At 61.4% G+C, this 57,406-nt stretch carries 52 protein-coding genes; 31 read left to right on the top strand and 21 right to left on the bottom strand.

Translation table 11 applies throughout. The features are described 5' to 3' along the window. Positions 1–172 precede the first annotated feature (172 nt). Positions 173–1,312 carry an HD domain-containing phosphohydrolase gene (locus JQ592_RS36665; RefSeq protein ID WP_211407574.1) on the bottom strand — a complete coding sequence of 380 codons (1,140 nt, stop codon included), beginning with the start codon at positions 1,310–1,312 and terminating at the stop codon, positions 173–175. A 287-nt stretch (positions 1,313–1,599) separates the two neighbouring features. On the opposite strand from JQ592_RS36665, the gene JQ592_RS36660 reads away from it, so the two are divergent. From JQ592_RS36660 to JQ592_RS36605, 12 genes are all read left to right on the top strand, one after another. Next, positions 1,600–1,923 (top strand): STAS domain-containing protein, encoded by a 324-nt coding sequence (locus JQ592_RS36660; RefSeq protein ID WP_211407573.1) that lies wholly within the window; start codon positions 1,600–1,602, stop codon positions 1,921–1,923. Further along, positions 1,923–2,288 (top strand): response regulator, encoded by a 366-nt coding sequence (locus JQ592_RS36655; RefSeq protein WP_027562191.1) that lies wholly within the window; start codon positions 1,923–1,925, stop codon positions 2,286–2,288. The genes JQ592_RS36660 and JQ592_RS36655 overlap by 1 nt, the downstream gene beginning before the upstream one ends. Further along, positions 2,285–4,351, top strand: a complete 2,067-nt coding sequence (locus JQ592_RS36650; RefSeq protein WP_211407572.1) for a chemotaxis protein CheA — start codon at positions 2,285–2,287, stop codon at positions 4,349–4,351. Before JQ592_RS36655 ends, JQ592_RS36650 begins: the two co-directional genes overlap by 4 nt. Next, positions 4,351–4,812 (top strand): chemotaxis protein CheW, encoded by a 462-nt coding sequence (locus JQ592_RS36645; protein WP_211407571.1) that lies wholly within the window; start codon positions 4,351–4,353, stop codon positions 4,810–4,812. Before JQ592_RS36650 ends, JQ592_RS36645 begins: the two co-directional genes overlap by 1 nt. Positions 4,813–4,849: 37 nt before the next feature. Further along, positions 4,850–6,547 (top strand): methyl-accepting chemotaxis protein, encoded by a 1,698-nt coding sequence (locus tag JQ592_RS36640; protein WP_211407570.1) that lies wholly within the window; start codon positions 4,850–4,852, stop codon positions 6,545–6,547. A 65-nt stretch (positions 6,548–6,612) separates the two neighbouring features. Beyond that, complete coding sequence (locus JQ592_RS36635) at positions 6,613–7,101, top strand: chemotaxis protein CheW (RefSeq protein ID WP_211407569.1); 489 nt, start codon at positions 6,613–6,615, stop codon at positions 7,099–7,101. A gap of 60 nt (positions 7,102–7,161) precedes the next feature. Beyond that, entirely contained in the window at positions 7,162–8,964 is a 1,803-nt protein-coding gene (locus tag JQ592_RS36630; RefSeq protein WP_211407568.1) for a methyl-accepting chemotaxis protein, read from the top strand. A gap of 132 nt (positions 8,965–9,096) precedes the next feature. Further along, positions 9,097–9,951 carry a CheR family methyltransferase gene (locus JQ592_RS36625; RefSeq protein WP_211407567.1) on the top strand — a complete coding sequence of 285 codons (855 nt, stop codon included), beginning with the start codon at positions 9,097–9,099 and terminating at the stop codon, positions 9,949–9,951. Positions 9,952–9,967: 16 nt separating this feature from the next. After that, the gene (locus JQ592_RS36620) at positions 9,968–11,059 is read left to right on the top strand and encodes a protein-glutamate methylesterase/protein-glutamine glutaminase (protein ID WP_211407566.1); all 1,092 of its coding nucleotides are present in this window, start codon (positions 9,968–9,970) and stop codon (positions 11,057–11,059) included. A gap of 5 nt (positions 11,060–11,064) precedes the next feature. Continuing rightward, positions 11,065–12,792 carry a chemotaxis protein gene (locus tag JQ592_RS36615; protein WP_211407565.1) on the top strand — a complete coding sequence of 576 codons (1,728 nt, stop codon included), beginning with the start codon at positions 11,065–11,067 and terminating at the stop codon, positions 12,790–12,792. Between the two features lie 150 nt (positions 12,793–12,942). Then, complete coding sequence (locus tag JQ592_RS36610) at positions 12,943–13,389, top strand: hypothetical protein (protein WP_211407564.1); 447 nt, start codon at positions 12,943–12,945, stop codon at positions 13,387–13,389. 123 nt (positions 13,390–13,512) lie between these two features. Then, positions 13,513–13,797 (top strand): hypothetical protein, encoded by a 285-nt coding sequence (locus tag JQ592_RS36605; protein ID WP_211407563.1) that lies wholly within the window; start codon positions 13,513–13,515, stop codon positions 13,795–13,797. 16 nt (positions 13,798–13,813) lie between these two features. Here JQ592_RS36605 and JQ592_RS36600 read toward each other — a convergent pair whose 3' ends face one another. Further along, positions 13,814–14,179: a VanZ family protein gene (locus JQ592_RS36600; protein WP_211407579.1), complete on the bottom strand. Its 366-nt coding sequence runs from the start codon at positions 14,177–14,179 to the stop codon at positions 13,814–13,816. A 200-nt stretch (positions 14,180–14,379) separates the two neighbouring features. Then, positions 14,380–14,544: a hypothetical protein gene (locus JQ592_RS36595; RefSeq protein WP_211407562.1), complete on the bottom strand. Its 165-nt coding sequence runs from the start codon at positions 14,542–14,544 to the stop codon at positions 14,380–14,382. A gap of 351 nt (positions 14,545–14,895) precedes the next feature. Here JQ592_RS36595 and JQ592_RS36590 point away from each other — a divergent pair, with 351 nt between their 5' ends. After that, entirely contained in the window at positions 14,896–15,978 is a 1,083-nt protein-coding gene (locus tag JQ592_RS36590; RefSeq protein ID WP_283816234.1) for an acyltransferase family protein, read from the top strand. Between the two features lie 12 nt (positions 15,979–15,990). Here JQ592_RS36590 and JQ592_RS36585 read toward each other — a convergent pair whose 3' ends face one another. Beyond that, a complete protein-coding gene (locus JQ592_RS36585) occupies positions 15,991–16,356 on the bottom strand; it encodes a VanZ family protein (protein ID WP_211407560.1) in 366 nt (121 codons plus the stop codon). Positions 16,357–17,490: 1,134 nt separating this feature from the next. Here JQ592_RS36585 and JQ592_RS36580 point away from each other — a divergent pair. Together JQ592_RS36580 and JQ592_RS36575 are read left to right on the top strand one after the other, a co-directional pair. Then, entirely contained in the window at positions 17,491–17,646 is a 156-nt protein-coding gene (locus tag JQ592_RS36580) for a hypothetical protein (protein ID WP_211407559.1), read from the top strand. 441 nt (positions 17,647–18,087) lie between these two features. Continuing rightward, positions 18,088–18,354 carry a hypothetical protein gene (locus JQ592_RS36575; RefSeq protein WP_211407558.1) on the top strand — a complete coding sequence of 89 codons (267 nt, stop codon included), beginning with the start codon at positions 18,088–18,090 and terminating at the stop codon, positions 18,352–18,354. 487 nt (positions 18,355–18,841) lie between these two features. Here JQ592_RS36575 and rfbB read toward each other — a convergent pair whose 3' ends face one another. Together rfbB and rfbA are read right to left on the bottom strand one after the other, a co-directional pair. Next, complete coding sequence (gene rfbB / locus JQ592_RS36570; RefSeq protein WP_211407557.1) at positions 18,842–19,906, bottom strand: dTDP-glucose 4,6-dehydratase; 1,065 nt, start codon at positions 19,904–19,906, stop codon at positions 18,842–18,844. Positions 19,907–19,919: 13 nt separating this feature from the next. Beyond that, positions 19,920–20,807, bottom strand: a complete 888-nt coding sequence (rfbA, locus tag JQ592_RS36565; RefSeq protein WP_211407578.1) for a glucose-1-phosphate thymidylyltransferase RfbA — start codon at positions 20,805–20,807, stop codon at positions 19,920–19,922. Between the two features lie 87 nt (positions 20,808–20,894). Here rfbA and rfbC point away from each other — a divergent pair, with 87 nt between their 5' ends. From rfbC to JQ592_RS36550, 3 genes are all read left to right on the top strand, one after another. Further along, entirely contained in the window at positions 20,895–21,449 is a 555-nt protein-coding gene (gene rfbC, locus JQ592_RS36560) for a dTDP-4-dehydrorhamnose 3,5-epimerase (RefSeq protein ID WP_211407556.1), read from the top strand. Between the two features lies 1 nt (position 21,450). Further along, a complete protein-coding gene (gene rfbD / locus JQ592_RS36555) occupies positions 21,451–22,347 on the top strand; it encodes a dTDP-4-dehydrorhamnose reductase (protein WP_211407555.1) in 897 nt (298 codons plus the stop codon). 113 nt (positions 22,348–22,460) lie between these two features. Next, a complete protein-coding gene (locus JQ592_RS36550) occupies positions 22,461–22,883 on the top strand; it encodes a hypothetical protein (RefSeq protein WP_211407554.1) in 423 nt (140 codons plus the stop codon). A gap of 18 nt (positions 22,884–22,901) precedes the next feature. Here the strand turns inward: JQ592_RS36550 and JQ592_RS36545 are convergent, their stop codons facing one another. After that, complete coding sequence (locus tag JQ592_RS36545) at positions 22,902–23,636, bottom strand: metallophosphoesterase family protein (RefSeq protein WP_211407553.1); 735 nt, start codon at positions 23,634–23,636, stop codon at positions 22,902–22,904. Positions 23,637–23,803: 167 nt separating this feature from the next. Beyond that, complete coding sequence (locus JQ592_RS36540) at positions 23,804–24,082, bottom strand: hypothetical protein (RefSeq protein ID WP_211407552.1); 279 nt, start codon at positions 24,080–24,082, stop codon at positions 23,804–23,806. Between the two features lie 342 nt (positions 24,083–24,424). Here JQ592_RS36540 and JQ592_RS36535 point away from each other — a divergent pair, with 342 nt between their 5' ends. Further along, positions 24,425–25,849, top strand: coding sequence for an undecaprenyl-phosphate glucose phosphotransferase (locus JQ592_RS36535; protein ID WP_246820996.1), 1,425 nt, complete (start codon positions 24,425–24,427; stop codon positions 25,847–25,849). A gap of 236 nt (positions 25,850–26,085) precedes the next feature. Here JQ592_RS36535 and JQ592_RS36530 read toward each other — a convergent pair whose 3' ends face one another. After that, entirely contained in the window at positions 26,086–27,456 is a 1,371-nt protein-coding gene (locus JQ592_RS36530; RefSeq protein WP_211407551.1) for a cellulase family glycosylhydrolase, read from the bottom strand. 33 nt (positions 27,457–27,489) lie between these two features. Between JQ592_RS36530 and JQ592_RS36525 the strand changes: the two genes are divergently transcribed. The 3 genes from JQ592_RS36525 (at position 27,490) to JQ592_RS36515 (ending at position 30,529) form a co-directional block, all read left to right on the top strand. After that, complete coding sequence (locus tag JQ592_RS36525; protein ID WP_211407550.1) at positions 27,490–28,701, top strand: glycosyltransferase family 4 protein; 1,212 nt, start codon at positions 27,490–27,492, stop codon at positions 28,699–28,701. Further along, positions 28,698–29,435: a class I SAM-dependent methyltransferase gene (locus tag JQ592_RS36520; RefSeq protein WP_211407549.1), complete on the top strand. Its 738-nt coding sequence runs from the start codon at positions 28,698–28,700 to the stop codon at positions 29,433–29,435. The genes JQ592_RS36525 and JQ592_RS36520 overlap by 4 nt, the downstream gene beginning before the upstream one ends. A 269-nt stretch (positions 29,436–29,704) precedes the next feature. Further along, positions 29,705–30,529: a glycosyltransferase family 4 protein gene (locus JQ592_RS36515; protein ID WP_246820994.1), complete on the top strand. Its 825-nt coding sequence runs from the start codon at positions 29,705–29,707 to the stop codon at positions 30,527–30,529. An 84-nt stretch (positions 30,530–30,613) separates the two neighbouring features. Here JQ592_RS36515 and JQ592_RS36510 read toward each other — a convergent pair whose 3' ends face one another. The 8 genes from JQ592_RS36510 to JQ592_RS36475 all read right to left on the bottom strand — a co-directional run bounded on the left by JQ592_RS36510 (position 30,614) and on the right by JQ592_RS36475 (position 43,188). Further along, positions 30,614–31,732, bottom strand: a complete 1,119-nt coding sequence (locus JQ592_RS36510) for an acyltransferase family protein (protein WP_211407547.1) — start codon at positions 31,730–31,732, stop codon at positions 30,614–30,616. 53 nt (positions 31,733–31,785) lie between these two features. Beyond that, complete coding sequence (locus tag JQ592_RS36505) at positions 31,786–32,616, bottom strand: glycosyltransferase family 2 protein (RefSeq protein WP_211407546.1); 831 nt, start codon at positions 32,614–32,616, stop codon at positions 31,786–31,788. Positions 32,617–32,877: 261 nt separating this feature from the next. Further along, a complete protein-coding gene (locus JQ592_RS36500; RefSeq protein WP_211407545.1) occupies positions 32,878–33,993 on the bottom strand; it encodes a glycosyltransferase family 4 protein in 1,116 nt (371 codons plus the stop codon). A gap of 69 nt (positions 33,994–34,062) precedes the next feature. Further along, complete coding sequence (locus tag JQ592_RS36495) at positions 34,063–35,490, bottom strand: hypothetical protein (RefSeq protein ID WP_211407544.1); 1,428 nt, start codon at positions 35,488–35,490, stop codon at positions 34,063–34,065. Between the two features lie 14 nt (positions 35,491–35,504). Then, positions 35,505–36,812 carry a glycosyltransferase gene (locus tag JQ592_RS36490; RefSeq protein ID WP_211407543.1) on the bottom strand — a complete coding sequence of 436 codons (1,308 nt, stop codon included), beginning with the start codon at positions 36,810–36,812 and terminating at the stop codon, positions 35,505–35,507. Between the two features lie 147 nt (positions 36,813–36,959). After that, positions 36,960–38,153: a polysaccharide biosynthesis/export family protein gene (locus JQ592_RS36485; RefSeq protein ID WP_211407542.1), complete on the bottom strand. Its 1,194-nt coding sequence runs from the start codon at positions 38,151–38,153 to the stop codon at positions 36,960–36,962. Positions 38,154–38,280: 127 nt separating this feature from the next. After that, positions 38,281–39,423, bottom strand: coding sequence for a glycosyltransferase (locus JQ592_RS36480; protein ID WP_211407541.1), 1,143 nt, complete (start codon positions 39,421–39,423; stop codon positions 38,281–38,283). Positions 39,424–39,822: 399 nt separating this feature from the next. After that, on the bottom strand, positions 39,823–43,188 hold the full coding sequence (locus tag JQ592_RS36475) for an RHS repeat protein (protein WP_211407540.1): 3,366 nt from the start codon (positions 43,186–43,188) through the stop codon (positions 39,823–39,825). 399 nt (positions 43,189–43,587) lie between these two features. On the opposite strand from JQ592_RS36475, the gene JQ592_RS36470 reads away from it, so the two are divergent. Continuing rightward, a complete protein-coding gene (locus tag JQ592_RS36470) occupies positions 43,588–44,154 on the top strand; it encodes a serine O-acetyltransferase (RefSeq protein ID WP_211407539.1) in 567 nt (188 codons plus the stop codon). Between the two features lie 97 nt (positions 44,155–44,251). Here the strand turns inward: JQ592_RS36470 and epsC are convergent, their stop codons facing one another. The 4 genes from epsC to JQ592_RS36450 all read right to left on the bottom strand — a co-directional run bounded on the left by epsC (position 44,252) and on the right by JQ592_RS36450 (position 49,350). Beyond that, complete coding sequence (gene epsC / locus JQ592_RS36465) at positions 44,252–44,848, bottom strand: serine O-acetyltransferase EpsC (RefSeq protein ID WP_211407538.1); 597 nt, start codon at positions 44,846–44,848, stop codon at positions 44,252–44,254. Positions 44,849–44,929: 81 nt separating this feature from the next. Then, positions 44,930–46,225 (bottom strand): lipopolysaccharide biosynthesis protein, encoded by a 1,296-nt coding sequence (locus tag JQ592_RS36460; protein WP_211407537.1) that lies wholly within the window; start codon positions 46,223–46,225, stop codon positions 44,930–44,932. A gap of 594 nt (positions 46,226–46,819) precedes the next feature. Continuing rightward, positions 46,820–48,028: an acyltransferase family protein gene (locus tag JQ592_RS36455; RefSeq protein WP_211407536.1), complete on the bottom strand. Its 1,209-nt coding sequence runs from the start codon at positions 48,026–48,028 to the stop codon at positions 46,820–46,822. Next, complete coding sequence (locus JQ592_RS36450; protein WP_211407535.1) at positions 48,028–49,350, bottom strand: hypothetical protein; 1,323 nt, start codon at positions 49,348–49,350, stop codon at positions 48,028–48,030. Before JQ592_RS36450 ends, JQ592_RS36455 begins: the two co-directional genes overlap by 1 nt. A gap of 129 nt (positions 49,351–49,479) precedes the next feature. On the opposite strand from JQ592_RS36450, the gene JQ592_RS36445 reads away from it, so the two are divergent. The 8 genes from JQ592_RS36445 to JQ592_RS36410 all read left to right on the top strand — a co-directional run. Beyond that, positions 49,480–50,847: an O-antigen ligase family protein gene (locus JQ592_RS36445; protein WP_211407534.1), complete on the top strand. Its 1,368-nt coding sequence runs from the start codon at positions 49,480–49,482 to the stop codon at positions 50,845–50,847. 94 nt (positions 50,848–50,941) lie between these two features. Continuing rightward, positions 50,942–51,571, top strand: a complete 630-nt coding sequence (locus tag JQ592_RS36440) for a hypothetical protein (RefSeq protein ID WP_211407533.1) — start codon at positions 50,942–50,944, stop codon at positions 51,569–51,571. A 102-nt stretch (positions 51,572–51,673) separates the two neighbouring features. After that, positions 51,674–52,273 (top strand): transglutaminase-like cysteine peptidase, encoded by a 600-nt coding sequence (locus tag JQ592_RS36435; protein WP_211407532.1) that lies wholly within the window; start codon positions 51,674–51,676, stop codon positions 52,271–52,273. A 103-nt stretch (positions 52,274–52,376) separates the two neighbouring features. Further along, entirely contained in the window at positions 52,377–52,961 is a 585-nt protein-coding gene (locus JQ592_RS36430) for a hypothetical protein (protein WP_211407531.1), read from the top strand. A gap of 6 nt (positions 52,962–52,967) precedes the next feature. Beyond that, positions 52,968–55,181: a polysaccharide biosynthesis tyrosine autokinase gene (locus JQ592_RS36425; protein ID WP_211407530.1), complete on the top strand. Its 2,214-nt coding sequence runs from the start codon at positions 52,968–52,970 to the stop codon at positions 55,179–55,181. Positions 55,182–55,248: 67 nt separating this feature from the next. Next, positions 55,249–55,947, top strand: a complete 699-nt coding sequence (locus JQ592_RS36420; protein ID WP_211407529.1) for a hypothetical protein — start codon at positions 55,249–55,251, stop codon at positions 55,945–55,947. Between the two features lie 150 nt (positions 55,948–56,097). Next, entirely contained in the window at positions 56,098–57,108 is a 1,011-nt protein-coding gene (locus JQ592_RS36415; RefSeq protein ID WP_211407528.1) for an NAD-dependent epimerase, read from the top strand. Between the two features lie 151 nt (positions 57,109–57,259). Further along, positions 57,260–57,406: GDP-mannose 4,6-dehydratase (locus JQ592_RS36410; RefSeq protein WP_211402556.1), on the top strand; the 147-nt coding region annotated here is incomplete at its 3' end.

Here is a 57,406-nt window from a genome sequence, read left to right as displayed (position 1 = left end):
TTCGACCGATGTGTGACCGGTCCCTGTCCTGGTTCGATGCTTAGCAGCGGCGCGCCCAGGCAAGTGTGACCAGAATCACTCTTTATTCTTGGTGCCACCTTAGCAGGAACAGGTTCAACCCGGCGACCGGAGAAAACAGAGCCGCGGCAAGCGGTTGCCGGCATGGATAATGTCAGCCGGCCGGGACGGCCGCGGCCGGACGGTTTTCAGTGGGACGGCTCTCCGCGGCGCTCTCTATTATGGGCACGAGCGCGGCCTCGGTCTTCTGAAATGGCGTCGCGTGCTGGCCAGCGGCGATCTTCACGACCTCGTCCCAGCGCGACAGAAAGGCCTCGACGCAGGTGGGATCGAACTGACGTCCAGCGTTCTCGATCAGGTAGTTGCGCGCCACGTCGAGCGGCATCGGCTCCTTATACGGCCGCCGCGTCGTCAGCGCGTCGAACACGTCGGCGACCGCGACCACGCGCGCGGCAACCGGGATCTCGTCCGTCTTGAGGCCGTTCGGATAGCCCGTGCCGTCCCAGCGCTCGTGATGACCTGCTGCAATTTGTGCGCCGAGCTGGATCAGCTCGCAGCTGGAGTCCGCCAGGATCCGTTCGCCGATCCTGGCGTGGGTGCGGATCACCGCCAGCTCGTCGTCGGTCAGTTTGCCGGGCTTGAGCAGAATGTTATCGGGAATGGCGACCTTGCCGACGTCGTGCAGGGGCGCGGCGAGATAGATATCGCGGCAGAGCCGGGCCGGCAGGCCCAGCTGCTCGGCGATGATGCGGCTGTAGCGGGCGACCCGCAGCGTGTGCTCGCCGGTGTCATTGTCGCGGTACTCGACCGCGAGCGCGAGCCGCAGGATGATCTCCTCCTCGCGCTCGCCGAGCTTTCGTGTTGCGGCTGCGACTTCGCTGGCCAGATGCGCGGCGCGGTCATTGAGCTTGCGCACGGCTGCACCAAGCTGAATCAAATTCCGCAGGCGCACGGTCATCTCGACGCTGTGCGGCGCCTTGGGCAGGAAATCGGTTGCACCAGCCTGCAGCGCTTCCATCTTCACGTCGTCGGTCTGCCGGGACGTGATCATCGCGATCGGGATGTCGGCGCAGCCGGGGAGGGTGCGGAGCGTGCGGATGAAGCTGATGCCGTCCATATGCGGCATCTCGTAGTCGACCAGCACGAGGTCGAAGACGCGTTCGCGTGCGCAGACCAGCGCGTCCACGGGATCGAGGAAGGTGGTGGCCTCGACCAGACCTTCGGCCTCGATGTGCCGTTTCAGGAAGTTGAGGACGGAGCGGCTGTCGTCAACCAGAAGCGCTTGGGTCAGCATCGGCGGCCGGGCTTGTTCGGAAGGCGAGGCATGAGCTCAACAACTAGCCTTTGCGATTTAACGCGAAGCAAACGATTCACCGGCGGCAAGCTGCCTCATGACTGCGCGCGGCGCATGAGATTTGATCGGGCCATGCACGTCTGCATGCGTACGCGAAGTTTTTCGAATTGTGACCCGTAGTTGTACGGAGGTATCCATTAGGGGTTTGCACACTCTCCATACCGAATAGTCGTCGCGCGGGATTCGCGCCATGCGTGCAGTGAGTCCCCGGAAATTTTGGGGGACGAATGTCGTCTGATGTCACTGAGCCGAAGTGGTCCCTACGGCTGCCTGCAGACTGCAGCATCGCTGCGATCCGCAGTGTCTATGACCTGATCCGCGAGGTTTTTGGCCGGCAGGACCGGCTCGAGATCGATTGCTCCAGCGTCGACAAGGCCGACGTGACCTCGATCCAGCTTCTGCTGTCGACCGCCAAGACGGGCGAGGCCCAGGGCCGCCCGGTGGTGCTCACCTCATTCTCCCAGTCTCTGCGCAACACCCTTCGCCGCGCCGGCTTCGCCAGCGATGCGATGATCGATCAGCATTTCCCGCAAAAGAAAGATGGCACCTAATGGCCACGATTCTCACGGTCGACGATTCCCCCAGCATTCGGCAGATGATCAAGGTCGTGCTCGAGCCGGCCGGTCACAACGTGATCGAGGCCGGTGACGGCGCGCAAGGGCTCGCCAAGGCCCAGGCCGGCAAGCTCGACCTGGTCATCACCGACCTCAACATGCCCGTCATGAACGGGCTCGAGCTGATCCGGGCGCTGCGCAAGCTGCCGAGCGCGGTCGGCATGCCCATCGTGTTCCTGACCACCGAATCCAACGATGCGGTGAAGCAGGAAGCCAAGAGCGCCGGCGCCACCGGCTGGATCACGAAGCCGTTCAAGCCGGAGCAATTGCTCGCCGTCGTCGGCAAGCTGGTGCGCGCATGAGCGCGATGGACCCGACCGAGGTCTTCCGCCAGGAAGCCAGCGAGCTGTTCGAGGTCCTGGAAGGGGCTCTGCTCGATCTCGGCCAGCGTCCCGACGACCGCGAACTGGTCGATTCCGCCTTCCGCGCCCTGCATACGATCAAGGGTTCGGGCGCGATGTTCGGCTTCGACAAGGTCGCCTCCTTCACCCACGAATTCGAGACCGCGTTCGATCGCGTCCGCAAGGGCGAGATCAAGCCGACGCAGGAGCTGATCTCGGTCGCGCTCGCCGCCAAGGATTACATCCGCGCGCTGATCGAGGATCCCCAGTCGACCGACGATATCATCGGCGAAGCCATCCTCGACGACCTCCGGCGCTTCGTGTCGGCGGATCAGCCCGCAGCTCCGGCCGCGGCGATCGCGGAAGCGCCGCCAGCTGAGAGCAAGCAGGCCGGCTGGCATCTTTATCTCGAATTCGAATCCCACATCCTGCGCAACGGCTCCAACCCGCTCGACCTGCTGGAGGATCTCTGCAAGCTCGGCCCCTGCTTCGTCGTGCCGGTCACCGACGGCATCCCGTTTCTCGACGAGATGGAGCCAGAAGACTGCTATCTGAAGTGGGACGTCAAGCTGCACGCGGCCTGCGACAAGGACGCGATCGACGACGTCTTCATGTTCGTCCAGGACGAGATGAAGCTGACGCTGTTGCCGCTCGCGCAGGTCGAAGCGCCTGCCCCGGCGCCGCTGTTCCAGCTCCTCGACGAGGAGCCGGCGCCCATGGCCGAGATGGTTGCGCCGGTGGTCGAGGTTGCTGCCGCGCCGGTCGCCGAGCAGCCTGTCGCGAAGGCGGAGCCGAAATCCGAAGCCAGGCCGGAGCCGAAGGCCGAGGCCAAGCGCGAAGAGCGCGGCATCGCCACCGTCCGCGTCCAGGCCGAGCGCCTCGACGAGCTGATGGACCGGGTCGGCGAGCTCGTCATTGCCCAGGCGCGGCTGAGCCAGCTCGCCGCCTCCGGCTCCGATCTCTCGATCAAGATGATCGCCGAGGAGATCGAGCGCCTCGCTTCGTCCTTGCGCGACACCACGATGGGCGCCCGCATGGTGCCGATCGGCTCGCTGTTCGGCCGCTTCCGCCGCCTGGTGCACGATCTCTCGCGGGATCTGTCGAAGCCGGTCGAATTCGTCACCTCGGGCGAGGATACCGAACTCGACAAGACCATGATCGAGTGCCTGGCCGATCCGCTGGTCCACCTGATCCGCAACGCCATCGACCACGGCATCGAGGACACCGCGACGCGCGCTGCCAACGGCAAGACCGAGCAGGGCCGGATCGAGCTCGCCGCCGTTCATTCCGGCGCGCAGGTGCTCGTCACGGTGAAGGACAATGGCGGCGGCCTCAACACCGCGCGCATCCGTGCCAAGGCGGAAGAACAGGGCCTGATCGCGGCCGGCGCCGTGCTGAGCGACCACGAAATTCACCAGTTCCTGTTCCACCCGGGGTTCTCGACCGCGCAGACCATCTCGGCGCTGTCGGGCCGCGGCGTCGGCATGGACGTGGTCAAGCGCACCATCGAGAACATGCGGGGCTCGATCGACCTGTCGACCAGGCCGGGCCAGGGCACGACCGTGACATTGCGCCTGCCGCTGACGCTGGCGATCATCGAAGGGCTCCTGATCCGCGTCGGCGAAGGCCGCTACATCATTCCGCTGTCGGCGGTGGAGGAATGCGTCGAGCTGACTGCCGAGGACGAGCGCTCGCGCGGCCGCAACTTCCTCAACGTGCGCGGCAACCTGGTCCCGTTCCTGCGCCTGCGCGAGCTTCTGACGGCCTCCGGTGCGCCCGACAAGCACCAGAAGACGATCATCATCTCGACCGGAGAGACCCGCGTCGGCCTCGTCGCCGACCAGATCATCGGCAACCACCAGACCGTGATCAAGTCGCTCTCCAAGCTGCATTCCGACGTCACGATCTTCTCGGGTGCGACGATTCTCGGTGACGGCACGGCGGCGCTGATCCTCGATGTCGCCCAGCTCGTCACGCTGGCTCAGTCGAAGGTCGAGAAGCAGCACATCAGCGAGGCGGCGTGATGAACGAAGGTTTGGCCGGAGAGCATCAGACGGGCGCGATGCAGGTCGTGATGATCGGGCTCGGCGAGGAGAAGTTCGCGCTCGACGCCGGCCTCGTGCGCGAGATCATCGATCCCGTCCCGGTGACCAAGGTCGCCGGCGCGCGGGCCTTCGTTCCCAGCGTGATCAACGTGCGCGGCAACGTCATCCCGCTCGCGGATTTGCGCATTCGCTTCGGCATGCCGCAGCTCGACAATTCGGCCGACACGCGCATCGTCGTCATCGAGCTCGATCTCGACGGCGAACCGGTGCTGGTCGGGGTCACCGCGGACAAGGTCTACGAGGTCACGGAGATATCGCAGACCGACGTGCAGCAGACGCCGCGCGTCGGCATGCACTGGAAGCCGGAGTTCATTCGCTTCATCGCCAAATGGCGTGAAGAGTTCGTCATCGTTCCCAACATGGAACGCATCCTGAATTGAAATGAGGTCTCGGGCGAGACTGGGGTAGGGGCTGGAAATGAGATTTACGGTCAAGGCAAAACTTGCCAGCGCGTTCGGCGTCGTCCTGCTGCTTTCGATGGCGGCGGGCGGCCTCGCTTATGTGAAGCTGAGCGAGATGATCGACACGGCGGACAGCCTGGTGTCGCGCGCGGGCCGCATGGACCGTGCGGCGGAAATCGAGAAGGGAATCCTGCTCCAGGTCCGTGCCGAGAAGAACCTCCTGCTCGCGCCCGATAGCGAGGCCGATCGCTTCACCGCCGAGATCGCCAAGCAGCGCGAGACGCTGCTGAAGTTGAAAGAGGAGATCCATGCCGCGGCCTCCGCCGAGGGCAGGAAGCTGATTGAGAATTTCGGCGCCGCCTACGTCCGGATGAATGCTGTTCAGGACGACGCCCTCAAGACGGCCCGGACCGACAAGGCGAAGGCCGCCGAGCGCTCGATGACCGAAGTCCGCAAGGCCGTCGGCGAAGCCATGGAAGCCGCTAACGCCTATGTCAGCAACGTCAAGAAGAACATGGCCGATCAGGCTGCCCGGGCTCATGAGGACGGCAACCGGGCCCACATGATGCTGATCTCGGCCGTGCTGGCCTCGCTTGCGATCGGTCTGATTGCCGCGATCTGGATTTCGATGAGTATTGCCCGTGGCCTCGGCCGTGCGGTCGGCCTTGCCGGCGCGGTGGCGAGCGGCGATCTCAGCCAGACCATCAACGTCTCCAGCAATGACGAGATCGGTGACCTCGTCAAATCGCTGAACCTGATGGTCGAGAAGCTTCGGCAGGTCGTCGAGGAAGCACTCACCGCGGCCAGCAACGTCTCCGCCGGCAGCCAGGAATTGTCCGCCAGCGCCGAGCAGCTCTCGCAGGGGGCGACCGAGCAGGCCTCATCCGCGGAAGAGGCCTCGTCCTCGATGGAGGAGATGGCCTCGAACGTGAAGCAGAACGCCGACAACGCCAACCAGACCGAGAAGATCGCGGCGCAGTCGGCCAAGGATGCCGAGGCCAGCGGCGTGGCTGTCGGCCGCGCCGTCGAGGCGATGCAGACCATTGCCGAAAAGATCACGATCGTGCAGGAAATCGCCCGCCAGACCGACCTGCTCGCGCTCAACGCGGCGGTCGAGGCCGCGCGCGCCGGCGAGCACGGCAAGGGGTTTGCGGTGGTCGCTTCCGAAGTGCGCAAGCTCGCCGAGCGCAGCCAGGCCGCTGCTGCCGACATCGGCACGCTGTCGACGGAGAGCGTGAAGGTGGCGCAGGAAGCGGGCCACATGCTGTCCAAGCTCGTGCCCGACATCAAGAAAACCGCCGCACTGGTCCAGGAAATCACTGCAGCCTGCCGCGAGCAGGACGTCGGCTCGGCGCAGATCAACCAGGCCATCCAGCAGCTCGACAAGGTCGGCCAGCAGAACGCCAGCGCATCCGAGCAGGTCTCCTCGACCTCGGAGGAGCTCGCTTCGCAGGCCGAGCAGCTCCAGTCGACCATCTCGTTCTTCCGCACCGAACATACCGGGCGTAGCGAGAGCGCCGCCCCCGCGCCGATCGATCGCGCCGTCACCCAGCTCCGCGTCAAGGCGGCGCACATGGCGGCAGCGGATCGCAATGCGAGGAAGCCCGCGCCTGTCCGCAAACCGGCACGTGCGGTGAAAGTCGCGGGCGGCGGCGGTTTTGCCTTCGACATGCATGACGGTGAAGACGACCGCGACGCCGAGTTCCAACGCTGATTAACCGGTCCGGCCTCGCGCCGGACCGTGCTCGTTTTTAAAACCTTCGGACCCTGGACTGCATCATGGCCGCAACCTCGCAATATCTGACGCTCGGGCTCGCCGGCGAGACGTTCGGCATCAGCATCCGCAACGTCCGCGAAATCCTGGACATGCGGCCGATCTCGCGGCTTCCGCACGCGCCGAACTTCCTGCTCGGCATGATCGACGTGCGTGGCAGCGGCTATCCGATCGTCGACCTCCGGACCAAGCTCGGCCTGCCCAGCGTCGCGGCGACCGAGGCGACCCGCATCATCATCCTCGACGTGCCGATGAAGGACCGCCTGGTCGGCGTCGGCTTCGTCGCCGACTGCGTGTTCGAGGTTACCGACATCGACGAGCAGGCGATCGAGCCGATCCCCGAGGTCGGCGGGACGTGGCAGTCCGACTACGCCGCCGGCATCGGTCGCAAGGGCGAAAAATTCGTCGTCATCTTCGATCTCGCCAAGCTGATGGCGAACGACAGGATTCCGGATGGACGCGATGCCGGCGCCGATGCGCCTCGCGCCGCCTGAGTTTGCAAGAGTGAAGCGTGGTCAAGCGTAAGCACCCCAATTCGAACCAACGAGACTGACATGAGATTCACCGTCAAAGCCAAGCTTGCCAGCGCCTTCGGCGTGGTCATCCTGCTCTCCATGATCGCCGGTGCGGTCGGCTACATGAAGCTGGCCGACATGGTCGGCACCGCCGAAGTTCTCGTCGCCCGTGCGGGTCGCATGGAGAAAGCCGCCGAGCTGAAGGAAAGCATTCTCTTCCTCGTGCGCGCCGAGAAGAACTCGATCCTGGCAGCGTCCGACGCTGAGTATGACCAGTTCGTCGCCGACCTCGCCAAGAACCGCGAAGCGATCGTCAAATCCAAGGACGAGATCTACGCCGCGGCCAGCGAAGGCGGCAAGAAGCTGATGGAAGGCTTCAATGTGGCGTTCGCCAAGCTGAACGCCTATCAGGACGAGACGGTCAGGCTCGCCAAGACCGACAAGCCGAAGGCGCTGGACCGGTCCATGCATGACGGCCGCAAGGTCGTCGCTGATACGCTGGAAGCGGCCGACACCTACATCAAGAACGTCAAGAAGAACATGGCTGAGCAGGCCGAACAGGCCAGGCAGGACGGCTCGCGTGCAGAGCTACTGCTGTTGAGCCTGGTCATCGCCTCGCTGCTGATCGCTGCCGTTGCCGCGACCTGGATTGCGATGAACATCAGCCGGGCGTTGGCCCAGGCCGTCGGCCTCGCCGACGCGGTCGCGATCGGCGATCTCAGCCGCAAGATCGCGTCCTCGAGCAACGACGAGATCGGCGACCTCATCAAGTCGTTGAACGCGATGACGGTGAACCTGAATGCCACCGCGGCCATCGCCAACGAGATTGCGCAGGGCAATCTCATGGTCGAAGCCAAGCCGCTGTCGGACAAGGACACGCTCGGCCTCGCGCTCGAGCGAATGGTGGAGAAGCTTCGTCAGATCGTGTCGGAAGCGCTGACTGCGGCGCAGAACGTCTCCGCCGGCAGCCAGGAGCTCTCCGCCAGCGCCGAGCAGCTCTCGCAGGGCGCAACCGAGCAGGCTTCGTCCGCCGAAGAGGCCTCCTCCTCGATGGAAGAGATGGCCTCGAACGTGAAGCAGAACGCCGACAACGCCAACCAGACCGAGAAGATCGCCGCACAGTCCGCCAAGGATGCCGAGGCCAGCGGTGCAGCCGTCGGGCGTGCCGTGAATGCGATGCAGACCATCGCCGAGAAGATCACCATCGTGCAGGAGATCGCACGGCAGACCGACCTGCTCGCGCTCAACGCGGCGGTCGAGGCCGCGCGCGCCGGCGAGCACGGCAAGGGCTTTGCGGTCGTCGCTTCCGAGGTGCGCAAGCTTGCCGAGCGCAGCCAGGCGGCCGCGGCCGAGATCGGCACGCTCTCGGCGGACACCGTCAAGGTGGCGCAGGAGGCCGGCGCCATGCTTGCCAAGCTCGTTCCTGACATCAAGAAGACCGCGGAGCTGGTCGAGGAAATCACGGCGGCTTGCCGCGAGCAGGACGTCGGCTCGGCGCAGATCAACCAGGCGATCCAGCAGCTCGACAAGGTCGGCCAACAGAACGCCAGCGCCTCCGAGCAGGTGTCCTCGACGTCGGAGGAGCTCGCCTCCCAGGCCGAGCAGCTCCAGTCGACCATCGCCTATTTCCGGATCGAGCAGGGTGGAAAGGGCCAGGCCGCGCCGATCGACCGCGCGGTCACTCAGTTGCGCGCCAAGGCGGCGACGATGGCGGCGGCCGAGCGTCCGGCCAAGAAACCGATGGCGAGGCCCGTGCGCGCAGTGAAGGCTGCCGGCGGCGGCGGCTTCGCCTTCGACATGAACGACGGCGAGGATGACCGCGACGCCGAGTTTCAGCGCTGAGTTTCTTTGTGGGATCGGCCCCCATTGGGGGCCGATCTGTCTTCAGTCATTGCGTAAACGTGTAGGTTTCAAGATGGCCCCTACGGCCCGACATTCAGTGCAGGCGGCCATCCCGGACCGGGGCATGCGGCCATGATGCCCGCCGTGCAGGATACGGCTGTGCATCTGTCGGACCGACACTTCCGGACCATCGCCGAATTGATCGAGGGCCAGGTCGGCATCAAGCTGCCGCAGGGCAAGCGGCTGATGCTGGAAGGGCGACTGCACAAGCGCGTGCGCGCGCTGAATTTTTCCGACCTCAACGAATATGTCGACAACCTGTTCGAGGCCGACCATTTCGACACCGAGCTCACCCATCTGATCGATGTGGTGACGACCAACAAGACCGACTTCTTCCGCGAGCCCCAGCACTTCACCTTCATGCGGGACGTCGCCGTTCCCGCCTTGCTCAAATCGCATGGCCGCAGGAACGCGAACCTGAAGATCTGGAGCTCGGCGAGCTCAACCGGCATGGAAGCCTACACGACCGCGATGGTGCTGGACGACATGACGCGGAACGGGTCGCGCTTCCAGTACCGCATCCTCGGGACCGACATTTCGACGGCCGTGCTGCGTCTCGCCAAGACCGCGATCTACACCCGCGATGTGCTTGCGCCGGTGCCTGAGAATTTCGTGAAACGATACTTCCTGTCGTCGCGGGATAGGTCGCGCGGCGAGGTGCGGGTTGTGCCGGAGTTGCGGCGCATGACGCATTTCATGCGGATGAACCTCATGGATGTATCCTATCCCGTCGATCGCGACGTCGACATCATCTTCTGCCGCAACGTCCTGATCTATTTCGAGCGCGAGACGCAGCGCAAGGTGATCCAGCAATTGTGCAACCATTTGCGGCCGGGCGGCTATCTGCTGGTCGGACATTCGGAATCGATGATCCACAGTGCAGTGCCGGGCTTGAAGCAAGTTCAGCCAACCATTTTCCAGGTCTAGCCGGAGCGCAACCACAATGCCGAGGGAGAAAGTTCGCGTGCTGATCGTGGACGATTCGGCGTCGGTGCGCCAAATCCTTCAGACGATCCTTTGTGAAGACCCTGATATCGAGGTGATGGCGACCGCCTCCGATCCCTTCGTCGCGGCCCGCCGCCTCGAGAAGGAGCTGCCCCACGTCATCATTCTCGATCTCGAAATGCCGCGCATGGACGGCATGACGTTCCTGCGCAAGATCATGGCGCAACGTCCGATCCCGGTGATCATCTGCTCCTCGCTAACCGAAGAGGGCTCCAACGTGATGTTCGAGGCGTTCGAGGCGGGCGCGGTCGACATCGTGCCGAAGCCGAAGATCGACACGCGCCAGGCCCTGCTCGAATGCTCCACCCGGCTGCGCGAGGCGGTCAAATCGGCAGCGCGTGCGCGGGTCCGTCCGCGCTCGGCGCGCCGGGTGATCGAGAAGAAGCTGACGGCCGACGCCATCATCCCGCCGCCGGTGCAGGGCAAGGCCCGGCCGACGACGGAACGCATCGTGTGCATCGGCGCCTCGACGGGCGGCACCGAAGCGCTCAACGACGTCCTCGAGATGCTGCCGCCGCATTGTCCGCCGCTTCTCATCGTCCAGCATATGCCGGCCGGCTTCACCGCGGCGTTTGCCAGGCGCCTCGACAGCGTCTGCCAGATCCGGGTCAAGGAGGCCGAGGACGGCGAGCAGGTGCTGCCGGGCTGTGCCTATATCGGGCCGGGTGCCCGCCACATGCTGCTCCAGCGCATCGGCCTGCGTTACCAGATCGCGATCAAGGACGGCCCGCCGGTGTCGCGGCATCGCCCCTCTGTCGACGTGCTGTTCCGCTCGGCGGCCCAGCATGCCGGCGCCAATGCCCTCGGCGTCATCATGACCGGCATGGGCGACGACGGCGCGCGCGGCATGCTGGAGATGCGCAAGCTCGGTGCCTCGACGCGGGCGCAGGACGAAGAGAGCTGCGTGGTGTTCGGCATGCCCAAGGAAGCGATCGCGCATGGCGGCGTCGAGAAGGTCGTCTCGCTGCACAATATCCCGCGCGAGATCATGGCCTGGTACCAGGCCGGACATGCCGTGATGGCAGGTTGAGCGCGATGTCCGCCATTCCACCCAATACGTTCACCGAGGCGATCGCCGCGATCGAGGATGTCTCGTCGCGCATCGAGGACGTCTTCGCGCGGGTCGGTCACGAGCTCGGCCGCGGCCACATCATCTTCAAGGAGCTGAACCAGGGCCTCGCGACGCTCTCCGGCGAACTCTCGGGCGCCGAGATCGAGGGTGCGGCGACCGCGTTGCAGGAGATCGCCGCCCGGCTCAGCGAGCTTGCGCAGGCGCTGCCGGCCGAGAGCGCCCTGCTTGCGACGATCGGCGCGAGCACCGCAGAGGCGTCCTCGCTGCTGAAGCCGTTGTTCAAGCACATCCAGATGATCACCATCATCGCGCGCAGTGCGCGGATCGAGGCGGCCTCGCTCGAGGGCGACCGCGAGGGCTTTCTCGCCTTCACGCAGGAAGCCTACGATCTCGGCAAGGCCGTACAGCGCTCGCTCGAGGGCTGCGCGAAGGACCAGCAACGTCTGTCGGAAGCCGTCGCCACCGCCTCCGGCCGGCAGAAGGAGTTCGAGAGCCGCTACCGGAATCAGCTGGTATCGGAGAGCGCCGAGCTCGGCGCAGCGTATGGCGGGCTGCGCGACCAGCGCAGCAAGAGCAGCCATCTCGCCGACTTCGCTGGCGCCAGCACCAGGAAGATCGCCGAGGCGGTCGGTAGCGCGATCATCTCGCTTCAGGCCGGCGACAGTACGCGCCAGCGCCTCGAGCACGTCTGTCACGGCCTCGGCCTTGCGTCCGGGTCTTCGCCGAGCCTCGTACCCGAACCGGTTGCGAGTGGCGATGGCGCGCGCACGATCTGCCAGTTGCAGGCGGCCCTGCTCAGGGACGCCCAGCGCGAGTTCGGCGGCGACATTGGCCAGATCGTCCGGGCGCTGACGGCGATCCTGCACGATGCCGGCAGCGTCGTTGGCCATGGCCGCACGCTGTTCGGTGCCGAGGATGGCGGCTCGTCGTCGTTCCTGGCCCGCATCAAGCAGACGCTGGCGCATGCCTCGACGTTGATCTCCACTTGCGAGGGCGCCGGCCGTGCGGTCGACGACGCTCTCGCGATCGTCGAGGACACGCTGGCGAAGTTTCGGCAGGCGATATCGGGCCTTGCCGAGGCCACCGTCGACATCACCCTGATCGGGATGAATGCCGGCCTCAAGGCAAGCCATCTCGGCAGCCGCGGCAGCGCCTTCGTCGTGATCGCCAACGAGCTCAAGGCGACCGCGGACCAGGTCTCGGCGGGAGCGGCGCGGTTGAGACCCGTGCTCGACGGTATCGAGCGTTCGGCCAGGGAACTGAAGGAGTTGCGCGTGCAGGGCGATCCCACGCAGCTTGCCAAGCTCGAGCCGCAGATCCTCCAGGCGCTGCGCGAGGTCGAGGCGGGCAACGAACGGCTCGACAAGCTGATGAGCCGGCTCGTCGACGAGGGCGCCGAATTCGAAGGCCTGATGAATTCGGCGCAGGGCCTGATGACCACGCTTGGCGAGGGCTCCGCGGCCTTGCCTGCTGTTGCGACACGCCTCGAGACCGCGAGTTCGGGCGCGCAGCGTCCGCAGCCCCAAGCGCAGGACGAGGCCATGCTCGACGATCTCTTCGCGTGCTACACGATGGAGCGCGAGCGGGACGTCCACCGCGAATTTTTGCAGACGCTCGGGCTTGCGTCGATCGCCGCCACGCGGCGCGTCGAGGCGGTCGAGGCGGCGGATGACGGCATAGAATTGTTTTGATCTCCGCGCCGTCGCCGCACGCCTCGGCAGCAATTCGACGGATCGGGTTTCGAGGGCGTTAACCTTGCCGTTAGCGCCGGCGGTTTGGTCATTGTCGCGCCCCAGAGTTGGTTGCAAATACCTCGTCAATTTCACGGCGAGAAATTCCGTATGTTGAGAGACGGCAAGTATGCAGCCTGGTTCAGGACCCCGCGTGGTCAGGGCACCGGCCAGGTGGACCTCACCGACGGCCGGATTTCGGGCAGCGACAGCTTCTTCACCTATGGCGGCTCGTATCGTGTCGATGAGAAGCGCTTCTCGGCGGTCTTGACCGTGAACCGGCACTCCGATGGTCCGCCGAACGTGTTCGGGCCGGACCGGGTCGAGGTCGACCTCTCGGGTGTATGCAACGGCCTGCTGGCGACTTGCACGGGAACGGCCAGGGAAGCACCCGACGTGCAGTTCGAGGCGACGCTGATCTACAGCCAAGAGGATGTGCCAGCCTCAGACGCCCGATGCGCGGTGGTGAAGCTCAACGCCGACAAGCTGCCGAAGGGCCTCGACAACCGGACCCGGCCACGCCCCGTGTTCACGCCGACCAAGACTCCCCTGTCCTGAAGCCGGCGTTTTAGCTTTGCATTGACGCTGTTGTCGCGAAAACATCGCGAGACTGCACTGCAGCAACCCTGCTTTTAGAGGTGACCTCTAGGTTGAGGCCCATAACAAAAGGCGGACAGGGACATGCCTCAGATCTGGATGACATATGACGAACTCGCGACACTCACCGGCTGCAGCGCTGCCAAGGCACGGCTGCAGGCGATGCATCTGTCGCTCGACCGCCGCAAGAGCCGCGACGGGAACACTCGCGTCAAGCTGAACCCCGCATTGATGGCTCGATTCTTCGAGACCGTTCGCGAAGCCGACTTCGCGCTCGACGATGCGATCGCGGCGCTGCGCGAGACCCATCGGCAGATGTCCGGCGTTCTCGCGACCGAGCAGGAGAGCCCCAGGCGCGGAGTGGCGTAAGTCCGCCGCGCCACCTCTAGGACGGCGACCGCGGCAGGAAAGCCAGGATGGTCTGGGCCAAAAGGACGCCGACGGTGCCGCCGGCGGCCTTTTGCAGCACGTCGAGGAACCCGGGATCGCGATCCGGCGTCACGGCCTGCAGCACTTCGAGCCCGGCCGCCACCGCGATTACGAAGGCACAGGCCAGCTTGACGCGCCCCGGCAGCAGGAAAGACAGCAGGAAGCCCAGCAGCCCGTAGGCGCTGAAGCGCTCGATGACGACGACCCAGTAGGCCTCCGCGTGGCCCACGAGCGCCGGCCTGCCCGCGAGCTTTGCCAGCGTGGCATAGACGATGAACGCGAGGCAGATGCCCGCGGCTGCAATGAGATGGTTGCGGCGCATGATGCCAGCATAGCCTGGCCGCCAGCCGGCCGCCTTCGAAAGCAATGAACATCGTTAAGGCGACGGCGTTCCGGCGAGGGATTTCATCCTCGCGGTTCGCGTTGGGACATGTTCGGGCGACACATTCGGCAGCCTGTCCGAATTCAGGCCAGCGATGCGGTCAGGCCACCAGAACGGTGTCGTTGCTCTTCGGCATGACCTCAAACGTGGCGATGCAATCGGGATATCACGCGAATGGCGCCGAGCCGGCACGCGCCGGCATCACGTGGCCGCCAGCCCTCGGATCTCGTGACCCACAGCCTCGCGACCACGAACAGGATGTTGATGCCGAACATCGATATCGAGATCAGGAAAGAGTTTGTCATGACTCCGCTTCCTGCATTCCTTTCGGAAACAATGCAGGGCGCGGGTGAGGGTTCCGCCATTTGCGGGTGGCGAGCTGATCGCCCCTGCCCATATTCTGGTCATCGAACGAAACGCACCGTGGCCGCCATCCCGGCGTGAATGGCGCGGACAACAGCGCGGCGCCGTTGGGCGAAGAGCGAGCGCATTGATCAGCGGTCCGTCGAAAAGCTCGTCCCGGCTCGGCCTTTCTCCGATCTGCCGCTTTGCTGTCCACTGCGCGGGACACCGTGGCCAAGGTTTACTCTTGGCTGATTCTCAATTTCCAATATATTGCGAATGTTATTTACGTGTTTCCGAATAGCGTGTGAGCAATGATACCTCGGGGAACCCGGCACTATCCGATTCTTGATGCTTATCGCGCTATCGCATCCTTTGCCGTGCTGCTTTATCATATTGCCGGATCCCTTCAGATCGCGGGCATGGCAAGTCACGCGTATGTTGCCGTTGACTTTTTCTTCCTGCTGAGCGGCTTTGTCATCGATCGTGCATACGGCGCGCGCTTGGAAGATCCGTCGTTCAAGCTGGAATTTCTGCTGCTGCGTTTCGTCCGCCTTTGGCCGATGATCGTTCTGGGCACCTTTGTCGGCGCAGTTGTTTCGACTGGCAGCCTCCTGAGGGGGCATGCGCTGGACCTGAGCCAGATGGCCGTGGTGCTGGCGTTCGGTTTGCTCCTTTTGCCCTTTGGTCGAATGCCCCTGACCGCATCCATCTTTCCGTTCGATGGGCCGCTTTGGTCTCTCTTCTATGAAGTGGTGGCAAATGCCGCATACTGTTTCGCGTTTCGGTGGCTGCGCATACCGGTGCTTTCGATCCTTGTGGTTCTCTTCGCGGTCGGTCTGGTCGTGGTTTCGCTCGAACAGGGCGATCTCGAATTGGGTGCAAGAACCGGAGAAATCGCCGCAGGTTTTCTCCGTGTCGGCTTTTCATTTTTCGCCGGTGTCTTCATGTCGAGGATCGGAACGGCGTCAACCGTCAGCGGTACGACGGCCATCACCTCCGTCGCGGTCTTGATTGGTGTGCTGTTCGCACCTCTTCCCCAGCATCCGGTCTATGATGTTGCATGTATTCTTGTCATATTCCCGCTCTTGATATGGGGGAGCGCCGGGACAGCCGTGCCGCCGGGCTGGAGGCGGGCCTGCAGTTTCGTTGGCGAGCTTTCCTATCCGCTGTACGCGGTGCACTACCCGATCACGCGCGTCTTCTTCTATTTTCAGGACACTCTCGCCCTTGGCAGAACGGCACTCGCCTTTTCGATCGTTCTGGAGGTGATCACCTGCCTCGGCGCTGCGTATGTTGCGACGAAATTTGTCGATCAGCCCGTGCGTGATCGGCTCGGCTCATGGGTCGAGCGCATGCGTTCGCCTCGCGTGGCTCCGCTGACCGGCAGGACCTAGCCCGCGCAGGCACTAGGACGGCGGCCTCGGCAGGAAAGCCAGAATCGTCTGGGCGAGAATGACGCCGAAGGCGCCGCCGGCGGCTTTTTGCAGCACATCGATAAGACGGGGATCACGGTCGGGCGTCATCGCCTGGAAAACCTCGAGCGCGACGGCGACGGCAATCACGAAAGCGCAGGCCAGCCTGATGCGGCCCGGCAGCAGGAAAGAGAGAAGAAAGCCCAGCAGGCCGTAGGCGCTGAATCGCTCGATGACCACCACCCAATAGGCTTGAGCGTGTCCGACGAGCGCCGGCCTGCCGGCAAGCTTGACGAGCGTGGCGTAGACGATGAGTGCAAGGCAGATGGCAGCAACTGCAATGAGATGGTTTTGACGCATTGGCAGCATCATAGTCATTCGATCGGAGCAACGCTTCCGAAAGCCGGGAATATCGTTAAGGTTCCGAACGGAGGTTGGGCCACCCGTAGATATATTCCAACGGTGCCGCGTGTTTGAACCGCCGTTCAAACGGCGTGCGTGGCTCTTGGTTTTGCCGAAGGCGCCGCATCGATAGTGCTCGTATGCCCGAAACCTGCGTCGACGCAATCGCGCCGCCGCTCCGGCCTGGGCAAGATCAGGCCCGGTGCCCTCAACCCTTCTTCGTACCCTTCGATTTCAATGACAGGCCGAGCCTCAGGGCCATGCGTTTGATAGCGTCGGGCGAACGCCCTAGCACTCTCGCCGCCTCTTCCAGCGAAGTCGAAGACTTCGCCAACTCCATGAGCCGGCGGTCCTCCTTGAACGACCAGGGCTTGCGCGCCATAACCGAAATGATCCTCTCGTTGAAATAACGACAAAGCCGCCAAGCGGACCATGTTCGCTCGACGGCCTTGCTTGGGTGGGCCGGGCCTTGGGGGAGCCCGGTGCGTAGATGGATAAGCGATGGGAGGGACTTCGCAACAAACAACGCGAATTAAGCTAACCGCTCAACCTTACCGGCATGAATCGATGCGCGTCCGCTCCGTATAACCACGGGCATTTTTCATCAGCCGAGATCGATCCGCGCGCATCTCCGATGTTGGTCGAGGATGTTCTGCCACCAAGTGCTGCCTCGACGTCCGGCCCGAACGTTCATTGGATGACGGATGCGCCGTGCAGGCCATGTGTCATTGTCCAGACCAGATCCACTCGGGGTCCGCAGAGATCGCTTCGGTGCACAACGCGACTGGCAGCGATGGCGGCAAGGATGGACGGCGGTCTCGGCACCGTGGCGGTCGGCGCCGCGCAAAATTTGGAATCGTTCTGCGCACGCCGCGCGTCAAACCCGTGACCATCAACACGAGCGAATCACGATCGATCCCACAACCAATGTAATCGTCACAACACGATTTGGGATCGGGCAGTTGCGGCGCGGGCACACGGCGCCGATTGCGACGAGCAGCATTGCGCTACCCTCAGGTGAATCGTCACGAGATCGTCCAATTCGCCCGGCTATGATTGCGCCACCAACAACGGACCGTTCAGAAGACCGAGATGCTTCAGAAAGCGCGCGCGGCGTTCCCTCTCACCAAGCTGAGAGAACGAGTATTCGAAGGTGCGTTTTTCAGCGTCGCGCTGATCGCGATGGCAGGCTGGGTCTATTTCATCACGCTGTTGCTGGTGAGACTGTTTCTCTGGTTCTTCGGCTGATGCAGGCGAAACGATTAGTTCGCGTGCATCGTGCTGCCAAAAAAACACCCCGCTCTGACGACAAAATCAGCGACGCCCATCATGATGTCGACACAACTCGAAGCTGAGAATGCTGCGTCGCGAAGACAACACGCTCGGCAACTGAAAGAAATCAGAATGATGGTGGCTGCGATCCTGCTCTCGATTCTCGCGGGCTTTGCTGGAGGCTATGCGACGCGCGCGTGGCGATCGCGCAGGCGCAGGGTGCGTCATCCGCTCTACCAGCCTTACGATCCGGCGCTGTCGCCACAGAGTGCATCTCCGGCGAGAGGATGGCGTGCATTCTGAGGAAATGCAACCTTGAACGATCGATGGTGTGGCTGGTCCCTTGTCATTCCGCTGGCGAAAGCGCGGGACTGTGGCAGCTTCGCCACCGCCGTCTCGGCATGATTGGGGGCTGCCATGACTAGGCCGACGAACAACGCTCACCGGCGATATTTTGTCGATGCGGCAGGCCGGCGTGTTCTGATCGGCCTGACGTGCGAGGAAACATTCGAATTCGAGCGGCTCGACAGCAAGCTGGTGCTGGATCCGGCGGATGGCCAGGCCGCGCCCGACGGCCGCGAAATCTGGTCCGCCGCCGGCGAGCGGCGCTGGCTGGAGCTCTACGAGAAGCACGAGGGCGCCTGGAAGACTTGGAAAGTGCAACACGCACCGACCAATCCATGATCCGATCGCACGCGAAGTCGCGCGGCGCTTGATCATTGGGCGCCCGCGCAAGTCGATATTGGTGGCCGGCAGTCCTATCGAGCCGAGAGCCTAGAGCATGATCCGGAAAAGTGCGAAGCGGTTTTCCGGAAAGATCATGCGTAAACAACAACCTAAAGCGCGATGACGATTCATCCAAATCTCATCGCGCTTTAGGCGCAGTCAATCCTGACCAGGTGGCGCTGGGAATAGCTTTGCAAGGCGATCTACACCCATTCCGCGTTCCCCCGCATCGAGAACGCGCCGGGCGATGACGTGCCGAAATTTCCATCCAGGTCCTTCGAATTGATCCGCTGCCCAAATCTGGGGCTTCGGGCGCCCGTCGAGGCCGCGGATCCACACGAAGTAGTACTGGTCCATTTTCTCGTGCAGCTTTCGCGTCAAAGGCGGATGATCCGCCGATGTCCTGCACGTCGGCATGACCCTTCGCAACAGGACATCAATGCGATTAGCCCAGACCGATGCGCTTTTGCTGATAGCCGCGACCGAGAATGTTCTCCCACCACATCCGATTGTCGACGAACCACTGGACGGTCTTGGCCAGCCCACTCTCGAAATTCTCGTCCGCGCGCCAACCAAGCTGATTCTCGAGCTTCGAGGCGTCGATCGCATAGCGACGATCGTGCCCTGGGCGGTCAGGGACGAACGCAATCAGATCCCGCCGAGAACCTGCGCCGGACGGCGTAATTTCATCCAGCAGATCGCAGATGCCTTCCACGACATGCAGGTTGCTGCGTTCGTTTCGTCCACCGACATTGTATGTTTCGCCGACCACGCCTCGCTCGAGCACGAGTGCCAGCGCCTTGGCATGATCCTCTACATAGAGCCAGTCCCGAATATTCTGCCCGTCGCCATAAACCGGCAACGCCTCTTCGGCGAGCCCCTTGATGATCATGTGGGGAATGAGCTTTTCGGGGAAGTGATACGGCCCGTAATTATTCGAGCAGTTCGTTATCATCGTCGGCAGTTCGTAGGTCTCGCGCCAGGCGCGGACCAGATGGTCGGACGAGGCTTTGCTCGCCGAGTAGGGCGAGTTGGGTGCGTAGGCGGTCGTCTCCGTGAAGTAACCGTCCTTGCCGAGCGAACCGAACACCTCGTCGGTCGATATGTGAAGAAAGCGGAACCGCGAACGGCGATCCGGTGACAGGCCTTTCCAATACCGCAAGGCTTCCTGCAGCAGCGTGAACGTGCCCACGATGTTGGTCTGAATGAATTCTCCGGGCCCGTCGATCGAGCGATCGACGTGGCTTTCGGCTGCCAAATTCATGACCGCGACGGGTTGGTACCGTTCGAACAGCTTCCTCAGCGATGGCGCTTCGCAAATGCACTGCTTCTCGAACGCATAGCGCGGATTTCCGGCGGCGTTGGGGAGCGACTCGAGATTTGCCGCGTAAGTGAGCTTGTCGATGTTGACGACGCGCGCGTGCGTATCCCGAAGAAGATGACGGACGACTGCCGAGCCGATGAAACCGGCGCCGCCCGTGACGAAGATCGTGGAGCCTTCAAAACGCATGAGTCGTCCTATCTCAATTCAGACCGTGAGCGGCGAAGGAGCGAGCCACCGATTGCAGATACTGGCCGTAGCTGCTCTTGGCGGTCTTCTCGGCAACCTTCGTGAAGGATTCCAGGGAAATGTAGCCGCGCCGCAACGCGATTTCTTCGGGGCACGCAATGCGCAGCCCCTGTCGCTGTTCCAGGATCTGAACGAAGTGGCTGGCTTCGACCAGGGAGGCGTGCGTTCCAGTGTCGAGCCAGGCAAATCCGCGCCCAAGCACCTCGACGAACAGGTCGCCGCTGTCGAGATATGCGTTGTTCACGTCGGTGATCTCGATCTCTCCGCGCGCGGAAGGCTTGATCTTCGCGGCGATGTCGAGCACGCGATTGTCGTAGAAATAGAGACCGGTCACGGCCACATTCGACTTCGGGTGCGCGGGCTTCTCTTCGATCGATCGAGCGCGCCCGTCGGCGCCGAGCTCGACCACGCCATATTGTTCGGGCGTGTTGACCACGTATCCGAAGATCGTGGCGCCGCTCTTGCGTGCCGCGGCCTTGGCGAGCATCTCGGGAAGTCCGTGTCCGTAGAAGATATTGTCTCCCAGAACGAGCGCGACCGAATCCTCTCCTACAAACTCGCGGCCCACGATGAAAGCGTCGGCGAGCCCGCGCGGAGTTTCCTGCGAAGCATAGGAAAACTTGACGCCGATTTCTGTTCCGTCGCCAAGCAACCGCTGAAACAGCGGCTTGTCCTGCGGCGTAGAGATGATGAGAATGTCGCGGATTCCAGCGAGCATCAGGGCCGATAGCGGATAATAGATCATCGGTTTGTCAAAAACCGGAAGCAGTTGTTTCGACACCACGGTCGTGACGGGATAAAGGCGCGAACCTGTTCCGCCAGCGAGTATTATTCCCTTCATCGGACCTCTCTGGTTTGCTAGCGAGAAAATATCAGATAGAGTGCGCTGCACAAGATTATTGTCAGTGCGAAAGCTGAAGTCCTGCGAATGAACGTTCTCACGACACATCTACCCGAAGTTCTGATCGTCGAACCGAAGCTGTTCGGTGATCAACGTGGCTTCTTCCTGGAGTCCTATCAATTCGAGCGATACGTGCAGAACGGCATTACGCGGCCGTTCGTCCAGGACAATCTTTCGCGCTCGCGTTTCGGGGTGCTGCGTGGCTTGCATCTGCAAAATCCCGTGACGCAGGGCAAGCTTGTCACTGTGCTTCGAGGTCGTGTTCTGGATGTTGCAGTCGATGTCCGAGTGGGTAGCCCAAACTTTGGGCGGCATGTTGCTGTTGAACTGAGCGAAGACAATCGCAGGCAATTGTGGGTTCCTCGTGGCTTCGCCCACGGTTTTGCCGTTCTCTCCGAGACGGCCGATTTCTTCTACAAATGCGACGAGTACTACAGTCCGAAGGATGAAATCTCCGTGCGCTGGAACGATCCGGCCATCGGCATCGACTGGGGTGTCGCAGATCCGTCACTTTCGCCCAAGGATGCCGAGGCGCCGCTGTTGGCGGACGTGAAGGGTCTCCCCCGTTATGGGGAGGTCTGACATGAAGATCCTTCTGACCGGCGCTGCGGGACAAGTCGGGGGCGCGCTGCTCCAGTTGCTCCAGGGCCGCGCGAACGTCGTTGCGCCGACGCGCGAGACGTTCGACCTGTCGCAACCGGCGGGCCTCGCTGAAAAGCTGGACTCGATTGTGCCGGATCTGATCATCAATCCGGCGGCTTATACGGCGGTCGATCGCGCGGAAGACGAGCGCGAGGCGGCATTTCGGGTCAACGCTGAATCACCTGGGGTCATCGCCCAATGGGCTGCGCGCCGTCGCGTCCCGCTGGTGCACTTCTCGACCGACTACGTCTTCGACGGCTCCGGCGATCGTCCGTGGCGCGAGGACAGCTCTCCGCGTCCTCTCTCGGTGTATGGCGAAAGCAAGCTCGCTGGCGATCAGGCGATTGCCGAGGCGGGCGGACCTCATCTGATCGCGCGCACATCGTGGGTCTATGCCGCGACGGGAGCGAATTTTCTCAAGACGATCGTGCGGCTGGCAGGAGAACGGGAACAGCTGAGGATTGTCGCCGATCAGATTGGTGCGCCCACAAGTGCGGGTGCGATCGCACGCGCGATGATTGCGATGCTGCAACCAGCGGGCGAGGATGTTGCTGCAATGTTCGGCAGAGGGGGTGGGATCGTCAACCTGGTTTGCGCCGGCGAAACGAGTTGGCACGGTTTTGCGACCGCGATCGTTTCCGGGCTGCAGTCTCGCGGGGCCACATTCGCCGTGAAGCAGATCGTTCCGATCGCTTCGAGTGAATTTCCCGTCAAGGCCAAGCGACCGTTCAATTCGCGCCTGGACCTGTCGCGTCTGCGAGAACGGTTCGATATTGTTATGCCGACCTGGCAGGAGGCGCTTGATCGCGAACTGGACGTTCTCAAGGCAAAAGTGTGACTGCCTTTCTCCGCCGCCATCCCGCGACGGGGCGCAACGATCCGGGGCTTCAATGTTTGTTAACCATCCCGGAGCCATTTTCTGGTTTGGCGCTTCAAACCGGAAATGCACGCATGTTCCAGCTCTTCCTGCGGGCCCGCACCCATAACTTCCTGAAAGATCGCTTCGGGGGAGAGCAGACGTTCCGGGCGCGCTCGCCCGAGCGGGACGCCGAAACCGATCGCAAGCGCATCGAAGCCATTATGAGTGCGATCGAGGATGCGCTCCACGCGGCGGAGCGGGAGCAGTCGGGCCTGAACCGCCGGGTGGAAGACGTGCTGGCGCGCGCGGCCGTGACCATCGGCAACGGCGACGACGAATATCTCGAGCGCGAGGCGCTCGACAACCATCACCAGGATCTGTTCGACAAGGAAATCCTGAACGGCCAGCGCCGGCTCAAGGAGCTCGGTACTTCGATTGCTCATTTCAAGTTCCTGAAGGCGGCGATGCTGAGCCGCTTTCCGGAATACAAGCCTCCGGCAAGCTCCACCAATTAGAGTGCCGGGCGTAGGCCGCTAGATCGCGAGCATGCTGTTGCCCTGGATGGACAGCAGCGTCAGATTTCCGGTGGCATAGGCGCCGGTATCGATGTTGGCGCGGTTCTCCAGCAGCTCGGCCTGCTTGACCGGCGTGTGGCCGTGCACGACGTACTTGCCGAACCGCCGCTTGCTCTGGAGGAATTCGTCCCTGATCCACAACAGATCGGACTCGCGCTGTTCGGAGAGCGGAATGCCCGGGCGCACCCCGGCATGGACGAAGAAGAAATCGCCGCATGTGAATGTCGGCCGCAGCTGGCGCAGGAATGCGATATGCTCCGGCGGCATCGCGGATGTGAGCTCGCGCACGAGATCGGACTGTTCGTCCTTGCTGAGGCCGGGCGCCGCCGACACGCCGTAGGACATCATGGTCTGGAGCCCGCCGAACTGAAACCATTCGGTGGTGCGCGAGGGGTCCTCCAGCACCGAGGTGAAATAGGCCTCGTGATTGCCCTTGAGAAACACCGTGTTGCGGCGGCGGCTGCGCCTGATCAGGAGGTCGAGCGTGTGGCGCGAATCCGGCCCGCGGTCGATGTAGTCGCCGAGGAAGACCTCGATGGCGCGATAGGGCCGGCTGTTCGCCATGTCCGCGTCAATGACGGCAAACATCTGCTCAAGCAGATGCGCGCAGCCGTGGATGTCGCTCATCGCATAGATGCGCACGCCATTGGGTAGCTTCGGCCGGGGCGAATTTTTGGGCACGGTCGTGGGCATGGGGTGCAACTCTTTCAGAGAGCTTCGCCCGGGATGTCAATATCCTATCGACCAAAACGCGGCGCCACGAGCCGCTTTTTTCTGCCTTCCGCGCATAAGGTTGATTTGTGCGGCTGACCGATATCCCGCCGCTTGGCGAGCCGTCGATCCCCAGCGCGTCCAGCCGACTAGCCGAAGCTCCGGCCGTCGAACGAAGGCGCGGCCTTGCCGCGATAGGCGGATGCTCGCACGCGGACCACAGCCGCGCCGCAGAAATAGCCAAGCTGGAGCACCGCCGCAAAAACAAGAATCGTGACAACGGTGTGAGCCGAATCATGTCCTTGCCAGGTCAAGCCGGCACCGAGGATCGCGGCACCGACAACGATAACGGGAGGCAGGATGAAGATTCGAAATCGGCCTCCCAGCAACGATCCGATCAACAGGCTAAAAATGGCAACCGTACTCACGACACAACTCCCAGAAATTGGTCACGAGTGTTAATGGCCGCGAGCTAATAACGGATTAAGCGGCATGGTTGAACAGCCGTTCAAATGCTCGCGACATGTTGCGCTTAAATGACGCGATTTGACGGAAATCGTGGCGTGATGCCCGCATAATTGTCACGTGTGTGACAGTAGTTTGAGCATTCTCTTGCAGCGGCGCTGCGTTGCAGAAAAATCGGTTTGATTTTTTCGGTGCACTGCCGCAATGTCGCTTTGTTTAGTTAAGATATACTTCGGCGCACGTCGAAAATTTTGGATCGAATGCTCGCATGCATTGCGAGAGCGTGACGAGGCAGCGAGGTTCGGATGGCTGTAGCAACTTACGGTTCGGAAAACTATTATTCGGGTATATCGAACCGACGTGGTGCCCTCCAGAGACCCCTCCAGGTGGCCTTGATCGCCGGTGACTTCGTCGCGGTGCTGCTGAGCTATTTCGCAGCGAGCGGGTTGTATCGCGCGCTCGTGGTCGAGCAGGATTCATCCGTCGGAGCCGGTCTCGTCGTCGCTGCGGTGTTTGTGATGATCGCCTACTTCCAGGGCGTCTACGATCACCATCGCCTGCTGAACACGATGTGGCAGCTGCGCAAGAGCCTGGCGGTCTGGGTGATCTCGCTGACCATTCTCGCCGTCGAGGCGTTCTTGCTCAAATCGTCTGCGGATCTGTCGCGCGGAACCACGCTGCTCTTCGCCGCGACCGGCGGCATTGCCCTGGGCGGACTGCGCGTGTTGTGGCGCGTGGGTCTCACCTCGAGCTATGCCAAGGGCCGTCTCGTCGACCGGAAGGTCGTGCTGCTCAGCCTCAAGCCGCTCGATTTCACGTCGACCCGCTTCAAGGATCTGCGCAAGCACGGCTTCAACGTCGTGCGGCATTTCGTGCTCGAGCCGTCCGAGGAGGGCGCAGGCTGGGATCGCGAGATCCGCGACATCATCCGTCAGGCCCGGACGGCCGACGTGGAAGAATATCTCCTGGTGATCGACTGGGACGAGATGCCGCTTCTCCAGAAGCTGAGTCAGCACCTGCGCGTTGTTCCCCAGCCGATCCGCCTTTTGCCGGATTTTCCGATCGCCGATCTGGTCTCGCGTCCGTTCCAGCCCGTCAGCGGCACGGTCGCGATCGAGATCCAGCGCGCGCCGCTCAGCGTGTTCGAGCAGGCGCAGAAGCGCTGCCTCGACATCGGCATTGCCTCGTTCGCGCTTTTGTTGCTGGCGCCGCTGCTGGTGACGGCCGCGATCATGATCAAGCTCGATTCCAAGGGCACGGTGATCTTCAAGCAGTTCCGGCGCGGCTTCAACGGCAAGCAGTTCGAGATCTGGAAGTTCCGCTCGATGACCGTGGCGGAGAACGGTCATGTCGTTACGCAGGCGACCAGAAGCGATGCGCGGGTCACCCGTGTCGGCCGCGTGCTGCGGCGGACCAGCATCGACGAGCTGCCGCAGCTCTGGAACGTTCTGCGCGGCGAGATGTCCCTGGTCGGACCGCGCCCGCATGCGCTCGCGCATGACAATTATTACGATCCGATGATCAGCAACTACGTCTACCGCCATCATATGAAGCCGGGCCTGACGGGTTGGGCCCAGGTCAATGGATTTCGCGGAGAAACGCCGACGATCGATCTGATGGAAAAGCGCGTCGAGTACGATGTCTGGTACGTCAGCAACTGGAGCATCTGGCTCGACATCAAGATCATCTTCAAGACGGCCCTGGCCTTGATCCATCAGGAAGCGTACTGACGGCACGCCTGTATGCGCCGGCCAGCGGCCGGCGAAGGGCCGCTGCCGCCCTTGACATGATGTTCGTGCCAACGATCGCCGAACATGCGTCCTGTCGCAACCAGCCGGTGTCGCCCCGCAACGTGGTTTGTCGTGGGGGCTGCAATCGCGCTTCGTTATCGTAGAAGCCTGTTCTCCCGAACGTGCCGAGCGTGGCGCGGCACGATAGCTCCGGCGGAAAATCTGCCCCGGGGGAATCAGCGATCGAATGTGGCCTTCAGCTCGAAGGGGGCTTTCGTCGGCAGGTTGATGACGACGGGAGTGGGCCCCAGCCGTATCGTATTCGATTTCGCCCCTTGCTGGCACAATGGCGCGAACTCCGCTTCTGTGCCGTTGGGAAATTCGAACGTCGCCGAAGAGTTGTCTTGCGAGGTCCAGGCGATCAGCTGTTTTCCTGCGGATGTCGTTGTCTCGATCACGAACAAACCGGGGAAGGGTTGCTCAAGCCTCATCTGGCCCGCGCCCTTGATGACACGAATGGCCTCGCGGGCCGCGCATGCAGCAGGCTTTGGTGCGAAGGCGTAGTCATACAGGCCGAAATTGTCTTCGAGAGCGGCCGGATCCTGACCTTGATCCTTCATTTGGTAGATCCAGGCGCCTTTCATCCAGGGTGTGGCTGCCGTCCAGAACAGGAATTGCGCGATATTGTTCGCCGCCATTTGCGTGGAAATCGAGCAGGTCTTCGACGTCGTCGGCCAGCCGACCTCTGTGACAAAGATGGGGACGTTCGATCCGGCCGCGTCCAGCAACTTCCGCAAGGTGCTCACCTGGCGTATTGCAGCCTCGGCGGTCCGGTTGGACACCTCGCGCTCGCAATGATTGTAGAGGTGAACAGACAAGCCGCTGGCACCTTCCAGCGCTCCGGACCGCACGAGTGCCATGGTCCACTTCCAGTCCGGATCCATTCCGACCGCCCCGACCAGCACCGTCGCCTGAGGCGCCACGCTGCGTATTCTGGCAACTGCCTCCTTCGCGAGGGCAGAGTAATTGGCCGCCGCGCGCGGATCGCTCGGATCGCCTTCACCGACCAGGAAAGGGCGCCCCAGCACGGCGTTCATATTCCATTCGTTCCAGATCTCGTAGATCGGGTTACGCTTGGAGGTCGCCACAACGGCTTTCGCCGCAAAGTCGGCGAAACTCTTTCGGCCGACATCGGTCAGCGGAGGCTGGCCGTCAGGAACGAGCGGATTTGGGTGACCCAGGATGAGTAATGGCCTTGCCTGGGTCTGGTCGAGAAAAGAAAACAGCTTGGCTGGCTCTCGGGCAATTGGTGTTGTCCCACCGCCAACCGCAGGCGCGGCCTGAAACAGGCTCCAGGCGAGATCGTCCCTGACTGAATCGAAGGCATCGGAACGCAACACCTGCGCAGACTTTTGAGGAGAATAGCCATATTCTCCCCCTATCCCGAAGTGCACGCCAAGACCGATGATCGGCCGCTCGGCCCGCTCGGGCAACGGCTGCTTGCCAACCCAGAAGGATGTCGTTTGATTGGCAGCATAGATTTTGCTGAAGAGCAGACCTGCTGCGATGAATGCAACCGCCAACCCAATTTTCGCAGCTCGGACCATCTTCGCCTCTATTGTGTCAGGTAACGAACGTACATGCGGATTCTCTTCGTCTCAGCCTTCTTTCCGCCCTTTGTCCAAGGTGGAGCCGAAATTTCCGCGCGCAATCTGGCGGCGTGGCTCCATGCGAACGGCCATGAGGTCGCCGTCCTGACCACAGCGCCGACGCCCGCGGATGAGGTGAGGGGGGCGATCGTTGACGGTCTCAAAGTCTGGCGCTTTCATATGCCTCGGCCGTACACCGTGTTTGAAGCGGCTCAGAAAGGCGGTTTACAGAAATCCGTCTGGCATCTTCAAGACCATTTTGATCCTCGTAACGAACGGATCATGCGTCAGGTGCTCGACGAGTTTAGCCCCGATCTGGTCAGTATCCACGTCCTGCAAGGCCTCGGCTGGAATGCCCTTCGCGCGATCGGTGCGAGGAACATCCCGGTCGTCGTCACGCTGCACGATCTCAGCCTTGCTTGCGTGAGGATGGCAATGTTCAGGGACGGCCGGGAATGCGAAAGTCTATGCGCACCGTGCGCGTTTTCGTCCAGAGCGAAACTCGCGTTCCTCCGCTCCGTTCCACGGCTGGGGTTCGTGTCGCCTTCGCTCGCCATTCTTCGCCGTTTGTCGGCGCTTCAGCCGCTCCAGGGCTGGGCCCAGGCCCATATCCTCAATCCCAACAAATCGCCCACCCCGACGGTCGAGAGAAACGCGTCGAAGACCGTCCGTTTCCTGTATGTCGGTCGACTGCATGAATCCAAAGGATTGTACGTTCTGCTCGAGGCCATCGAGCCGCTCGCGGCGCGCCATGATTTCAAGCTGACGCTGGTGGGGACCGGCCCTAGCGAGGACGATCTCAAGCGGCGCTTTGGCCATCATCGCTGGGTCGAATTCACCGGGCATGTTTCGGTCCAGGACGTCACCGACCGGATGATGCAAAGCGACCTCCTTCTCGTGCCGTCCGTATGGTTCGAAAACTCGCCCGGCGTGATCATCGAAGCTCTCGGGCGCGGCCTTCCCGTCATGGGAAGCAACGCGGGCGGAATACCGGAGCTCGTCATACACGAGAAAAACGGTGTCCTTGTGGAGGCCGGCGATGTAAGAGCCTGGAGCGCGGCGATAGAGGGAATACTTGATCATCCGGAGCGTCTCGACGCCTACAAGGACAGCGCCGACGCAGCCATGCAAGAATTCGATCAGGATAGTCTGGGGCGGCGCGTTGTTGCCTTCTACGAAAAAGTGAGGACGCAACCGGCATGAATTCCCACTCGACTGAGCAGCCGGTGGCCGGCGCAACAAGCAGGTACAGGCAGGACGACTACGCGGTCGACAATCCGGACTGGCATGAGGACGACGCGCCGTGGAAGGCTGCGCATATCCGGACGATCCTGGAGCGTAATCATATCGAGTGGAGCACGCTTGCCGACATAGGCTGCGGGACGGGTGCGATCGTCGGAATCCTGTCCAGGCATTATCCGCAATCGAGAATGGAAGGATTTGAGGTCTCGCCCTATGCTCACGACCTGTCGCGCAAACGGGCGTCCGAAAACCTGAGCTTCAGCATGGAGAATGCTTTCCAAAGCGGGAAGCAGTTCGACGTGACCATGGCAATCGACGTGGTGGAGCACGTGGAAAATCCGTTTGAATTCCTCAGGGCGATGCGGACCATGTCGCGTTGGCAGGTCATCCATGTTCCACTCGACATGAATGCGCTTGCGGTCGGGCGCGGTTGGGTGTTGCCAGAAGCCCGTCGCGCGTTGGGACATATCCATTATTTCTCCCGGGACAGCGCGTTGTCGATGATTGCGGAATCCGGCCTGGAGACGATTGACAGCTTCTATACGGCCTGGGCGATCGACCAGTCGTACAAGACCTGGAAGAAGCGGCTGGCCGCATGGCCACGGCGATTGGCGTTTCGTGCCGCTCCCGACGCCACGGTTCGACTCGTGGGCGGATGGTCCCTCATGGTTCTCAGCCGTTCGAACCCGACATAAGCCGCCGAAGTCGTTGAAGCATGGCTGATGTCTTCCTCAATGGTCGGTTCCTCTCGCAGTCCCTGAGCGGTGTTCAGCGGTTTGCCGCGGAAATCGTCAAGGCAATCGATCAATTGATCGATCGGCAGCAACTGCCTGCCGGGCTGAGCGACGCACGCTGGACCCTGCTGGTGCCTTCGAATGCCGAGGAACGTCTTGCGCTGAAGCACATCCGCATTGAAAGGGTCGGAACGCGAACGGGACACGCCTGGGACCAGATCGATCTCGCAATGGCGGCGCGGAGCGGTACGCTCATCAGCCTCGCCAATTCCGGGCCCGTGCTCCATCGCCGGCATCATATCGTAATCCATGATGCGCAGGTGTTTCGTCATCCCGAGTTCTTCAGCCGCAGCTATGCGTCCTTCCATCGCGGCCTTGGATGGCTTTATGCGAGGACCGCGAACCTCATCACCGTGTCGAAGTTCTCCCGGAGCGAGCTCTCGGCTGTGCTCGGTGTCCCGCCGGATGCCATTACGGTCTGCTCGAACAGCGCGGAACATCTGGCGGGAGTCAAACCGGCCCCTTCGATCCTCGAGCGGTTCGAGCTCGGTCAGGGCAAGTATTTCCTGGCGATCGGGTCGACGAAAAAGAACAAGAACATCCGGCTCGCAACGGACGCAATCAAGTCGATCCCGGCAACCCATCGGCTCGTGATCGTCGGCGGGCAGGATGAACGCGTCTTCCGGCACTCCGGTCCGATCGCCGATGAGCGCGTGGTGCGTGTCGGGCAGATCTCCGATGAGGCGATCGCCGCACTGTACCAGCACGCGGCGGCATTGATCTTCCCAAGCTTCTACGAGGGCTTCGGCGTGCCTCCGCTCGAGGCGATGCTATTCGGCTGCCCGGTGATCGCGTCGGATATCGCCGTGCTGCGCGAAATTTGCGGTGATGCGGCCGAATATTGCAGCCCAACCGATGCAGGCCAATTGTCGCGTCTGATGCTCGATCGGATCGAGAAGGGACCGCTGTCTGCTGCCGAGCAACAACGTCAGGCTGGCCGGCTGGCACAATATACCTGGACCTCCTCGGCTCTCGCGTTGCTGAACTCGATATAGCCGCGTCTCATGCCACGGGCAGGCGGCGAGCAGCCCGACGCAGCAACCGCGATCTGAAGCGCGCCAGGGACGTGGCGGCGACGATTAGTCAGACGACGGTGCCGGCGCGCGTCCCTGGTAGTTCGATGCGACCGTAGCGGTCTTCGTGGGGGCAAACAGGTTCTGCATCGAGCGGGCATTCAGCAGGGGGGCTTCTATCAGGCGATGGAAAGCGAAGGCCGCCAGCTGGCAGATGACCAGGATCGCCACAAAATACACGGCGTGCGGTATCGCGACCGACTGGTCGATCTTGACCGCGATCTTCACGAGCAGTGAGATCAGCGGATAGTGGATGAGATAGAGCGCATATGACGCCGCGCCTGCCTCCTCCAGCGGGGCAATTCGCCGGTTCAGGTATGGCATCGAACACGCGCCGTAGATGATACCCGCCGCGCCAAGCCCGAACAGCAGCAGCTCCGCCTTTGCGGGAATCTGCTTCGAGATCCCGAAGTAGAACGTGACGGCGAAGACGATCAGGCCGGCGACGAGGAAAAACGGGCTGCCGGCGGAATATCCGCGAACATAGAGCCACGCGATGCCAGCCCCTGCCAGGAAAAGCAGGTGGTTGTTGTTGAAGATGAAATCGATCAACCAGCCCTTCCCGTCGACCAGAGCGAGAGGCAGACCGACCAGGCCCCATGCGATCAGAAGGCCGAATCCAATTCGTCGATTCCACAGGAAGACGGCGAACATCGCGTAGAAGAGAATTTCATGGCGAAGTGTCCATTCCGTAGCCAGGATGACCTCTTCCTTCACGGGGAGGATCAGCAGCGACAGTGTGACGTCGCTGCCGCTCGGCACTCTCGTGGCGAAGCCGAGAAACGACAGGATGATCAGGGGGACGAGCACGATCCAAAGCGACGGATAGAGGCGGCGAAAGCGTTTTGCCACGAACCGGGCGATGGCGCTGCCGTTACCCTCGGAATCGCGATGATGCGCGAGGTAGATGACGAAGCCGCTCAGGACGAAAAACAGCTGAACGCCCGAATGGCCCGCCTTGAACAATGGAAAAGTGCTGGTGCCGAAATATTTCGGCATCAGCATGGTCACCTCGCAGTGATAGGCCACGACGAGCAGCGCCGCGATGCCACGGATCCAGTTCAACTGCAGCAGTTGTCCTTGCCGTGGCGCCTGGGTTTTTCCTGTCGGCAGTTCGGGCTTCATGAAAGATGACTTCCCTCGTCAGGTCGCAGCGTGAGAATGCCGATGCCCAATGCTCAGCCGGTGCGCCCTGTGATCTTGTCCACGCCAGGGGGCCGGAACAGCGGCACGGCAAACCGCGACTTGAACAGAAGAAGGCTGCGAATATGCGTCCTTCCTGCAAATGTGAGAGGACCGGCGGCGCTTGACCGCTGATGGTCGTGAACCAGCTTGGCCCCGGGAATGCCTTTGATCCTGTGTCCCGCCCGCCAGAGACGAGCGCAGAGATCGACATCCTCCATGTACAGGAAATAGCTCTCGTCCATTCCCTGGATTTGCTCGTATGCGGTGCGCCGGACGACAAAGCCCGTTCCCATCACCCATTCCGCATCGAACGGTTTTCCGGTCTCCCAAGCGTCCTTCATCAGGTGCTGTTCGGTGCGCCCGGGCACCATGGCTCCGATCCAGTCCACGCGACGGGCAAGGACGTCGAACACCGAGTAGAAGCGGCGCGCCGAGTATTGCCGGCTTCCGTCGGGATTGACGAGGTCCAGCCCGACCAGAGCGGTTTCGGGACTCCGCTCCATGAAGTCCACGACGGAAGCAACGCTGTTGAACTCGAAATAGGTGTCGGGATTCAGGACGAGAAGATAATCGGCCGTGGTTTTCGCCACGCCCAGATTCACGCCGGCTCCAAAACCGCCATTGTGGTCGGCGACGACCGTTCGAATGTCGGGCAGGGCCTTGCGAACTTCGTCGATCGAGTTGTCTCCGGAACAGTTGTCGACGACCAGCACGCCGTCCGAATCCACCACGCGATGCTCGAGCATCGATTTTACGCAGCGAATGGTGAGTCGGGCGGTTCTGAAATTGACGATGACAGCCTGGAGCTTCCCAGAACTGCTCATCGAGCGGGACTCCTGCAGAGTTGAAGGCTTAGTCATGCAAAACGTGCTCGCTATGACAAACCGCGTCCATGACGGACGTCCCGCCTCCGTGTGACGTCACAACTGCTGCTGGTCCTTTGCATGGGTCTCGATTTTCCTGGATGTGCTCGGCGGCTCTGGTCGGTCTTGATGCGGTCATACCATAACTTTCCGAATGACCCCCGTCACAAACTCAGCCGGAGAGCCTCTATTTTCAGCGAGAATCTGCACGAGTAACATGCACTAACCCAAATTTTGCAGAAGCGACTGTGCAACTTTATGGGGTGCGAACGCCTCTCGTATTTCCGCGACGGTCTCGGTGGGGAGACGTTTGCCGGAATTCAGCGATGCGGTCATTTGTTCCGCCCATGCGTCGACTTTCGTCGGATCGGTAACGTATTCCGCCTTACCCAGGGTTGCTTCGGGAAGCGAGGTCACTCCGCTGACGAGTGTCTGGACTCCCATGCCCATCGCCTCCGCTGCCGGCATGCCGAAGCCCTCGTAGAGAGAGGGCAAGACGAAGAGCTTTGCGTTTCGATAGAGCTCGCCGAGATCTGCGTCCGACAATATACCCGTCATCACGATGCGAGCCGCGGTCTTCTCGCTCGCATTTTCGAAGATCAGGCGCTTCTTCTCGTCCGAGGCTTTGCCGGCGAGATACAGTTCGATGTCGGGATTCGATTGGGCCACCCGGTCGAAAGCCTTGATGAGTACTCCGAGGTTCTTGTGCGGGAAGGGGTGGCTCACGGTGAGGATGTAAGGCCGGCTCGCAAGCTTGCGGGTTGCCTCGCCGACTTCGCCCTGTTCGAGCCTGGCCCACTCGATGGCATTGTAGATGACCTTGCACTTGCTGGCCGCTACGTCTCCGAAATGGCGTCGAACGTACTCCTTCTCGGAATTGGAGATCAGGAATACGAGGTCCGCCGTCTCGAACATGCGGGGAAGGTAGAAGTCGAGCCAGGCCTTCCTCTTGCTGGAATGGTACTGCGGCAGCACCTTGTACTGGATGTCGTGGAGTATCACGGCCGACCTCGCCCGGCTGCCGGGACGCCGCGGCGGAAGGAAATAGTTCGGATAGACTGCCCAGCCGTTCCCCGACCTTCGCCATTCGAACATAAGCTCTTCGACGAAGCGGCTGTTCTTGCCGGGAAGCGGGTATTGCCGCTGCTGCGCGATCCCAGGAGTTTTCGCCATCCACCGCAGAAATTCGGGGGAGAGGCGGGCCGGATCGGAAAACGCGAGCGTCAACGCGGCCTTGGCCTTGTCCAGCCCGTGAATCAGGTTGTAGATCGCGGATTCGGTGCCGCCGATCTTGTGGTGATGTATTGCGAACAGGGGAATGGTGAGTTCACTGGGCATTGCTTCGCTTGACTTTGATCGTGCCAAGAATGGGCTGAGGTCGCTTTCGGGTCCGGTTTTGCGGCAACATCAGTTCAGCACCCGAATGGTGACCGGAGCGGACGCATCGATGTCGTAGATGACCGGATTTGGCTCCACATCGCCTTGAGGACCCGAGGTCGGCGCGGTCTCGTCACACATCCGCCGCCCCGATGCGTCGGGCAAGTTCAGCAGCGCGTATCGCCCTCTGACGGTCGAGCCCGAGGACCAAAGAACGATGCTTTGCCGCGCGCCGCGCCGAGCCCTGAAAACGAAGATGTCCGGGAGCGGTTCCTGGATATCGACGTGATCGGCCGAGCGAACGAGATCCGCTGCTTCGCGCACAAAGCAGGCGGCCGGCTTCGGCTCATCTTTGAAGGTGAAGAGCCCGAAGTTGTTTTCTCTCTCTGTCGGACTGGGACCGATGTTCTTCAATTCATGCACCCAAATGCCCTTGATCCAGGGTAAGGCGGCGCTCTGCATGATGAATTGAGCGAAATTGTTGCCGGCAACCAGTGGCATTACCCCACACGGTTCAGCGGATGTCGGCCAGCTGAATTCGGTCACGTAGATCGGCGTGACGACTCCACCACGGTCCTGCATCAATTCCTGTTGCAAACGCTTGACCCGGCCGATCAGTTCGGTGGCGGTTCTGTTTTGCGGCTTCAGGCAATGATTGTAGAGATGAACGGATAAGCCGTCGGCGCCGTTCAGAACGCCGTCGCGGACGATCGCCCTGGTCCATTTCCAGTCGATATCGTCCCCCACCGCTCCGACGATCACATGAGCATGCGCATTTGCGCCCTTGATGGCTCGAACTCCGGAATTCGCAACGCGCACATAGTTGACAGCCGATCGGGGGTCGCCGGTCGGTCCTTCGCCGACCAGTCTCGGCAGGCGCGTCCCCGTGCCGATGTCGATGTTCCATTCGTTCCAGATCTCATAGATCGGATCGTATGGCCGCGTCAGCTCGACGACTTTCTTGAGGTAAGCATCGAATATGCCGAGCGCGTCATCGGAGATCGGCGGGACACCTCCCGGCACGGACGAGTTTGCGGCCCCGACATTCAGGACGGGCTTCAATTTTGTCTGGGGCAGGAAATTCATCAGCCGCTGTGACTTGACCAGCACCGGCCCTTGAGGCGGAAAGCTGAAGGATTGCCACGGCAGGTAGTCGCGATACGATGCAGCTCCGATCTGCGCCAACTCGTGCAACGCCGTGCTTGCCGAATCGTATCCGAGCGTGCGCACGAGGCCGAAATGGATGTTTGATCCTATCAGCAACGGGGTTGCCGCATTGGTGCGAGCGACCGGCGGCAGGGTGACGGTTTTCTCCGCGGCCGCCGACCGGTCGACACCGGACATGGTGATGCCGCACAGGAGGCACCACGGAAGTGCACGACGCAGCACCGAAGAGAACGATACGCCGGCGCGTGCCCGACGCGACGCTGCAGGCTCATGGCCAGGCTTGCCGGTCAAAGTTCCCCGGGCCTTCATTGGCTCGCATGCCCGCGGAAGTTGCGAATCTCGTCGATGAACTTGAGGTATTTTGCACCCAGAAAGTCCTGATCGAATTCGCGGGCGCGGCCCATGGCATTGGCCTGGTAGCGGCGAAGCGTGTCGCGGTCCGACAAAACCTTTTCGAGGCCGGAGCGCCACGCCTGAACGTCTCCGGGAGGCAGCAGCAGTCCCGTTTCATCATGTTCGACCAGCTCGGGAATTCCGCCGAAATTGCTGCCGATCACCGGAACGCCGACGCCGAGGGCCTGGATGACGACGCCCGGCGAATTCTCCAGCCAAATCGACGGGATGCAAAGCACGTCACTCGTTGCGATATGATTGATGGCCTCCTGCAGCGGAACGTGGCCCGTGAAACGGATCCACGAATGATGACCAAACCGCTTTCGCAAGGCTGGCTCATGTCCGCCGCCGCCGACGATCGTGAAGGTGAACGGCCAACGATCAACGAGCCCCTCGGCGGCTTCCAGTAGACAATCGATGCCTTTGGCCTCATGCAGCCGCCCGGCGTAGACGAAGCGGACTGCGGCCGACTCGGCACGCTGGACCGTCGGCGACGGGTACTTGTTCGCGTTGAGAATGTGCGCGGTCGGAAATCGCTTCAGCGGCTGAAACTCGGCATTCCGCTCGAGATTGGCGCGGGACGGAGAGCAGAAGCCGATTCTGCGCATCGACAGAATTCCGCGCCGCTTGACGCCCGCCGACAGCTTGCACACGCCGCACTGCGTTTCGCAGGTCTTTCCGTCGACGAACATCGTCAGCCGCAGGCAGGACAGCGCCAGGTCCGGCATCACGTACATCATCGGGAGATCGCGCTTGGCGAACTCCTGCAGAACGTTGTGTCCGATGCCGGTCAGATAATGCACGTTGCAGAAGTCGGGCTTGAACGCGTCGAGCACGCGGCCGACGATACGCGGATTTCTCGGATCCAGATGATCTTGCAGATGCCACAACGGCTTCAGGTAGGTTTCATCGACACGCCCCTGCTTGTAGATCGGGTATGGGCGCGGCATGTAGATGCTCCAGATTCTCATGCCATCGACCAACTCGCCGAACTTCTCCTCTTCGCGAGACTTTGCAGCCGTGAGTACGCCGATTTCATGTCCCTGCTTCAGGAGCCAGGACGAGAGGTTGAAGGCAGAGATTTCAGCACCACCGAGCACATTCGGGGGAAACATGGCCGAGACGACCAGAATGCGCATACGTTCAAGCTCCAAAAGATCAGCGAATCCGGGTTCGTTTAGCTGCAGACCCAGCGCCTTTTTATGACGTACCCAGGCCATCTTGCAGTATCCAGGCCAAATGCAGGGCCCACCGCTGCGGCACGATGAAATGAGGCAGCAGGACCGCGCACAACCAGGAGTACTGGAAGCGAACGCGGCGCTGCATGATTGCAGCGCCGCGTTCCCGGTATCACCAGTTTGTGTCTGTTATCGCGTCAGCGTCTGAATGTTAACGGCCGTGTCCGTTCCGGCGAGCATGAGCGTGAAGAATTTGATCAGCTCTGTGCTCGGCGATTCAGACACCACGATTGCGTCGTGATCTCGGATCTGGAAGGAGTCGGCGAAGAACATCCCGTCCGGCTTGCTCCAGTCAAAGTTGTAGACCGTCGGAACCATCTCGCCAGGGAAGCGTTCCACGTCGATCCCGGCGGACTTTAGCAGATTCCGCGGCTCGAGACGGAGAACATAGACCGAAGGTGAATTGGCGCGATTGCCGTCGAGGCCGCCGGCCTTCGCAATCGCTTCAGCCAACGTCATCCTGTCGTTTTCGAACGTGAACCTGCGATTGTTGGTGCCGCCGATCGAGCCGGGCGAGGGCGTCGATCCGAAGACCATGAACACCCGCGGTTCCCGTGACAGATAGACGACATCGCCCGGCGCGAGGAACGCATCCTCTTCGGGATGGCGCACGATCGAGCTCATCGTTTCGACGTACGTCTTGCCGCCTCGCTTGATCCGGACCTTCGTTTCCCACGATGGATTTTTCGGACCGCCCGCGCGCGCGATCGCGCCCATCACGCGAATTCCGCCCGGATCGACTGGAAATCTGAGCGGCGCATTGACCTCGCCGAGCACGCTGATCTGGTTGCCGCGCTGCTCGACGACGGAGACGACGGCCTGCGGGTCGATCGCGCGGTTCTTGATCCGCTCGCGAACGATGTCGGCAACCGCGCGGGCGGTCAGCCCGGCAGCCTTGATCGTGCCGGCATAAGGGACGGTGATGTTGCCGGATTGGTCGACCTGCTGGCGAGGTATGTCAACGAAGTTGCCCGGTCGAACGCTGGCCTCTCGCGGAATGAAGAGGCCGCCGGACTGGGCTTCGAACACGGTGACGGTGACGATATCGCCGACGCCAATGGTGATGTCCTTGTAGTTTCCGCCAGGCAGATTGCGGAAATTGCCGCTGACATGGTCGCTGATCGAATTTGCCGACTTCAGAATATTCGGATCCACCGCGAGAAGCGCGTAAGGCACCGGCGGGCTGGGCGCGACCGTCAGCGCCGCATTGGTGACGACTGAAGCCCCGTTCGGCGCATCTTGTGGCGTAAACCCGGCGCAGCCGGCCAGGCAAATGGCAGAGACGGCAAGCGCAGGAGAAATCTTGAAAATCGATGCCAGCAAAACGCGCGTCCTATCTCAACTCTTACCCTGTGCAAGTTCTTAGCAGTCGCACCATGTGAGACCAAGTCTGGATGAGGTTGCTGCGGACCATTGAAAGTCACTGTTGCATTCCAGCCACTTCGTTGCGTTAGAAGGCAAATTTGGAGAGATGTTTGGGCGACGTTGTGATCACCGCTGCGTAAACTTTAAGCAGCTCTTGGTGTGTTCCGTCGATGCTGAACACTGACACGAACCGCTCGTAGCCAGCCTCTCCCAGCGCTCGCAAATCAACACGTGAGGCTCGCCTTAGTCCTGCCACAAGCGCCTTCGTTCCGGCGGGATCGCAGATCAAGCCGGTCACTCCGTCCTCGATGATTTCCGGCAGTGCGCCTGCGCGAAATGCCAGGATCGGCTTGTGCGCGCGCATCGCCTCCAGCGCGACGAAGCCGAAGGCCTCCCACCGCGATGGGATCACGCAGAGATCTGCCTGGTCGAGCTGGGCCTCGATGTCCGTTCGCGCGAGCCAGCCCAGAAGGGTGACATTGGGCGGCATGTTATGGTCGCCTTCGCCTTCCTCGCTGACGACCGCGGAGCCGATCATTCGGACGTCAATAGACGCCTCGAGCTGCCTCGCAGCCTCGATCAGGAAGTCGTATCCCTTTTGACGATCGAGACGCCCGATGAACAGGACCTTCAGCTTCGATGTGCTCCAACCGGCGTCATCGTGGCTGATATTTGGGCGCTCGTTTCGCATGCCGCTCAAGACGAGGCTGAGCTGCTTTTCCGGGATGCCGGCGTCCCGCGCGGCGGCGTACTCGTTTTGCGAGATACAGATGATTCTGTCGGTGACCTTGGCGAGCAGCCGCTCCGCGATTTTGGCGACGGCGTTGCTGAAGCGCGACGTCTCGCGGGAGAAGGCCCAGCCATGCGCGCAGTAAACGATGGCAGGTCGTTTGCGCATGAAAACGAACGCCGTACGCACGATCAGGCCGGCGAGCGTGGAGTGAACGTGCACGATGTCCGGATTGGAAATCTGCACTTGCCGCATCGTCTCGAGCGCCAGTCTCAGCAGGCTGGGCAAGTTCCGGCCTGAGCGGTCGAAGGAGACGATATTGGAATCTGCAATCCCGATCAGGTCGGCCCGGTGGTCCGACGGAACGATGTAGCACAGGTTTTCCTTGCCAAAAGTCTGGCACTGAAGCGCGTGCAATTCGGTAAAATAGGTCGCGATCCCACCGCGAATAGTCTCGGCAACGTGGATGATCTTCAGCCGAGGGGAATCAGACGTCATTCGGAAATTGACTTGATGGAGACATATGCAACCCACACAACAAACACCCGGTCTTCAACGGTATTCCTGCTCCCGCCCTGGGCAAGCCCGGTGCGGGCCGAGCATCTTCGCTGACAGACTTAACCAAAACGAGCTTTGTGGCAATTCAGCGCCCCCGCTGAATTTTGCGAGATGCGGCTTCCTGGTCCACCCTTTGCTGATCTCTGGATTGTATGCGTAGACACCGACTTGGCCTCGAATGGCCACGCCATCCGATCTGCCGTTCACCGCCAATGTCTATATTTCCGCCCGCATGATTGCAACGCGAATATAACGTCACTCCGCGCGCCTGCTGGCGCGCGGAGTGACGGAAGAACGACAAGTGCCGGATCGCGAGGCAGTCTGCGCGATCCGTGCAGCCTACACGAGCAGGAAATTGTCGTGCGTAAGGCTGGTCGACTTGACATGCGTGAGCAGAATGGATTCGCCCTCGCCGAGATGAACGATAGCGTCTGCTCCGGCCTGGGTGATGTTCAAGTGAGCGAAGTCGGCTGCGAACGATTTGGACAGCTGGATGACGTCGTGGTTTGCAGCAGCGCCCGCATGGAAACCGGAGATCTGATCGTTGCCGCCGCCGAAGACGAAAGTCGTCGAAGTGGCCGCCGTGAACAGGTCGTTTCCGTTGCCGCCCTTCAGCGTTACGCCGGCTGCGTTCGCTGTCTCGACATGCGTGCCATCGGCCTTGAGCAGATCCGTCTTCTGCAGGACGCCAGAGGCATTGTAGGTCTTGTCCTGCACGCCGGACGGCAGGAAGGTATAGACGTCCTTCGCGCCACTGCTGTGGGTCACGACTTTGGACGCCAGCAAGCTCTTCTCGTCGTAGTAGGTCGCGGTCGAGCTGCCGTCCGCGCCGGCGTTGAAAGTATAGTCGAGGGTGCCGTCGGCATGGGTGCGCGTCGCCGACGTCAGCTTGCCGGCGCCGTCGACATGCTGAACGATGTTGACGTAGGACTGACCGACGACGCCGTAGGCATAGTTGTCCTGGCTGTGGTCCGCGTGCAGTACGTACATCCTGGTCTTCACGCCGTCCGTGAAGAGAGACGTTAAGGTGGATCCGTCCGCGTTCGTGAGGCTCTCCCGAGTGATCGATCCCGTGGCATTGAACAGGTCGTGGACCGATGATCCATCCGTATGGTGCACCGTTTGGGCCAGCTTCGTGCCGTGACCGTCGTATTGCGTGCTGGTCTTCGTCCCCTGGGTGTCGACGACCTCTGTGTATTCCAGGGTACCATCGCCATGCGTGCGGACGATTGACGTCAATTGTCCTGATGCGCTGACGTGCTGGACGATGTTTTCGTACGTTTCGCCCGCGATGTTGAACGCGTAATTGTCCTGACTGTGATCGGCGTTCGTGACGTACATTTTCGTCTTGATGCCGGCGCTGAAGAATGAAGTCGTGCTGGTGCCGCCCGCGGCGGCCACAACTTCGCTCGAGAGCGCACCGGCCGAGTCGAAATTGTCGGTGGTCGTGATGGCGCCTGCGATCGTGACCTTCTGTGCGTAGCTGCCATCGGCGTGCAGGCGCTCGAACAGCACAAGGCGACCCGCCGCGTCGAACCCGCTGTGCTCCGTCACATGGGCCTTCTGCTTGATGTTCAGCGCGTAGATGTCCTTCGTCCCGTCGAGATGCGTGATCGCCTGGGCGATCTTCCCGCCCTTGGCGTCGAAGCTGGTCGACGTCGTCGTGCCGTCGGGGTTGCGCGCCTCGGTGTAGTCGAGGGTCCCGTCCGCATGGGTTCTGACGACGGACGTAACGACCCCGCTGGCGTTGACGTGTTGGACCTCCGCCACATAGCTCTTCCCGGTGATGTGGTAGAAGTAATTGTCGTTGGAATGGTCAGTATTGGTGACGAACATGGCCGTCTTGACGCCCGAGGTGAAGAGCGTGGAGCTCGACGAGCCGTCGGCGTTCGTCTTGATTTCCGACACGAGCGCGCCTGCCGAGTTGTAATGATCCTCGGTCGTGCTTCCGTCCGCGCCGATATAGGTCTTTCCGGTAACGGCGCCCGAGGCGGATTTGTGCGTCACCTCGGTGACATACGGCTTATCCGTGATTCCATAGACGAATATGTCCTTCGACTTGTCGCTATGGGTGACCGTCATCGTCGTCTTGACGCCGTTTGCGTAGGAGGAAGCGGCGGTCGATCCGTCGGCGTAGGTCACCAGCTGGTAAACCGGGATGCCGGATTGATAGGCCGTCTCCTCGGTCGACGTGAGCGCGCCGGTCGAATCGTAATTCTCGATGAGGCGCCAGGTTGGCGCCGAGGTGGTCACCGCGAACGAATAGCCGCCCTTGATCGTCGAAAGCACGCTGCCATAGTGCGAGATCATGTAGTCCATCGTCGCTTTCGTCGACACGGCAAGGACATGGGTGTCGGTCAGCGTGATGGATTTGACGGTTCCGGCGGCATTGAGGTCGGATAGATCGGCCACGATTTCGGCTGCGGTGCCCGTGACATCGGTCACGGCCGGCGGCGGCGGCGAGATGGCAGGAGCGTCGATCTCGATGATGAGCGGATGGTCGCTCACCGGAACGGTGAAATCCTGCACGTTGGTGTAGGTCGCGATCGGCTTCGTGGTGTTCAGCGGGTCATAGACCGTGACGGTTTTGTGCACGCTGTTCAGATGAACCTGAGCTTGCGTCGTCGGGTTTGAAATTTCGACGTCTTTCGCGTCGTTCCAGAGCTGCGGTTCGGCCCAGACCACCAGCTCATAGGCTCCATTGCTCTTGCCGAGGACCATGCTGTTGCCGGTCGAGGGCAAGTTATCGATCGTGTAGCCGAGCGCCGTCGTGGGCGTGCGGCCTCCGTCACCGTCGTCGGCGAGGAGCGTCGTCAGGTTGTGGATTGCAGTCGCGGCCAGCTTCGGCGTGCCATCCGCATTGAAGAGGCCGAACTTGCCTTCAGGATCGGAGCTGCTGCCGTGGTCGAGCAACTCGTACAGATATGTTGTGGTGACGCCAGTCTTGAAGGCATCGGCGAGCGAATTCAGAATGGACTTTGCCTGCACCAGCTGGTCGACGCCCAGGCCCGAATAGCTCGCCAGCGTGGTGTAGCCCGTCTCGGTGATGACGGAAGGGTTGTTGGGTGAACTGGTGGCTGCGAGGTCGACGGCGTACTTGATGCCGTAGTTCTCGGGCGTCGTCGTCGCGACGTAGGCATGGGAGGTGGAAAAGTCCGAATAGTTCGAGAGATCGCCGAGTTCGGCGTAGCCGCTCTCGTCGTTCAGTCCCAGCGTCAGATTATAGACCGCGACGTCGCTGAGATGTGCGTCGGCCCTGATGGCCGTGTAAAGGTCCTTCTGAAATTGCGCGGCAGCCTGGATGGAGGAACTGCCGTGGTAGGAGAAGGCCTGGATGTTGGCTTCGTTGAGACCTTCGATTGCGATGACGCTGTTCGGATAGGCTGCGATGAAGCCGTCGAGGGAAGCGAGGAACTGGGCAATTCCTGCCGCACCCGAGGCCGGCAGACTGGATGCCACGACGAAGTCGAACGTCACGCCGGCCGCTGCAAGCGCATCGATCACGGGGATTGACGATGGGTCCATCGAGAGGGAATCCCGGATCGTCGTGACGCCGAGATAGCGCAGGTCGTCGATGATCAGACTCGAGTTGGCGTAAGTTCCCCAGGAGGAGGCGGCTGAATAGGCTGCATGCGCGTTGACCGCGATTGAATCGACGAACGCATGCGCGGAGAGGACAGCGGATGAAGTGCTGGTCGTCGTCATGAGGCGATTCCAGGTTGGAGACTTTCGCCACATTTCTTCCACGCAACTTGGAGCTTTTCATGTTTGAAGAAGACAAAGTTGTCTTCGTCGTGCTGTTTAAATGAGCTCGATGATCGCGCGCGCCGCAGCAGCAAATGTGTGCGCGATGGTTCCGCAAGGCGCGTGCTCAGCGGTTCCGCAATGCGTGTCTGATCGTTTTCAATGACGCCGATGCGGAACCCGAGATCTCTTCGGTGTTCTCACGGACAATGACGATGTCGGTTGCGATGAAAAAGTTGGCAGATGCTTCGTTCCCGCATCTGCGCCGGACAATGGGTGCTTGGAAAGCGTGTGGAACTTGGTACATCATCGTCGCAGGCCGGTCGCTAGATCGGCGGGAATCGTCCAGCAGAGTGATGAATGAGCATGTGGAGACAGGATCTCGAGCGAAACGCCGCACGCAGCGGTCTGACCGGCGCTTTGATCGCCTACGTCACGTCGCCCGGCTTCGCCCTCGTGTCGCGGGCGAGGCTCGCGTCCTGGCTGAACGTCCGGGGCAAAGGGGGCAGGTTGCTTTCGCGGCTGGTCTGGCGGTCGACCGTCAGGAACTACGGATGCTATGTTGCCCCTGCCGCACGGCTCGGAGCTGGCCTATGCCTGCCGCACCCGGTCGGCATCGTGATCGGCGAAGGTAGCGTGATCGGAAACGACGTGACGATCTACCAAGGCGTCACGCTCGGTCGGGCTTCGCATGACGTCGACGCCTATCCGTCGATAGATGATGGTGCGGTGATCTACGCTGGCGCAACGTTGCTGGGCCCAATCAGGATCGGGCGCAACGCGATCGTCGCGGCACATTCGGTGGTGCTATCCGACGTGCCGGACTTTGCCACGGTCGTAGGTGCGCCCGCGCGCATTGTTGGCACGGCCAGAGCGGAAGACCGGTTGCAGGCCGCGGACGTCAATCGGGCGGCGGCGTCGCGCTAAAGCGCGATGAGATTTGGATGAATCGTCATCGCGCTTTAGGTTGTTGTTTACGCATGATCTTTCCGGAAAACCGCTTCGCACTTTTCCGGATCATGCTTTAGGCGACTTCCGACGCGAGACCTTGCAGCTCGTCCTGGGACTTCGGTGAAACGTCGGAGCGCGGCAAAATCTTCGCAGGGGCGCCGACCGCGATGGAATTGGGCGGCACGTCCTTGAGCACGACCGCGTTCGCACCGATCATTGAATTGCTGCCCACGGTAATGCTGCCGAGGACGACGCATCCGGCCATCAGGGAAGCTCCATCCTCGATCCGCGGCCTGCCCCGATCGGAATGGTCCTTTCGACCGATCGTAATGTGCTGCAGGAGTGTCACGCGTTTTCCGATCTCGCTGTCGCCCACCACGATTCCGTAGGGATGCGGGACATAAAGGCCGCCGTCGACGTTCGCTGCCAGGGCGATTTCCGAGCCGAACAGCAGGCAGGAGAACCACCAGACGATGCGACGCAGAATTCTGCCGACGAGCGGTACCCGAAAGAGCGCCTCCTGGATGCGCCAGGCAAAAACGAACTGGAAACCCGGCGTCAACAGTAGCATGCGCGCGACAAATGCAAAGCTGACCGGGGTGTGTTCGCGCGAGGCGTAGTGGGCAAGATCCTCTTTGATCTTGTCGACGATCTTCATCTGCTGGGTCATGAACGTGAGCTCCGCAACGCCGGCTGGGCGCTGGTTAGATCCAAATTGCCTCCGGTCGGCACGGCGATCCCCGTCTTCCGCTCATCCGCCTTTGTCGAGAGGGGGCGATGCGCCGGTCGAACGAAACGCCCCTGCCAGGAACCAAGCGCGCATGAGCAACAGGATAATTGCGGTCAGGAAAATTGCAATTCCCGCGCCGGTCAGGCCGAAAGTGACGATGCCGACGCAGGTCATTGCGGTCGAAAGACAGACGCCGATGGTGTTGATGGCCGCGTAGGATGCGTCCTTTTTCGTGCTCAGGAGGCCGACATTGCCCAGATCCGAGCACGAGCGCAGCACCGCCGCAGCAAGCAGCAGCAAGAAGAGGCCGCGATGCTCGCTCAGTCCTTCCATCGCCATGTAGCGCAGCGCCACTTCGCTTGCCGCGAAAATGGCCACGGCCCCGCCCGTGGAGATCGAGATGACCTTGTAGAATTCGACGCGAAGCGCTTCGCGCCATGCCTCGCGATTGCCGCTCGCATAGGTCGACACAAGAATGGGCAGGGCAGCTTGAACGACGGCAGTCGAGACCAGCGTCTGTAACGAATTGGCGAGCGACCAGAAGAACGTGTAGATGCCCGTCGCCGACAGTCCGAGGAAAAAGCCCACGATGTAGCGGTCGAGATACATGAGCCCGACGAGGCTGACGTCGCTCACATAGATGTGCCAGGATCGCTTGAGGCGGTTGGTGATCCAGTCGAAATCGACGTCCCGCGAGAGCACGCCGCTGAGCTTCCATTTTCTTGCCATGATGCCGAGCACGACAAGGGCAAAGACGTTCGAGACGATCCAGGCGCACAGCACCGTTTCGATCGAGCGGAATTGCGGAAACAACAGGCCGAGGCCGATGACAAAGGGAATCCACGCGGCGGAACGTAGCAGAACGAGCACATTGGCTTCGAGCGCCTTGTCGAGACCGATCAGCGGAAGATGCAGATCGAGCCCGATGGTCTCGAGCCACACCAGGACGGCGATCAGCGCGTAAAGCAGGGTGACCGTCCGGTGCAGGTAGAACGACAGCAAAACCGCCACGACCGTAGCCAGACTCAGCGAAACGATTGTGACGAACAGACGATTCCGGACCCGGATTGCAGCTTCAGCCGGCGACAATCCGACCACCTCGCGAGCCACGAAATAATTCAGGCCCCATCCGATCACCGCCGGCGCGAGGCCGGTCACGCCGACCGTCAGCCCATAAACACCTGCCGCGTCGTAGCCCAGATATTTGATGACGTAGAAGGAAAGCAGGAATCGAAGCCCGAGCGTCGCCAATCGAATGAGCACATTCGCCAAGGCAACGAACTTCTGGGGGACTTGCATCGTCAGGGCACCGATCATCCGTGATAGCGCAGGGCAAGCACATCATCCGACCGGTGTCAAAGGCGAAGCGTCATCGCGCGGGATGGTGCTCGCTCCGTACGCGCGAGAAGACTCGACGGTCTGCCAATCCGCCGAAGTTTTAGCCGCTGTGCCTCATCACAGGCATGTGTCAGACCGACTGCGCAAGACTCGCTTTCATGTGCCGCTTGCCGTGTGGTTCCCGCCCGATACACCGTGCGCCCGCGTATCGGACGAATGGCCGCAGCGATGGCGCCAATCCCGCGTTCATTCGATCTTAGCCCTCGCGGCCGATTGCCGGATTCCGGGCAATTTGGTCAACGCACCTTTTACCGTTCCGGGCCTAGGCTGATCGAAAGGCGAGAAAACAGAAGGTACGGGTTAACCAAGGGGAGGCTGGGAATGAAGGCGAAACTCACGCGCGATAGCGCGAGGGCGCTTGTAGATGCAGGCTACATGCCTCTGGCTCATTACATAGAGTTGTTCGGTGAAGACGCTCCGCCAGAGACGGTCTCGCCCAGCATCGTGCCGAAAAAGCGGCGCAGCGCACCGGTCAAAAGGCTCCCCGCCGAGGCAGCTCAGGTGAAGCATCACTCACGCCGGCGGCCCTGACGGTCGAACCTTGGCGTGGTCGCGCATATCGTCTCGCAAGAGCGGGCTCGCGACCGCGTTCTGCACTTCGACCGAGGTCTTCCGATCGTGCGTGCCGAGGAGGGCAGCGATGGCATTCCGCAGCCGGACCTCGATCAGTTCATATGTGATCGTCGAGGCAATGACCGAGGCCAGCAGCCCGAAAACAACGAACATGGGCCACACTACCCAGGGTGAGTAGCCGTGGGAAACCAGCCGCGCTCCGATAACCTGCAACGGGTAGAGCGCGAACGGATGAACGAGATACAGGCTGTAGCTGATCTTGCCCACGAATTGCGGCGTGGCCTTCGACAACAGCTGCGCAAAGGTCGAGGCCGGATTCAGGACCGTCGAAAACAGGATCAGGCCTGGAAGCAGTCCCAGGAACGGATGAACGTATTCCAGCAGCATGTACATCAAGCCGAGGCACGCGACGCTGAGCAGCAGCCCCGATAGGCCCCGCGCTGCGATACGCAGTTCGACCGCCCTCAGCGCGAATCCGATCACGAAATAGGCCGAGATCGGAAAGTAGAGAACGGTGACGACGCCCGCCAGAACCAGCAGGGCGGTCACCAGCCGGGAGCGCGTGGCGAAATAGAAGGCCGCCGCGAACCACAAGTAGAAGGCCCACTCGTATGTCAGCGTCCATGCGTTCTGCTGCCCAATCGGCAGGTTCAGGATGTCGGGAAGGAAGAACAGGTTCGCGAGGAAGATCGTCACGTAGTCCAGCGCGTCGATGCCCTTGAAGAATTTGTATCCGACCAGCGGCCCGATGGCGAACAGGGCGAGATGAAGGATGACAAATACGGGAAGGATGCGCAGACAGCGGTCGATGAAGAATTTCGAGACGACCTGATGCCGGACGAGGCTGGCCGGGATCAGGTACCCGCTTATCATGAAAAACACTTCGACCCCGCGGCCGAAGGTTCCGATGATTGCATCGATCCATGACGGCACCGGCGGCAGAAAGCCGGCGTTAAGAGGCATGTCATAGAGATGAACGAGCAAAACGCTCAGCGCGGCAAGGCCGCGCAGCCCCTGGATCGAAGGTTCAAACAGCCGGGCCTGGGCCGCGGAGCCGTGCCGCCCAAAGATGTTGTGCCTGCTGTCGGATGCCCTCTTGGCGAAATTCTTCGCTCTGTCCGCGCCCGATGGTCGTTCGAGAAGAGCCATCACCCGCTTGCAACCTTCAGGAGCTGTGGCGGCGGCGGTCTCATGGCATTGCGGCTCACGCGCGGCAGCGGCGAGGCCTTTCCGAAGACTTCACTGAACGCCATGGTGATCACCAATAGACCGCTCGCAGGGCCGTAGCCGAGAACGGTTATGGTGTAGAAGTTCATCACAAAGATGGCAGTGAGCTTGTAGATGTCGCGGGTCCTGGCCACGGCCATGATCACGAAGATCACGAAGATCACGAAGATCGGACCGAACATCAGGTAGGTTCCGATGTAGAAATTGTCCACCGGCACGTAATAGCTGACCTTGTTCGAGAACAGCTGCTGGGGATAGTTGAAGCAGCCCAGCCCGCAGCCGGTGAAATACCCCAGCGGCATCAGATCGTTCATGTAGACGAACGGCAGCTGCCAGCTGTTGTTGATGCGATCCTGCAGGCTGTACAGGCTCTTCGCGATTCTGCCCAGATTGGTCCCGCTGAACGCCAGCATCAAGGCCGGCGGGACGAGGAGGCAGGCAAAGGACCAAAGCGCGAGTGAACGAAGCGCAGCGAAACGATGACGTTCGTCGAACGCGCGAACCAGCAGCAGGCCGCCCAGGTAGATCACCAGGACGCCCAGCGCGGTCTTGTTGGTCGAAACCTGAATCGCATAAAGGGCGGGACCTGCCCAAATCAGGCACCAGAGCACGCTCTTGCGGATGGAGGTGAAGACATAGGTTATCAGCACGAAATATGCCGCCATGGTGCTGTCAGCGGCGAACCCCGAGATGCGGCTCTCGCCGCCCGTCCACCAGAGTCGTGCCGCGGTTCGCGTCGCGCCGAAAGATTCGTATGAGAAAGCGACCCACGGCAGCCGCGAATGCGCGGACCAGAAGATCCCGATCATCGACGCGAAGAACAGAAAGTAGATGACGTTCAAGAGGAGCTTCTGGTCCTTGAACTCGCGGCCGCAGAAGCAAAATCCGACGAAGGCGGGTGCGATCATCTTCATCGAAGAGGCCAGCCCTTTCGTCTCCCCCAGGAACACCCAGCCGAGAAAGAGCGCGAAGATCGTATAGAGAACGAGCAGGATGGCGATGATGCTGCCCTGCTTGAACGCATATCTGTACGTGAAGGCTGCGACGCAGGCGAATGCAAACAGGTCGGGAACGAACCAGAGGGCGTCCAGATGCGTGAGGCTCGCATAATAGCGGAAGACGCCGGCGAAGGCGTCTCGGCTGAAATAGAGCAGCACCGCGCAGCCTTCGAGCGTAGGCAGGGCCCAGGTCGAAAGTGGGGCAGCCTCGCGATTTTCGGCGAGCGGCGTTGTCGGTTGATCCATCATGGGGCCTTCGGTTAGATCGCGCGTGCTGTCAGAGACCGATAGGCCTGATCGATAGCGTAGCAAATTGTCTCGATTTTGGTCATTCTACACGTCTGGGCTCAATGAAGTGATCGCCGATTCCGCAGCTTGTCGATTGAAATTTCAGTGCATCGTATATCCCGGTTCATCGCGATTGTAGTCTTCGTATTGGCTCCCTTGCCCTTCGGCTCGGTCGATCTGATCTGGATCTGGATCTGGACGATGCTCCTGATCGCGAGCCTGCTCACCGCCGATCTCTCCCGCGTTTGCAACTCGGACCTCTGGGTTATCGGACCAACGGGGGCGATCCTGCTGCTATTGTGTGCACTCGCGGTTTTTCAGATCTCTCCCGGAGTGAGTGACGCGCTCGCCGATCCGTCCTGGCGGATTGCCAGGGATGCTGCGGGCGTGACGGAGCCGAACCGCATCTCCGCGACCGCATCGGTGCCCTGGATCGCTTTCGGCTCATGCTTGCTCTTTGTACTCGCGTTGTTGCGGGCCTATCTGCTTGCCACCGGCGAGGAGGCGGCGCGGCAGATGTTGAAAGCGATCGCGTATGCAGGGTTTGCCTATGCGCTCTATGGCATCCTCGCGCATCTCCTGGCGCCGACCATGCTGCTCTGGAGGAGCAAGGAATACTATCTTCCCTATGCGACGGGAACGTTCGTGAATCGCAACACTGCTGCCGTTTTTTGGGGCAGTTGTTCGGTCTTGTTCCTCGGCCGTCTGGCGCCGATTGTGTCGGACGCCTTGATGGCCAAGCCGACGCGCCGGCACTATGACTATTCATTCACAGACCATCCAGCCACTCTTGCTGTCGGCTTTCTGACATGTCTTGTCGCCACCGGCATGACGGGTTCTCGGGCCGGAGTTCTGTTGACCCTGCTGAGCCTTGCCTGTCTCGCCAATCTCCATCTCATGCAACTTCGGTTCCAATCCAGGCATTATTGGCTGGGAGCGGGAGCCGTCGCGGCCGCCACCATCGTGGGATTCCTGTTGATCGGCGGCAGTGTGATCGGCCGGGTTGGTCTGTTCGGCTTAACGGATGGTCAGCGTGCCGAAGTCTATCGGACGGCACTCGAGATGCTGCGTGGGCACGAATGGTTCGGCATCGGCATCGGAAATTTCGAGACGGCGTTTCCGCCCTACCGGCCGGGAAATCTTGGCAGTCAAGGCATCTGGGACAAGGTGCACAGCACTCCCTTGGAAATGATGGTTTCGGTCGGGCTTCCCCTCGGAGCGACAATCTGCGCCATCGCTGCGTTTTTTTGGGGGCGGATGCTGTGGGGAGCTTTTTCCCGACTTCGTGGTCGCGACATGCCAGCAACGGCTGCTTCGGTGTTTCTGCTCGGAGTGTTGCATTCGTGTATCGATTTTTCGCTACAAATTGCTGGATTTGCGGTGGTATTCGCGGCAATTTCCGGCTGCGGCCTGGCTCAATCGATATCGACGACACGACGTCCGCAAAGAGCCTAGGCAGTTTACCATCCGTTAAATATAATCGAGCGGTTCTTCGAAAATCCTGTATGTCTGAAAAATGTCTATTCGTGGAAAGAATTGGGGCTCCCAGATGCGCATGATACCCGGGTTGGTGATTGCATTGCTGCTGGCACCATCGACATCCAACGCTGCAACGGCCGTCGACGTTGCTTGCGTGCCTGCTGCTGCAGGCGTGACCGCTGAAAAGGCAACTCAGTTTCTCGACAATCCGGCTGGACTGTTGAATGGAATCCCCGAGGGTGAGGAAGGCAGGCTTTCCGCGGCGATTCGAGATTTCGCTTCGATGCGTCCCGAGACGGTGGAGGGCATTGGCTCGCTCTCGAGCGCCAGTTCCCCGGCGCAGAACCGGGCGATTGGCGCCGGACTGGGCACTGCTGCATCGACCTGCGTGCTGAATCGTCCGGCGACCGCGATGGCGATCCAGGAAGCTGTCCTGAAGACCGAGAACAGCGACCTGATTCAGTCTTTCGTAAGCATCACTGGCGATGTTCCGACGAACGTCGTTCCCGGCTCCGATCCCAACGGCGAATCTATCGCTGGAGGTGGGCGCGGCACCGCTCCGGTGCAGTCCCCTGGCGCGGTAAGTACTTCAGTGAGCACCACTTTTACCGCGGCCTCGCCTCCGTCGACGACGACCTTCTTCTCGGCGGCCTCAGTCACCACGATCAACCCGCTCGCGCAGACCAGCCCGACAAACTGAACGAGGGCACGCCATTTAGGTGCAATTTTACGAAATTGCGCAATCGGGTTGAGAACTTTCGAGGCTACCGTCGAGCGATCAAGAGTATCGCGGGAGGCGGTGATGAAGCGTCTGGTTGCAGCCCTGTTCGTTCTGAGTTCTTCGTTGCCGTGCCTTGCGGCTGAACAAGCAATGAGCAAGGGCGTCTTTCTGAAGGAGGCCCAGAACGTTCTGGCTCCATTGCAGTTCGTGAAGTTCTGCATGAACTATTCGCGCGAGTGCGAGAAGAGCTCGCCTGAGGCGCAATTGCCGGCACGGGATGCCGCTTTTTCGACGCTCGAAGAGGTCAATGCCAGCGTCAATCAGGCGATCTCGCCTGTGATGAAATCAACTGATCCGCTGCTGGCGCGCTGGACGCTCTCGCCGTCGTCGGGCGATTGCAACGACTATGCGATCACCAAGCGCCATCTGCTTCTCGCCAAGGGCTGGCCTGCGAGCGCCTTGCGTCTTGCGGTCGTCTTTGCTCCCGCCGGAGGGCATCTCGTGCTGATCGCGCGGTTGCAGGACGGTGACTATGTTCTGGACAACCTCACGTCGGACGTTCGCGATTGGCGGGGAGCGGGCTATCAGTGGGTGTCGATGGAATCCGGCGAGGATCCTCGCGTCTGGGTTTCGATCGCCAAGCAAGATCATCGCGATTTTGCCGAACTCGGAAGCAGGTGAGGGACGCCGCTAGGAGTCCCGATCGGTTTTCTTTTGCAATGCACAAAGACTTGCCGTATTTATCCGCTAACCGCGGCTGATCCATTAACTACGGTGAGACCAAGTGCTTCGTAGAGACCGCAATCGCCTGCTGGGCCTTCCTTCGCGTGCTCCGATCCTGGCACGATCACTTCTGGCCGTGACGTTCTTGACGCTGACGGGTGTGCCGTCGGCAATGGCACATTGCCTGCCGTTGCTGTTGAGGACTCCGCCTGTCGAACTTCGCCTTTTTTCAGCCGATCCAGGGCATCTCCTGAAATACGCGAAGAACGACAAGAACAAGATCGAAGACAAGATAACGGAATATCTGGCCACTGATCCCGATCTGCTCCCGCAGATCGGGAAATTGGTATCGATGGCTCCGGCGTCGAATCGCTCGGCAATCGGGCGCGGCCTTGGTCGAGCGGCGCAGCATTGTGGCCCGATCGAGCCCAAAGTTGTCCAGAGCATTATCGATTTTGTCCGGAAATTGCAGGATTCGGCGGTGAGCGCTGGATATGCGTCGATCGAGAACGACGCCGCGCCTGTCCAGGCTTCGGCACCGAGCAAGCCGGTTGCCCCATCCAATTCATTATTTGAGGGAGAATGGAACATGGACGTCGGCAATCCGTTCGCCCCCGTCCCGCTTCCTCTCGAATTGCCGCGATAGTGCCGCATGTATCAGCCGCGAAACACCTTCGACGCCGGACAATCTTCGTCGTTACCGCTCAATACCGCCGTTTTGACGTTCGAGCGGACGCTCGACATCGTGCGCCGGCAGTGGCCGTTGATCGCCTCTGTCGTGGGTTTCTGTCTGGTCGTGGTGGTGGCGTATGCGCTGACGGCCACCCCTTATTTCACGAGTTCCGTCAGCATTCTCGTCGATACCCGTCAGGCGGTTCTGAACAAGTCGACTGATGCGGCGAACAGCACGCTGATCGATCCCGGCTTCGTCGAGAGCCAGGTCGAGATTCTCACGTCCGACGATTTGGTGCGCTCGGTCGTCGATTCGCTGAACCTCACCAGCGATCCCGAATATACCCAGCCGGACATGATCTCCTCTGTCGTTGGGACGATCGTCAATCTGCTCGGTCTCGGCGAGCCGGAATCCAAGGATTTCGTGAAGCGGATGGTGGTCGCCAGCCTCAAGAAGAATCTGAAAGTGGAACGGGTCGGCGTCACCTATGTGCTGACGATGTCGTTCCGCTCGACGGTGCCCGAGAAGGCGGCGAAGATCGCGAACGCCCTGGCGGATTCGTACATGACCAGCGTCCTCGAGGCCAAGTACCAGTCCACCAAACGGGCGAGCGAGTGGCTGCAACGGCGAAGCGCCGAGCTGCAGCAGCAGGCGATGGAGGCCGACCGGGCCGTCCAGACCTTCAAGGCCGAAAACAACATCGTCGGCACGAGCAAGGGCTTGATGAACGAGCAGCAGCTCTCCGACGTCAACACCCAACTGATCCAGGCGCGCGCCAGCACCGCGGAAGCCAAGGCCCGGCTCGACCGGATCAACGCGATCACCGACCAGGATCTCGCCCAGCCGACCGTGACCGACGCGCTCAGCAACACCGTGATCACGCGACTGCGCGCGCAATATCTCGATCTCGCCGCCCAGTATGCGGATTGGTCGAACAAGTACGGCAAGGACCACCAGGCCTCGGTCAACCTGGCGTCCCGCATGCAGGAACTGCGGCGGGCGATCAAGGACGAGGTCAAGCGCATCGCCGACGCCTACAAGAGCGACTACGAGATCGCGCGCAGCAGGGAAAGCTCCCTCGAATCGGACCTCAACAAGCTCGTGAGCCAAAACGGCAGCGCGAGTCAGGCCCAGGTGAAGCTGCGCAACCTGGAGAGCGCGGCCGACACCTACCGGACGCTGTACAACAACTTCCTGCAGCAATTGCAGGAAGCGACGCAGAACCAGAGCTTCCCGATCAGCGAAGCCAGAATCATCAGCACGGCCCAGAAGGCGGACAAGAAGAGCTGGCCGAAAACGGGACTGCTGCTCCTGGGCGGACTGATCGGAGGCCTGTGCTTCGGCCTCGGCGGTGCCGTCGGCAAGGAAATGCTGACCGAAGTGCTGCGCACGCCGTCGGAGGTCGAGGCCGAGACGGCGCTGCAATGCCTTGGCACCCTGCCGGAGCTTCGTCCCGAGGCGTCGGATGGTTCGTCGTCCGACACGCGCGGGGCGGCACTGACGCGCTATGCTCTGGAACATCCGTTCTCGCGATTTGCCGAGACGCTTCGCAACATCAAGACCGCCGTCGACCTGTCGCGCCTGACCAGGGAAACGAACGTCATTGCCGTCGTCTCGTCGCTCCCGAAGGAGGGCAAGACGACCGTTGTCGCGAATCTCGCGCATCTGGCCGCCCTCGCGGGGCATCGCACGCTGCTGATCGACGGCGATCTGCACACCCAGTCCCTGACGCGGAAGGTCGCGCCCGGCTCCAAGACCGGTCTCGTCGAGGCCCTCGCCGATCCGTCGCAGTTCGAGCACCACATCCAGGTCGATCGGCAGTCCAATCTCAATTTCCTGCCGTCGGTCGTGCGGGCGCGGCTGGTGAATTCGGCCGATGTGCTGTCGTCCCAGTCGATGTCGGATTTCCTCAAGGTGGCGAAGAAGAAGTACGACTACATCTTCGTCGACCTCGCTCCCGTGCTTCCGGTGACGGACGCCAAGGCCGTCGGACATCTGGTCGACGCCATCGTCTATGTGGTCGAATGGGGCAAGACCCGCCGTGCGGCGGTGAACGAGGCCATCGTCGACCTCGAAGTGTTCCGGAGCAAGATCGTCGGCATCGTGCTGAACCGCGCCAATCCGAAAACGCTGAAGCGCATCGAGTCGTACAAGGGGCGGCACTATTCCGACTATTACGTCGAGCAGGCCTGAGAAGAAGCAGGGGGCCCGCCGCCCGTCTGCGGTATATGCGGCCATTGTCAACGTCGTCGTCGCGACGATGGCGCTGGTCTGGCTGCTGTCGGTTGCGAGCTATACGTTTCGCCCCACGCTGCAGGATCTCGCCGCGCGTCTAAGTCGCGGCGAGAACTACGACAATGAGGTTCTCGAACGTATTGCGTCCCGCTACGAGGACACCTCAGGCGTATTTTGCGACGCCAGGCAGCGTCGCAACCTGCTTCTGATCAACCTGCGGCTCCTGAGCAATCACCTCGAATCCGGCGGCATCGGTTCGCTCGATGCGAGCCTGCAGAACGTGACGCACTCGGCGAAACAACTGATCGCGTGTTCACCCTCGGAATCGATCGCCTGGCTGGCGCTGTACTGGGTCGAGATTCGAGCTGCAGGCTTTGGCCCGACCGCGATTTCCTACCTCACCCAGTCCTATCATTTCGGACCGCATGAGATCTGGGTGCAACTTTTCCGTGCGCCGCTGGCACTGCGTGCCTACGGCTTCTTGCCGGACGACCTCAAGCGACAGACTCGCTCCGATTTCGACGACATCGTTGGCGCTCGTCTCTTTCCGACGGCCGTCCTGATGTATCAAGCCGCATCGCAAGCGACCCAGGCGGTGCTGCTGGAAGGCATGTGCGACGACCCGATCGAGGTGAGGCTGATCTTCCGTCGCTTTGCCGAAAGTCGCGGGCTGCGCATTGCGCATGCGTGCTTTGCCGAGCCCGACAAACCCGTCCGGGGATAGCGTATCGTCAGCCGGTGGCGGGTCTCCGGTCGCGTATGAAGTGTCGGAACTTCGATGGTGTTGTGCATGAAACTGCCGCAAATCCGAGCCTTGCTTCGGACGTATCAGTCTGGCATTGCAGTGCGGTAAGGACGAAGCGACGAGTTGATCATGGCTCCTGTGATTGTTACCGGCGCTGCCGGCTTTATCGGCATGCATGTGTGTGAACGCCTGCTTGCGCGCGGAGAACAAGTTGTCGGTATCGATGCGTTCACGCCCTATTACGATCCGGCGCTGAAGCGTGCGCGTCTTGCAACGCTCGAGCACCGTCCCGGGTTCAAATTCTACGAGATCGATCTTGCTGATTTCGCCGCGGTGACGCGCGTCTTCGACGAGGTCTCGCCCGACCGCGTCGTGCATCTGGCGGCGCAGCCCGGCGTGCGTGCGTCGATCGACGACCCCATCACCAGCATCCGTGCCAATTGCGACGGCTTCGTCACCGTGCTCGAGGCGGGCCGGCGCCATGGCCTGAAGCATCTCGTTTACGCCTCGTCGAGCTCCGTTTACGGCGCCAACCGCACCCTGCCGTATTCGACCGAGCATTCGGTGAACCATCCGGTCAGCCTTTACGCCGCGAGCAAGAAGGCGAACGAGCTGATGGCGCACACCTTCGCGCATGTTCACAAGCTGCCGGTGACCGGCCTTCGCTTCTTCACCGTCTACGGTCCGTGGGGCCGGCCCGACATGGCCGCCTGGCTGTTCACGCGCGCGATCTTCGCGAATGAGCCGATCAAGATTTTCAATAATGGCGACATGTGGCGCGACTTCACCTATGTCGACGACATCGTCGAAGGCGTGATCCGCACGCTCGATCGGCCCGCGGCGCCGAATCCCGCGTGGAACGCGGAAGCACCCGAAAATTCGTCGAGCTATGCGCCGTACCGCGTCTACAACATCGGCAACAACCGGTCGGTCAATCTGATCGAGTTCGTCGAAACGCTGGAGAAGATCATCGGCAAGCCCGCGATCCGCCAGTTACTGCCGATGCAGGCCGGCGACGTCCTGGAGACGCGCGCCGACATTTCCGCCCTCCAGCGCGACGTCGGTTTCTCGCCGTCGACGTCGATTGCGGATGGCCTCGGGCGTTTTGTCGAATGGTATCGCAAATATCACGGCGTCTGAATTCCGCAATCGGCAGCACTTGCGTGCCGCCCGGGGATGCCCGTTCTTGCGGTGGTTCTTCGCTTTTGGCCGCCAGCGACCTTGTCAGCGGGCGCGAACGGTGGTTATCCGTCCTCCGAACCCCTTTTAAGCAGGAACAAGTCGCAAGCCCATGGCTGAGCGGATCGCTCTCATCACCGGTGTGACCGGCCAGGACGGCGCCTATCTCGCCGAATATCTGTTGTCGCTCGGCTATGTCGTGCACGGCATCAAGCGGCGCTCGTCCTCGTTCAACACGGCGCGCGTCGACCACCTCTAC

This window comes from Bradyrhizobium iriomotense, from assembly GCF_018129405.1.
In the GTDB taxonomy this organism is placed as follows: domain Bacteria; phylum Pseudomonadota; class Alphaproteobacteria; order Rhizobiales; family Xanthobacteraceae; genus Bradyrhizobium; species Bradyrhizobium iriomotense_B.
Note: the sequence above shows the minus strand (reverse complement) of the source record. Positions and strands in the feature narration are given on the sequence as shown.

Bases quoted from the DNA above. Each gene is read 5' to 3' on its own strand.
- JQ592_RS36665 (WP_211407574.1), bottom strand. From the start codon at position 1,312: ATGCTGACCCAAGCGCTTCTGGTTGACGACAGCCGCTCCGTCCTCAAC.
- JQ592_RS36660 (WP_211407573.1), top strand. From the start codon at position 1,600: ATGTCGTCTGATGTCACTGAGCCGAAGTGGTCCCTACGGCTGCCTGCA.
- JQ592_RS36655 (WP_027562191.1), top strand. From the start codon at position 1,923: ATGGCCACGATTCTCACGGTCGACGATTCCCCCAGCATTCGGCAGATG.
- JQ592_RS36650 (WP_211407572.1), top strand. From the start codon at position 2,285: ATGAGCGCGATGGACCCGACCGAGGTCTTCCGCCAGGAAGCCAGCGAG.
- JQ592_RS36645 (WP_211407571.1), top strand. From the start codon at position 4,351: ATGAACGAAGGTTTGGCCGGAGAGCATCAGACGGGCGCGATGCAGGTC.
- JQ592_RS36640 (WP_211407570.1), top strand. From the start codon at position 4,850: ATGAGATTTACGGTCAAGGCAAAACTTGCCAGCGCGTTCGGCGTCGTC.
- JQ592_RS36635 (WP_211407569.1), top strand. From the start codon at position 6,613: ATGGCCGCAACCTCGCAATATCTGACGCTCGGGCTCGCCGGCGAGACG.
- JQ592_RS36630 (WP_211407568.1), top strand. From the start codon at position 7,162: ATGAGATTCACCGTCAAAGCCAAGCTTGCCAGCGCCTTCGGCGTGGTC.
- JQ592_RS36625 (WP_211407567.1), top strand. From the start codon at position 9,097: ATGATGCCCGCCGTGCAGGATACGGCTGTGCATCTGTCGGACCGACAC.
- JQ592_RS36620 (WP_211407566.1), top strand. From the start codon at position 9,968: ATGCCGAGGGAGAAAGTTCGCGTGCTGATCGTGGACGATTCGGCGTCG.
- JQ592_RS36615 (WP_211407565.1), top strand. From the start codon at position 11,065: ATGTCCGCCATTCCACCCAATACGTTCACCGAGGCGATCGCCGCGATC.
- JQ592_RS36610 (WP_211407564.1), top strand. From the start codon at position 12,943: ATGTTGAGAGACGGCAAGTATGCAGCCTGGTTCAGGACCCCGCGTGGT.
- JQ592_RS36605 (WP_211407563.1), top strand. From the start codon at position 13,513: ATGCCTCAGATCTGGATGACATATGACGAACTCGCGACACTCACCGGC.
- JQ592_RS36600 (WP_211407579.1), bottom strand. From the start codon at position 14,179: ATGCGCCGCAACCATCTCATTGCAGCCGCGGGCATCTGCCTCGCGTTC.
- JQ592_RS36595 (WP_211407562.1), bottom strand. From the start codon at position 14,544: ATGACAAACTCTTTCCTGATCTCGATATCGATGTTCGGCATCAACATC.
- JQ592_RS36590 (WP_283816234.1), top strand. From the start codon at position 14,896: ATGATACCTCGGGGAACCCGGCACTATCCGATTCTTGATGCTTATCGC.
- JQ592_RS36585 (WP_211407560.1), bottom strand. From the start codon at position 16,356: ATGCGTCAAAACCATCTCATTGCAGTTGCTGCCATCTGCCTTGCACTC.
- JQ592_RS36580 (WP_211407559.1), top strand. From the start codon at position 17,491: ATGCTTCAGAAAGCGCGCGCGGCGTTCCCTCTCACCAAGCTGAGAGAA.
- JQ592_RS36575 (WP_211407558.1), top strand. From the start codon at position 18,088: ATGACTAGGCCGACGAACAACGCTCACCGGCGATATTTTGTCGATGCG.
- rfbB (WP_211407557.1), bottom strand. From the start codon at position 19,906: ATGCGTTTTGAAGGCTCCACGATCTTCGTCACGGGCGGCGCCGGTTTC.
- rfbA (WP_211407578.1), bottom strand. From the start codon at position 20,807: ATGAAGGGAATAATACTCGCTGGCGGAACAGGTTCGCGCCTTTATCCC.
- rfbC (WP_211407556.1), top strand. From the start codon at position 20,895: ATGAACGTTCTCACGACACATCTACCCGAAGTTCTGATCGTCGAACCG.
- rfbD (WP_211407555.1), top strand. From the start codon at position 21,451: ATGAAGATCCTTCTGACCGGCGCTGCGGGACAAGTCGGGGGCGCGCTG.
- JQ592_RS36550 (WP_211407554.1), top strand. From the start codon at position 22,461: ATGTTCCAGCTCTTCCTGCGGGCCCGCACCCATAACTTCCTGAAAGAT.
- JQ592_RS36545 (WP_211407553.1), bottom strand. From the start codon at position 23,636: ATGCCCACGACCGTGCCCAAAAATTCGCCCCGGCCGAAGCTACCCAAT.
- JQ592_RS36535 (WP_246820996.1), top strand. From the start codon at position 24,425: ATGGCTGTAGCAACTTACGGTTCGGAAAACTATTATTCGGGTATATCG.
- JQ592_RS36530 (WP_211407551.1), bottom strand. From the start codon at position 27,456: ATGGTCCGAGCTGCGAAAATTGGGTTGGCGGTTGCATTCATCGCAGCA.
- JQ592_RS36525 (WP_211407550.1), top strand. From the start codon at position 27,490: ATGCGGATTCTCTTCGTCTCAGCCTTCTTTCCGCCCTTTGTCCAAGGT.
- JQ592_RS36520 (WP_211407549.1), top strand. From the start codon at position 28,698: ATGAATTCCCACTCGACTGAGCAGCCGGTGGCCGGCGCAACAAGCAGG.
- JQ592_RS36515 (WP_246820994.1), top strand. From the start codon at position 29,705: ATGGCGGCGCGGAGCGGTACGCTCATCAGCCTCGCCAATTCCGGGCCC.
- JQ592_RS36510 (WP_211407547.1), bottom strand. From the start codon at position 31,732: ATGAAGCCCGAACTGCCGACAGGAAAAACCCAGGCGCCACGGCAAGGA.
- JQ592_RS36505 (WP_211407546.1), bottom strand. From the start codon at position 32,616: ATGAGCAGTTCTGGGAAGCTCCAGGCTGTCATCGTCAATTTCAGAACC.
- JQ592_RS36500 (WP_211407545.1), bottom strand. From the start codon at position 33,993: ATGCCCAGTGAACTCACCATTCCCCTGTTCGCAATACATCACCACAAG.
- JQ592_RS36490 (WP_211407543.1), bottom strand. From the start codon at position 36,812: ATGGCCTGGGTACGTCATAAAAAGGCGCTGGGTCTGCAGCTAAACGAA.
- JQ592_RS36480 (WP_211407541.1), bottom strand. From the start codon at position 39,423: ATGACGTCTGATTCCCCTCGGCTGAAGATCATCCACGTTGCCGAGACT.
- JQ592_RS36475 (WP_211407540.1), bottom strand. From the start codon at position 43,188: ATGACGACGACCAGCACTTCATCCGCTGTCCTCTCCGCGCATGCGTTC.
- JQ592_RS36470 (WP_211407539.1), top strand. From the start codon at position 43,588: ATGAGCATGTGGAGACAGGATCTCGAGCGAAACGCCGCACGCAGCGGT.
- epsC (WP_211407538.1), bottom strand. From the start codon at position 44,848: ATGACCCAGCAGATGAAGATCGTCGACAAGATCAAAGAGGATCTTGCC.
- JQ592_RS36460 (WP_211407537.1), bottom strand. From the start codon at position 46,225: ATGATCGGTGCCCTGACGATGCAAGTCCCCCAGAAGTTCGTTGCCTTG.
- JQ592_RS36455 (WP_211407536.1), bottom strand. From the start codon at position 48,028: ATGGCTCTTCTCGAACGACCATCGGGCGCGGACAGAGCGAAGAATTTC.
- JQ592_RS36450 (WP_211407535.1), bottom strand. From the start codon at position 49,350: ATGGATCAACCGACAACGCCGCTCGCCGAAAATCGCGAGGCTGCCCCA.
- JQ592_RS36440 (WP_211407533.1), top strand. From the start codon at position 50,942: ATGCGCATGATACCCGGGTTGGTGATTGCATTGCTGCTGGCACCATCG.
- JQ592_RS36435 (WP_211407532.1), top strand. From the start codon at position 51,674: ATGAAGCGTCTGGTTGCAGCCCTGTTCGTTCTGAGTTCTTCGTTGCCG.
- JQ592_RS36425 (WP_211407530.1), top strand. From the start codon at position 52,968: ATGTATCAGCCGCGAAACACCTTCGACGCCGGACAATCTTCGTCGTTA.
- JQ592_RS36420 (WP_211407529.1), top strand. From the start codon at position 55,249: ATGGCGCTGGTCTGGCTGCTGTCGGTTGCGAGCTATACGTTTCGCCCC.
- JQ592_RS36415 (WP_211407528.1), top strand. From the start codon at position 56,098: ATGGCTCCTGTGATTGTTACCGGCGCTGCCGGCTTTATCGGCATGCAT.